Genomic DNA, 49,660 nt, shown 5'->3' on the forward strand with positions numbered 1-49,660 from the left:
CTTGTGACATGGAATAGCTTTCTGAATAGGGCTAGAGATTGGTCAGGTCTTCCGGGAACTGGCCGCCTCTCTGGACGAATTGGCTCCAGGTTTCCTCGCCACGTTTCAGGAGACGACCCGGTGTGCAGGATCATCGTCATCAGCCTCAAGCAGGCCAAGACATACGACGGTGCGACCGTCTTGTCACCGAATTGCTTTTCATAGGTGTGCCCGGGCACGACAAGCATCCATCCCGATGTTCCGCGTTCGGTGATGGCAGGGACAAGGCGTCCGCCTCGGGCGGGCCTGTCGCCGCGCGAAAGCGTGAACAGGCAGATGCTCGAACGCGTTTTCTTGGACGTGGCGGTATCAACGCCCAATCCATTGGCCCGTTGTCTGGATATTCGATTATGGGAGCGGGCCTGTTTTCGCCGCCGTTGATGCCTTCCCGGTAGGCCCTCTCAAGCGCATTGGCGATTGCGCCCGCCGTATCGACGGACAGACCGTATTTTCGATTGTAGCGGTCTTTCGCAACGATTTCCCGGGCAATTTCCCTGAAGCGCGCCTTGCGATACGGATCGGGCCGAGGCAGTCTTACTGGCTTGGTCATAATGCGGTCTCCACCTGTGGAGCCTCAGAAGACTTGCGGCGCTTGACGATCTCCGCGACGGTATTCTTGCTGATGCCGAGATCGCGAGCGATCCATCGGTAGCTGCGACCTTCGGCGCTCAACGCAATGACCTTCGGTGCGAGCCGATCGGATTTAGGACGTTGTCCAGATTGTCGGCCGAGTTTCTTACCGCGTGCCTTTGCTGCGGCCAGGCCTGATTTCACGCGCTCGCTCAGAAGATCGCGCTCGAACTGAGCGATGCCGGCGAGCAGGGTCGCCATCATGCGGCCGTGCGTGTGTCGAGTTCGAAGGTCATGCCGCTCATGGCGACAACCGAGACCTTCCAGCCGGCCAGTTTGTCGAGTGTGTTCAGCAGGTCTTGTGTGGAACGGCCCCAACGCGACAGTTCCGTCACGAGGACGGCATCGATTTGCCTGGCCTGGGCCAGATCGATGATCCGGTTGCGGGCAGTCCGGTTTGCCGATGCTCGGAGGCGGTTTCCTTGAAGACGCCGAGGACTTCATGATCGCCGCGCTCCGCGAACGCGGTCAGTTCATCGACCTGCCGCTCACAGGACTGGTCGGCGGTCGAAACGCGGCAGTAGATGGCGGCGCGCTGTCCCAATAGAACCCCTTTGGATTTTGCCCTTGCAAGCCGTTGATTTTGCTGGTCCGATTTTTGTCCAAAACAGACTAATGTTCAAGAGGGACGATTGTTTATGCCTCGACGCCAAATTCTGACCGAGCGACAGCGCTCCGCACTCTTTGATCTGCCGACGGACGAAGCGTCACTGTTGCGGCACTACATTTTGTCCGATGACGATCTCACCCATATTCGGGAGCGACGCCGAGCGCGCAATCGTTTCGGCTTTGCCCTGCAACTGTGTGCCCTGCGCTATCCCGGTCGGCTGCTGTCCCCTGGAGAGCTTATCCCGCAAGAGCTGTCCCGGTTTCTGGCAGCGCAGCTGGGCTGAGCGTCGGGGACCTGGCCGAATACGCGGCGCGGGAAACACGCCATGAGCATCTGGCCGCGTTGCGTACGATCTACAGCTACAGGAGCTTTGCCGGTCGTGGCGCCCAGGAACTGCGGGACTGGCTTGCCACTCAAGCCGAAGACGCGCGTTCAAACGAGGACCTCGTGCGCCGGTTTGTCGAACGATGCCGCCAAACCCAGATCATTCTTCCGGCAATCACGACGATCGAGCGGTTGTGCGCCGATGCTCTGGTGGAAGCCGAGCGCCGGATCGAGATGAGGATTGCCGAGCGTCTTGATCAACCCATGCGTGACCAGCTCAACGCGCTGCTGACGGAAATGGTCGAGGGCAACATCAGCCGCTTCATCTGGTTGCGCAAAATCGAGACCGGCGACAATTCGGCCATGGCCAATCGTTTGCTCGACAGGCTCGAATTCCTGCAAAACCTCGCTCTCGACCCACAGGTGCTGGCCGGTGTTCCGCCACACCGGGTTGCTCGGCTCCGCCGACAGGGTGAGCGGTATTTCACCGATGGTTTGCGCGATATTGGCACAGACAGGCGTCTGGCTACACTCGCTGTCTGCGCGGTGGAATGGGCCGCCGCGACCGCCGATGCCATTGTCGAAACCCATGATCAGATCGTCGGCAAAACCTGGCAGGAAGCCAAACGGCTCTGCGACGGACGAGCCGCAGATGCCAGGACCGCCGTAACCGATACCTTGCGGGCCTTTTCCGGTCTCGGCATGGTGATGCTCGAAGCGCGAGACGACGGCACCTCCCTGGAAGCGGCGATCGCCACATCACCAGGCTGGACGGAACTGGAGAAACTGGTCGCCACTGCCTCGCAACTCACCGATACACTTGCCGCCGATCCGCTGGCCCATGTCACGCAAGGTTTTCATCGCTTCCGGCGTTATGCGCCGCGTATGCTGCGCAGGCTGGATATCAAGGCGGCCGCCGTGGCCACGCCGCTCATGGAGGCGATTGCCCTGGTCAGGGGAAAATGCGATCCACCGTCACTGCCTACAGCTTTTTTGCGATCGACCTCCAAATGGAACCGGCATCTCAAAACGCAAGACGAAGGCGACAATCGTTTGTGGGAGGTGGCGGTCCTGTTTCACTTGCGCGACGCATTCCGCTCCGGCGATGTCTGGCTTGCGCACTCACGCCGCTATGCCGATCTCAAACAGGCACTGGTGCCGATGGCGGCCGCCCAGGCCACGGCAAGATTGGCGGTTCCATTCGAAGCCGAGGCGTGGCTTGCCGATCGCAAGGCCAGAATGTCGGACGGGCTGAAACGCCTGGCGAAAGCTGCCCGAACCGGGACCCTTCCGCTCGGCAGCATCGAGGACGGTGTCCTGCACATGGAACGCCTGACAGCAGTGGCGCCCAAGGATGCCGACGAGCTGATCCTCGATCTTTACCGGCGTATGCCGGAGGTGCGCATAACCGACATTCTACTGGATGTTGAAGCGGCGACGGGGTTTGCCGATGCCTTCACCCATCTTCGCACCGGCGCACCCTGTCAGGACAAAATCGGTTTGCTGAATGTGATGCTTGCCGAAGGCCCTCAACTTCGGACTGAGAAAGATGGCCGAGGCTTCAAATACCCATGACTACTGGCAATTGTCGCGCCTGTCGCGCTGGCATGTCGACAGCGACGCCATCGACCAGGCTCTCGCCATGGTCGTCGCGGCCCAGGGGCGTTTGCCCATGGCCCAATTCTGGGGAATGGGCACTTCGGCTTCCAGCGACGGTCAGTTCTTCCCGACCGCCCGACAGGGCGAGGCGATGAATCTCGTCAACGCCAAATACGGCAACGATCCCGGCCTGAAAGCCTATACGCACCTGTCAGATCAGTTTGCCCCTTTCGCAACCCAGCTCATTCCGGCAACCGTCAGCGAGGCACCTTACATTCTCGACGGACTGCTCATGAACGAGGCCGGCCAACGCGTATGGAGCAATATGCCGATACCGGCGGCTTCACCGATCATGTCTTCGCCACCGCCTCGATCCTCGGCTACCGCTTCATCCCCCATATCCGGGATTTGCCATCGAAGCGCCTTTATGTGTTCAACCCCGCCGGGACACCGAGCGAGTTGCGCGGCCTGGTCGGCGGCAGGGTCAGGGAAGACTTGATCGTCTCGAACTGGCCCGACATCCTGCGCAGCGCCGCGACCATGGTCGCCGGCATCATGCCGCCGAGTCAGTTGCTGCGAAAATTCGCATCCTATCCGCGCCAGCACGATCTCGCGCTCGCCCTTCGTGAGGTTGGCCGCATTGAGCGTACGCTCTTCATCATAGAATGGATCCTCGATGCCGACATGCAGCGGCGGGCTCGTATCGGCCTCAACAAGGGCGAGGCGCATCACGCGCTCAAGAATGCCTTGCGCATCGGCCGGCAAGGCGAAATCCGCGACCGAACGACTGAGGGCCAGCACTATCGCCTCGCCGCCCTCAACCTGCTTGCCGCCATCATCATCTACTGGAACACGGTGCATCTTGGTCAGGCCGTCGCGCAACGTAGCAATGCCGGCCTCCCCGTACCGCTAGAATTGCTCTCCCATATCTCGCCGCTTGGATGGGCGCACATCCTGCTGACCGGCGAATACAGATGGCCAAAAAATGGCAGCAGGCAATCTATTTTGGGGAGGTGAACAAGATCTGGAAAAGCTCCTCCGCTCGCTTCAACCCTTCATCCGTCAGAACGACAGATTTCGCCTTATTGACCGGATCGGCAATCAGCCCCTTGCGGTGCAACCGATCCAACGCATCCCAGTCATGCCCCCTCCAGGCTCGCCGCTCGTCATGCACCGTCAGCCACAGCAGCCCCAAAACCGCATCATCAATTCTATCGATATCAACGTCATCCATGCCGCCAAAACTACCACAAAGCGCTCAAAATCACTCGCTTGCTATCCAATTCAGACCAGAAATCCCTTAACGTAGGATTCCGCCCTCAGCCGGAGCCGACCCGAATAAGCGACTGGAAATGTAGCGCTGATTCTGTCTTGCGGATGCGCGCCGTCCGCGCTGTCAAGCGCCATGGTGACAGTTGTAGCGCATCGAGGCGCTGCGCCGGTCACCAAGAAACAAAACGGCCGCCCGGAGGCGGCGCGGTGCTGTTGGTGACGGATCTCGCCGGCGATCGCGCCGCGACCGTCACCAACGGTTAGTCGAGGAATGGCAAAATGGCTTGCTGTTTCGTGATTCTCGGCGGGACGTGGGTCGGGCTGGGATACAGCACCAAGCCGTGTTCCGATGTGGAAATTCGGGCTTCGGTATAGATGGTGACGACGTGTTTCAACTCGCGCAGGAATGCGCGCTTGAAGTCCCGCAGGCCCTGATCATTCTGAGCGTAGGAAGCGCCGAACTGCGCGCTGAGCGAGAACCACGGGATCACAGTGCGCTTGGACAGATATGACATGCGGTGCGTCATCCAGACATAGATGTCGAGCGCCAGCGGCGAATGGCGCAGTGCTTTCATCGCGACCAGATTGACCGGAACCGGGTGATCGACGCACTCTTTAAAAAATGGGCGCGACAGGTGCAATTTCGATTGCCAAGCGCCCGCATCTTCGCGGTCCTGCGGTTGCCACCATTCGACGCGATCGGCAAGCAGCACGTTCTGCAGTGCCCAGGAGTCGCGGCCCTCGTAACGGCAGGAAATGATCGAGCTGAATAGCGTCGTCATTGCGTGCTTGAGCCGCGTAATGTCGCCACGGGCGCCGCCCGTGTTCTTGAGGCCCAGCTCCCGCAGGTACGCGGCGAGCGTCGGGCCGAGGGATAGGACGGGCTCGCCCGTGCGAACCGCCTCCGAACATACCCAGGTCAGCAACAGGCGGGGCAGGGTGCCATAGGGAGGCCATCGGGATGCGCTGTCAGCATGGTTAGGGTGAAATCGCCGTTTTTGCGCATGAACCGGTGATCCTGCACGCGTTTGTGCGGCAGGGTGGCAATGGCGAGGGCCCGGGTCATAAAACCGAGGGAGCCGGCGGCCTTGGCGTCGGTCTTCTCGATGGCGAGATACGCCTCGATCAGGTCGCGGACACGCGCTGGCAGGTCTTCGTAGCGGTTGTAGTCGTAGACAGCTACAACCGGTTTCTCGGCGACACGCTTGCGCGGTTTCGGTTTGTCGGCCGCGTCGGCACGGGCGTCGATAGCGATCTGCGCGTCGATCTTGGTCTGCGTGCGCTTTGAAGTGGGCTTGGGTTTCGGCACATGGCCGAAGAAGTCGCCGATGGCGACCGGCTCTCGCTCTCGTGCTTCGGGCGATTGCCTCGTCCGCATGTTGTAATTCGTTTTGTCAGCGATCATCCGGGCGTCCTCCGGCAGAAACCCTTCCGCGATCATTTCGCGGTAATACCGATTGCGTTCCTCGGCGTGCGGGTCAACGTAACTGGATCGGTCTAAATCACCTGTGCTAGAGTGGTTTTTCGTCATCATTGCAGTCCTCAATCACTCGATGGTGGCCAAAGCCGGCAGGTTGTGCGACCTGTCGGCTTTTTCTTATCTGTCGCGTTCTCCCGAAGGAGGGGAACGGACGCGTTCCGCCTCCTGCGGCCTGTTCTTCTTCATCCCGAAATCATTCGTGTGTCCGGCGTCCAGGCGTTCAAGGACCGTCTTACGCACGGCGTCCATGAATTCGCGCCGCTGTCCGGCATCGTCTGCATATTTCTCGCGGCTGAAGGCCTCGGCCTTGTGCATTGTCTCGAAGGCGGTTGCGAGTTCCGGAAAGGCGGCAAGAGCTGCAGGCTCGCGCAGCTTCCGGAAGGCGATAGCGCGGCCCGGCAGCACGGCATCGCGCAGCAGGTCGGTAAGGTCGCGGTTCCCCGCAAGCTGGTCCTGAGTGAATGCCACGCTGCGCCGCGTCTGGTCGTTGCGCAGATGCGGCATCGCCAGTTCGTTCACAGCCAGGTCTCGGCCGACGTAGAGCAGGTTGCGTCCGTTCGGATGGGCCGCAAAGCGGGTCCAGTCGATGTTGTAGCCGCAGGCCTCGGCCAGCTCGCGGGTAAATTCGCGAAGCGTGCGGCTGTTTCCATCCGGAAACGGATGGATGTAGTCGAGTTCGGAATAAAGGCGTCCGATGGCGCGGACGAAGGGTGTTGTCTTGAGGCGCGACAGCTTGGCAACGTCGATCTGCTGCAGGGCGTCGTCGAGACGCGCGATCGAGGCGTTGTCCATCGGCGAGTAGGCGACGTGGGAGATAACATTCAGCCCGTCCAGCTGCCGATGCTTCACCCAATCCATGCCTGCCGGAGCCGGCTCGCGGAACTGGCCGGGCTTCACTTCGGGAAATCCGGCCGCGGGCAAGTCCTGGAAGATCCGGCGATTGATTTCGCGCAGATGCGCGCTGTCGAAGTTTCCCCCGACAGGCGAGAGGTAAAGCTCGGTCAGCCGCTTGGAGGTATGAAAACCCTCAAGGCGTTCGCGAAGCTCCGACCGCTCGGTTTCAGCGGCCACGGCCGGCACCGTGGCTGGCGGCCGCGAATTCGCTCAACTCGATCTGGCCAGAGACAAAGCGCTTGCCGAGGTCTGCCGCTTCGGGAGAGACGGGGAAGCCTTCAAGCGCGGCCGAGGCCTGACCGTAGGCAACCGCCCGCGCTCTTTCCAGTTGCTGAGCATCGGTGAGCGGAGCGACATTTCGGCCGCCGGATTCGACCGTTTCGCGCATGAAATCGCGCAAGAGCAGGGACGAATTCCGATGGTTGTTCTTGGCGATCTTGGCGAAACCATCCTTAAGATCGCGCGGAACGCGGAACGTGATGGTGACTTCTGACACTTCGGACATTACATTCTCCTGAGAATCGGCACTGAGTGGAGGATACCGCTCATCGGCTGTTATTACAATGTATGTTCATTGTAATAACACGCGCCGCGCTTCCTGCTATAATTGGCTCACGCCAACAGGGAGCAGGACATGCAGACAAACACTATCCGCGCCCACTGGCGCTCCCAATACCGAGCCGCACGGCTCGTCCGTGGTTTTGAGAGGGCGCTGCTGGACGGCGAGATGTCGTCGCTCGCCTATCACATCCCTTGCCGCGTGTATGAATGCGCGTGCCGGTTTGGCGACGCGCTTCGTTTCTCTCGTAGAAACGGCCGCTACGGCAGAGATGGCCGGCTCGTGCGTCACATAAACGGTCCTTACAACAGGCTGCCCGCATGAATTTCATCGATGCCACGTCGAAAATCTACCGGCATCCTACCCGCCACGGGTGGCTTATTACGCAGCCGATGCGGGCCGAAGTTCACCACGCCGGGGCCGCAGTGCGGCCGACCCGCGATCAGATCCACGAACATAAGGACGGCCATGTGCGGGTCGGCTCCGGCTGAGGGCGGAATCCTACGTTAAGGGATTTCTGGTCTGAATTGGATAGCAAGCGAGTGATTTTGAGCGCTTTGTGGTAGTTTTGGCGGCATGGATGACGTTGATATCGATAGAATTGATGATGCGGTTTTGGGGCTGCTGTGGCTGACGGTGCATGACGAGCGGCGAGCCTGGAGGGGGCATGACTGGGATGCGTTGGATCGGTTGCACCGCAAGGGGCTGATTGCCGATCCGGTCAATAAGGCGAAATCTGTCGTTCTGACGGATGAAGGGTTGAAGCGAGCGGAGGAGCTTTTCCAGATCTTGTTCACCTCCCCAAAATAGATTGCCTGCTGCCATTTTTTGGCCATCTGTATTCGCCGGTCAGCAGGATGTGCGCCCATCCAAGCGGCGAGATATGGGAGAGCAATTCTAGCGGTACGGGGAGGCCGGCATTGCTACGTTGCGCGACGGCCTGACCAAGATGCACCGTGTTCCAGTAGATGATGATGGCGGCAAGCAGGTTGAGGGCGGCGAGGCGATAGTGCTGGCCCTCAGTCGTTCGGTCGCGGATTTCGCCTTGCCGGCCGATGCGCAAGGCATTCTTGAGCGCGTGATGCGCCTCGCCCTTGTTGAGGCCGATACGAGCCCGCCGCTGCATGTCGGCATCGAGGATCCATTCTATGATGAAGAGCGTACGCTCAATGCGGCCAACCTCACGAAGGGCGAGCGCGAGATCGTGCTGGCGCGGATAGGATGCGAATTTTCGCAGCAACTGACTCGGCGGCATGATGCCGGCGACCATGGTCGCGGCGCTGCGCAGGATGTCGGGCCAGTTCGAGACGATCAAGTCTTCCCTGACCCTGCCGCCGACCAGGCCGCGCAACTCGCTCGGTGTCCCGGCGGGGTTGAACACATAAAGGCGCTTCGATGGCAAATCCCGGATATGGGGGATGAAGCGGTAGCCGAGGATCGAGGCGGTGGCGAAGACATGATCGGTGAAGCCGCCGGTATCGGCATATTGCTCCCGTGCGCGTTGGCCGGCCTCGTTCATGAGCAGTCCGTCGAGAATGTAAGGTGCCTCGCTGACGGTTGCCGGAATGAGCTGGGTTGCGAAAGGGGCAAACTGATCTGACAGGTGCGTATAGGCTTTCAGGCCGGGATCGTTGCCGTATTTGGCGTTGACGAGATTCATCGCCTCGCCCTGTCGGGCGGTCGGGAAGAACTGACCGTCGCTGGAAGCCGAAGTGCCCATTCCCCAGAATTGGGCCATGGGCAAACGCCCCTGGGCCGCGACGACCATGGCGAGAGCCTGGTCGATGGCGTCGCTGTCGACATGCCAGCGCGACAGGCGCGACAATTGCCAGTAGTCATGGGTATTTGAAGCCTCGGCCATCTTTCTCAGTCCGAAGTTGAGGCCTTCGGCAAGCATCACATTCAGCAAACCGATTTTGTCCTGACAGGGTGCGCCGGTGCGAAGATGGGTGAAGGCATCGGCAAACCCCGTCGCCGCTTCAACATCCAGTAGAATGTCGGTTATGCGCACCTCCGGCATACGCCGGTAAAGATCGAGGATCAGCTCGTCGGCATCCTTGGGCGCCACTGCTGTCAGGCGTTCCATGTGCAGGACACCGTCCTCGATGCTGCCGAGCGGAAGGGTCCCGGTTCGGGCAGCTTTCGCCAGGCGTTTCAGCCCGTCCGACATTCTGGCCTTGCGATCGGCAAGCCACGCCTCGGCTTCGAATGGAACCGCCAATCTTGCCGTGGCCTGGGCGGCCGCCATCGGCACCAGTGCCTGTTTGAGATCGGCATAGCGGCGTGAGTGCGCAAGCCAGACATCGCCGGAGCGGAATGCGTCGCGCAAGTGAAACAGGACCGCCACCTCCCACAAACGATTGTCGCCTTCGTCTTGCGTTTTGAGATGCCGGTTCCATTTGGAGGTCGATCGCAAAAAAGCTGTAGGCAGTGACGGTGGATCGCATTTTCCCCTGACCAGGGCAATCGCCTCCATGAGCGGCGTGGCCACGGCGGCCGCCTTGATATCCAGCCTGCGCAGCATACGCGGCGCATAACGCCGGAAGCGATGAAAACCTTGCGTGACATGGGCCAGCGGATCGGCGGCAAGTGTATCGGTGAGTTGCGAGGCAGTGGCGACCAGTTTCTCCAGTTCCGTCCAGCCTGGTGATGTGGCGATCGCCGCTTCCAGGGAGGTGCCGTCGTCTCGCGCTTCGAGCATCACCATGCCGAGACCGGAAAAGGCCCGCAAGGTATCGGTTACGGCGGTCCTGGCATCTGCGGCTCGTCCGTCGCAGAGCCGTTTGGCTTCCTGCCAGGTTTTGCCGACGATTCGATCATGGGTTTCGACAATGGCATCGGCGGTCGCGGCGGCCCATTCCACCGCGCAGACAGCGAGTGTAGCCAGACGCCTGTCTGTGCCAATATCGCGCAAACCATCGGTGAAATACCGCTCACCCTGTCGGCGGAGCCGAGCAACCCGGTGTGGCGGAACACCGGCCAGCACCTGTGGGTCGAGAGCGAGGTTTTGCAGGAATTCGAGCCTGTCGAGCAAACGATTGGCCATGGCCGAATTGTCGCCGGTCTCGATTTTGCGCAACCAGATGAAGCGGCTGATGTTGCCCTCGACCATTTCCGTCAGCAGCGCGTTGAGCTGGTCACGCATGGGTTGATCAAGACGCTCGGCAATCCTCATCTCGATCCGGCGCTCGGCTTCCACCAGAGCATCGGCGCACAACCGCTCGATCGTCGTGATTGCCGGAAGAATGATCTGGGTTTGGCGGCATCGTTCGACAAACCGGCGCACGAGGTCCTCGTTTGAACGCGCGTCTTCGGCTTGAGTGGCAAGCCAGTCCCGCAGTTCCTGGGCGCCACGACCGGCAAAGCTCCTGTAGCTGTAGATCGTACGCAACGCGGCCAGATGCTCATGGCGTGTTTCCTCCCGCGCCGCGTATTCGGCCAGGTCCCCGACGCTCAGCCCAAGCTGCGCTGCCAGAAACCGGGACAGCTCTTGCGGGATAAGCTCTCCAGGGGACAGCAGCCGACCGGGATAGCGCAGGGCACACAGTTGCAGGGCAAAGCCGAAACGATTGCGCGCTCGGCGTCGCTCCCGAATATGGGTGAGATCGTCATCGGACAAAATGTAGTGCCGCAACAGTGACGCTTCGTCCGTCGGCAGATCAAAGAGTGCGGAGCGCTGTCGCTCGGTCAGAATTTGGCGTCGAGGCATAAACAATCGTCCCTCTTGAACATTAGTCTGTTTTGGACAAAAATCGGACCAGCAAAATCAACGGCTTGCAAGGGCAAAATCCAAAGGGGTTCTATTGGGACAGCGCGCCGCCATCTACTGCCGCGTTTCGACCGCCGACCAGTCCTGTGAGCGGCAGGTCGATGAACTGACCGCGTTCGCGGAGCGCGGCGACTATGAAGTCCTCGGCGTCTTCAAGGAAACCGCCTCCGGAGCATCGGCAAACCGGACTGCCCGCAACCGGATCATCGATCTGGCCCAGGCCAGGCAAATCGATGCCGTCCTCGTGACGGAACTGTCGCGTTGGGGCCGTTCCACACAAGACCTGCTGAACACACTCGACAAACTGGCCGGCTGGAAGGTCTCGGTTGTCGCCATGAGCGGCATGACCTTCGAACTCGACACACCGCACGGCCGCATGATGGCGACCCTGCTCGCCGGCATCGCTCAGTTCGAGCGCGATCTTCTGAGCGAGCGCGTGAAATCAGGCCTGGCCGCAGCAAAGGCACGCGGTAAGAAACTCGGCCGACAATCTGGACAACGTCCTAAATCCGATCGGCTCGCACCGAAGGTCATTGCGTTGAGCGCCGAAGGTCGCAGCTACCGATGGATCGCTCGCGATCTCGGCATCAGCAAGAATACCGTCGCGGAGATCGTCAAGCGCCGCAAGTCTTCTGAGGCTCCACAGGTGGAGACCGCATTATGACCAAGCCAGTAAGACTGCCTCGGCCCGATCCGTATCGCAAGGCGCGCTTCAGGGAAATTGCCCGGGAAATCGTTGCGAAAGACCGCTACAATCGAAAATACGGTCTGTCCGTCGATACGGCGGGCGCAATCGCCAATGCGCTTGAGAGGGCCTACCGGGAAGGCATCAACGGCGGCGAAAACAGGCCCGCTCCCATAATCGAATATCCAGACAACGGGCCAATGGATTGGGCGTTGATACCGCCACGTCCAAGAAACGCGTTCTGGAGCATCTGCCTGTTCACGCTTTCGCGCGGCGACAGGCCCGCCCGAGGCGGACGCCTTGTCCCTGCCATCACCGAACGCGGAACATCGGGATGGATGCTTGTCGTGCCCGGGCACACCTATGAAAAGCAATTCGGTGACAAGACGGTCGCACCGCTCGTATGCGTCTTGGCCTGCTTGAGGCTGATGACGATGATCCTGCACACCGGGTCGTCTCGAAACGTGGCGAGGAAACCTGGAGCCAATTCGTCCAGAGAGGCGGTCAGTTCCCGGAAGACCTGACCAATCTCTAGCCCTATTCAGAAAGCTATTCCATGTCACAAGAAAACCATCGGATCGCCGCCGCCATCGATCTGCGAATGCGACAACTGGAAAAGCAGGGCATTCAAGGAGCGGCGGTCGTCCATCATATGCTTGGCTATATGCAGGGTCTTCAGCAGATTTACGACACGGCTTCGGACAAGGTGCTGTCGAACCTGTGTCAGCGCTATCCGGGCTTCTATCGCTATGCGGATATGATGGAGTCCATGTCCGAGAGAAATCAGCAAATGATCGAGGCGGGAACGCACCCCTACCGCGATCTGCCTGAACTTCCCGAGAAGCTGAAGCGGAGCTTGGCTGCATTGATGGCCAGTGCGGCCGATCTCGAACGTGCCTTCCAGTCTGCCGTGGATTGCGGTGACTTCGCCCGTCACGTCGACCAACTCGACAGCCTGAAACGGCAATGGGGCGCGGATTTGCAGCGCCTGGTCGAGTTGTTTCGCTCTTCAGACGTTGCTCCCCAAAGCCAACTCATCGTGCAAAGCGCCCTCAAAGCCATGGCTGAGCGAATTAATCGGCTCGGGTGAGCAATTGGTGAGCAATCTGGTCCCTGAAGCCGCCGCTAAACGTAGGACATTGATAAAACCCTTAACGTAGGATTCCGCCCTCAGCCGGAGCCGACCCCTTATTGGCGCAATTTCCCATGCGGTTTCGTCGTTCACCGCTCTATCCCCGTGTCCCGAGGCGCGTGCCCTGATCGTAGCCGCGTCGCTGCCGGCACAAAGGTAGCTTCGCCAACGCCTACGCTGCGCTTCTGGCGTCGCCTTTGCGCTCTGCAGCTCGATCCGCGGCTGATCCCCGGGCAACGGCTCAGGGCTCTCGGCGAAGCAGCGGAAATCGATGGACGGTTCCGTCCTGGTCGCCTGCAGCCGCGACCTATGACGGCAGAGAGCCACTGTTCCGGCTAAGGCAACTCGCAAAGCAGCGGAGCAAAAGCGGTCTGCAGTGAGAAGCTGGTCGGTCTCGAATCCCTCGCAAAAACGAGGGGTTGACATTCCGATAAGTGGTGACACAACATCGCCAAAATATGCTATTGTGGCGTTGTGTCGTCACCATTCCGAAACGACGGCAAAGGAGGAGGTATGAAGTTCTTCGATGATCTGGTGGTGGGTTTCGCGACGCGTGTGATCCGTGGCGCGTTGGCGGTCGGAACTGTGTTCGTCTATGTCCAGGCGGCGGGCCTATTTCTGCTGCTGGCTGGCGCGGTGGTGCTGGCCGTCTACTACGCCGGCCGCCTCGCCCTGGGAATCTAAGCCATGAGCACCCCGACCTACGCTGAAATCGCCGCCAGCTGGGATATTTGGATCGAGTACGTCGACACCGACGCCACAATGACCGCCGAAGAGTTCGACGCGATGAGCATCGAAGACAAGGTTGCGCTTCAGGTCGTGGCGTTCGGCGCGGAGATCCCCTCGCCTACCGAAAGGGCCGCTGTCGTGGATCGGGAGCGGTAATCGCCATGGCCCGACCTCTCGCCCAGGAGATGAGGGTACAGGGCTCGCTTACCGGCGAGCTGCAAAACCTGATCTATGACCTGCTGCCAACGCTCGAAGAGCTTGAGGCCAAGCCGTCGACCTCGTAGGTCAGACTGCGAAACTCAAAGCTGCCGGACTGATCTACGCAACGGAGTGGTGGCGGCCGGACGGCAATGGCGCCCCCCGCTACCTCTATCTGCTCTACCCACAGCAGCCCGGCCAACCGCGACGCCGCGACTACGTTGGTGCGGACGACGACAAGATCCAGGAAGCGCGGGAGAGCATCGCCAGGGCCAAGCAATTCGACACGCTGACTGCGGAGGCGCAGCAGATACGAGAGAAGATTGAGAACGCAGCCGAATTCCTCGATCAAGGCTGCGCCGTCCTCAAGGGCAAACCGCGCTTCATGCTACGCCGACGGCCGTAGTCAATACTGTTAAGCGCTGCCCTCCGCAGGCCCGGCTACCGCCGGGCCTTTCACATGGTCCCTCGGCAGCCACTGCCATATCGCAATCATGGCGATAAGCGGTGGGTAAGTCTGTGCATAACCCTGTGGATCAAAGACGTTATCCACGCTGAAATTGTCTTGTGTGCAATCTCTTGGATTCATTGCGGAAAACACGCTTGTCCACAGAAACTGACGCTGAAACACTCTTATGCCCAGACGCTGAAACAGTCTTGCGTCCGGAATCGAAAATGAGCGTTAAAGCATTGAAAAAAAAACGGATTTCGCGCAGGCGGTGAACTCTCCCTATATTGATTCAGATTTACCTATATCTATACCTGTAGCTAGAGCACTTCAATCAACCACTCCCCCAGCTAGAAGCTCACAACAACACCTACCCTCCGCGCCTTCGGCGCTCCGCCCCGTCGCCATTGGCGACGGCCTGTCGGCGGCAAGCCGCCTCCAATAGCGTGCCCTACGGGCACTGGTCTACTACTTGATCTTCCATCAACCACCAGAACTCACACTTCCAACGTCGAGCCCGGCAGAACCGCCGCAATGGCTTTTGAAAAAAATGGGGGCGACCGTTGAGTTTTAAGTGGCTCAAATCGGCTCGCATTCGACCGTGGAAGGCGCTCTAGCGCATCAGGTGGAGCGAAGCGGCCGCCGGCGCGGTCACGCTCCTAGGGCCTCCCAGGCGCTTTTGGTGCGATTTGTCTTTTCGGGGCGGCGCTGCGGTTTTGCAGCTCGCTTTTCAGCCCGCGCGAATTGGCGGTGAACTGGCGAAGAAGATGGAAAAATCCCCTCGATTTTGGATGCTCAGCCCACGGAAACTGTTTTCCGGATTGTTGTCTAGTTGTTGTCTGTTTGTTTTCCCTTCTGTTATACTTGATTCGCGGCGAATTCCGTCGCTCCATCGGAGAAATCCATGCAAAGCAATACCTTTGCCGGCCGCCTCGCAGACGCGCCGGCTCTGCGCAGAACGGCATCTGGCGCCGTCTGCAGGTTCACGCTGATTTCCAACGAGTACGCGGGCAAGGACGACAACAACAACAGCCTCGAACGCGCGGTGAGGGTCCAGTTCGTGGCCTTCAACAAGAAGGGCGAAGCCATCGCCGAAAACTGTCGCAGGGGCGATCAGCTGATCGTCCAGTGGTCGTTGCGCAACAACGACTACCAGGACAGCAAGACTGGCGAGACCGTCTATGGCTTCGATTTCCGGGTCGAAGATTTCGAATTCGGTGCGCCGGGTTCGATCAAGCGAGCCGAGCTGCAAGAGCGCCAGGGCGCAAACTGAACCATGACGCAAGGGACAGTGCCACAGATGGACGCCGTGCAGTTCGCAGCTGTAGCGGCGTCGTGTCGATGGTCCAAAAAATCGCTGGCCATCGCGCGCCACATTCTCGTGGATGGTGTTTCGCTGCCGGAAACGGCGGCGAAACACGCCGTTACGCCGAAGCACGCTCGCGTGCTTCTGGCGCGGTTTAAGGAGAAGGCCGAGCGAATGGCCGAACGAATGACCGAGCGGAAGCGGCTCGAAGCATTCATGCAAAAAGAGCAGCCCAAGCTGGCGGTGCACCCCCTCACCTCTTTTCTCAACGACATGCAGACCCTTCGCGAGAAGGGTTACACCTTCGCACAAGTCGTCGCCTACCTCAAAACCAACGGCGTGACGACTTCGGAGACGACAGTTCGCAATTTCCTACGGAGCAACGGATGAAAACGATTGTCCTGGCCAATCAGAAGGGCGGCGTCGGCAAAAGCGCCGTCGCCTGTCAACTGGCTTATTTTTTTAGCCAGCCGATCAACCAACCCATGAACAAGCGCGTCCTGGTGATCGACCTCGACCACCAGCGCAACACCACCAAAGCGTTGAGAACCGGCGGTTTTTGCGTCGTGTCCGCTACGACCAGCAGCAAGCTCCTGACCGACCCGAAAGCCGACATCGAGCACGCTGAATTTGTCTTGGTCCCGGGCGATGGCGACTTGCTCAAGATGGAAAAGAAGGCGGCGGAACACAACGCCTACGCCTCGAATCTTCTGGCGTTCCTGGCTCGCGTTGCAGACAGTTTCGATGTCTGCATCATCGACACGAACCCGAATCCGGACATCCGCCAACTGTCTCCGCTCGTCGTCGCCGATTACGTGCTCGCGCCGATCGAACTCAACCAGGAGGCCATCGATGGGATCGGCGACCTGTTGAACCACGAAAATATCGGCATCCGGCGAATTCAGGCAACGCTCAACAAGAAGCTGAAATTCCTCGGCATCTTGCCAAACAAAGTGGAGCCGACGCCGTTCCAGCGCGACAACTTCCGCGCCCTTTCCACGGCGATGCCCCGAAATACCTCATCGCAATGTCGCCCGGCTTCGCTGCAATCAAGAAATCGACAGCGATCGCCGAGGCGCAAGCGGCCGGCGTGCCGGTGTGGCGGCTCGGCAAAACGTCCGGCCGCGACGCTTGGCGCGAAATGCGCCCCGTCTTCGACAAAATCGCACAACTGATGGAGGTTGCATAATGGCGCTCGACCTTTCTGCGCTCGATGAAGCGCCCCCTACCCCGGCCACCGCCGCCGGCGAGCCTTTGATGATCCGTCTCGCCGACATCGAAGTCGATCCAAACCAGCCGCGAAAGTCGTTCGATCCGGTCAAGATGGCCGAAATGGTCGCTTCCGTGAAGGCGCGCGGCGTTAAGTCGCCGGTTTCGGTGCGCCCTCACCCGGACAAGCCCGGCAAATGGATCTTGAACTACGGCGAGCGTCGCTATCGTGCTTCGATAGACGCTGGCCGCGAGGAAATCCCCGCTTTCGTCGATCAGCAGCACGACGACTACGATCAGGTTATCGAAAACCTGCAGCGCGAAGACCTGCGGCCCATGGAACTCGCACTGTTCATCAACCGCAAAAAGAAGGACGGTGACAGGAACGCGAAGATAGCCCGGGAACTCGGAGTCGATGCGTCGTTCATCACTTACCATCTGGCCCTGATCGACCCACCGGCCGCAATCGAAGCGCTCTATGCGAGCGGCCGCTGTACGTCGCCGAAAATTCTCTATGACCTGTCTACGCTTCACGGCAAATACCCCGACGAAGTGGATGCATGGGTGGAGCAAGCGGAAGAGGTGACGCGGGCGGCCGTGTCCGCGCTTTCCACCTCGCTCAAGAATGGTACGAGCCAAGAACCGCCGCAGCCGCCGAACGGCAGCGGTATCTCCGGCGGCGGAAACCTTGGAATGTTCCAAGGTTCCGGCCCTGATGGCGGCCATGGAGGATCAGCCACCGTGGCTAAGGACGAAGGCAAACCGGCCAAGACAAAGCCGGGTGCAAGTGCTGACGGCAGGGGCAACAACGGGGAAGGCGGTGAGGGCGGCGAACCTCCCGAGGAAGGTCGCACCAGCTGGCCGAGGGGGAAAGTCGCGTCCGACCCGACGCTGATGCGCAAGCCATTGCTGCTGGTGACCATCGACGGTCGAAGCGCTGCCATCCTGCTGAATCGCAAACCGACTTCGACGGGTCTGGTGCATATTCGCTACGAGAACGGCGAGAACGCGGAAGTCTCCGCCGCGGACTGCGTCATCGAAAGCCTCAGCGAGGAAAACGGGTGAGGGCGGTTCTCGCCGCCTTCGCCCTGGTGCTAGCGCTTCCGGCAGCAAGCGCTAGTGCCGCCGGACCGGATGAGGTCTGCGACCTGCATTTTTCCGGCGGCGCGATCCTACCTGCCGTCCCGGTTGCCAAGACAGTTGCAGCGCAGGCGACCGGGCTCGCGAACCGCGACGACGCAGGCCCGGGGCTGCTGTTTAGTTGGCCCAAGGCCGAACCTCGCGTGTTCTGGATGCGGGACACCCATTTCCCGCTGACCGTTGGCTTTTTCGGCGCAGACGGCGTGCTATTCGCCCAGGCGAACATGCAGCCGATGACCGACACCTACCACTTCTCGGTGAGCCCGGCGGCCGACGCGCTCGAACTCGCGCAAGGTCAGTTCGAGCGGCACGGCTTGCGGATCGGCTCGAGAATCGTTTCTCGTGAGTGCCGGCCGGCGGGTCCATAGCCGGCGTAGGGTAGGGCGCGTCAGAAATCGGCCGAAAAAGGGACAGGCGATGCCTGTCCCTTTTTCATTTCCGCCGCCTGATGGGCGAGGCGCGATGCGCCCGCCGCTGTCGCCCAACGGGCGCAGCTTAACTCGTCTGCGTGACCGCAGACTGAATAGCCCACCCCTGCGCCTCGTAAGAGGGCAGGGGCGGCGTAGCTCCTTGGAACCTTCCAAGGAGCGGAGGCGCGTAGTGGGCTATTGCAGGATAGGCCGAAGGCCGGTAGAGTACGCGCGTACAGCGCTCCTCTGGCACCCTGTCGGGTGCGTATGACAGGCCCACAATGACCACTGAGAAGCCGAACAGCCCCTATCTCAATCTCTACCTCGGCGAACTGAAAGAGCCGTGGGAGGCCTATTGCGCCGCGCGCAATCTCAAGCCCGGCGCTGCCATCCGCGCAGCCATCCAGGCACAGTTGAAAGCAGCACGGCCGCCGTATGACTCGCAGCCCTTGGCCGCATCGCAGGCCCCAGCGCAGGCCGAGCCGCGCAGGCGTTACGAAATCACCTTGATCCCTTCCGAAATGGACGCCATCCGCCGCAGGCTGGACGGCAAGCGCACTCCGCGCGATTGGATTGCGGCCGTGATCCGCGCCGCCCTTACTCGTGAACCTCAGTTCGGCGACGCCGAGGTCCAAGTCCTCGCGAACTCCAATTACCAGCTGCAGGCGATCGGTCGGAACCTCAACCAGATCGCTCGCAGGCTCAACGAGCGCAAGGCGCAGGACTTTCCCGCGAGGCGCGTCGCGGACATTGAGCGCACCATCGCCCAGCACACCGAGGCCGTCACCGCCCTCATGCGCGCCTGTCAGGAGCGCTGGCCCCTCGCATGAGCGCGTCGATTGACCATTGGCTTGACGAATTCGGAGCCGAGCTAGACCCGATCTATTCGCGTGGCCGCCATGTCAAAGCGCCCCGTAAGGCGCCCGGCACAGGCTCCAAGGCGAAGCGCGGTAAACCCACGGGGCCGGCGACCAGGGAAAGTCGGCGCGCAACCCTTGAACGGATTGCGCGGAAGTCGCCGGAAGTCATGGTCAAAATCACCGGGGGCGGGCGAAACATGCGTCAAATCAAGGCGCACATGGATTACATCTCGCGCAACGGTCTTGTGGAACTCGAAGACGAGCAAGGGCTCGCCTATCTCGGCAAGAAGGATGTCCGCAGCGTTCGCGATACATGGCGCGATGGCGGTCATTCCATTCCCAGCGACGGCGACGACGGGCCGCGCGAGGCTTTCAACATCATGCTTTCAATGCCTCCGGGTACCCCGCGGGATGAAGTCAAGGCGGCTGTGCGTGCCTTCGCCGCTGATGAGTTCCAGGGCTTCCAGTACTGTTTCGCCGCTCACAACGACGAGAAACATCCGCACGTCCATTTGACGGTGAAGGCAACCGCCTTGGACGGTTCGCGGCTCAACCCGCGCAAGGGCGATTTGCATCGCTGGCGCGTGAAGTTCGCCCAAGAGCTTCGCGACAGAGGCGTTGACGCCAATGCTTCTCCCCGCAAGGCTCGGGGCGTCGTGCGGAAGGCACAACGCCAGGCATTGATCCGAATCGCCGAACGTGGCGGTCAATCGCGCGTCGCGCGTACGCAGGAAGACCAAGCGAATCGCGAGGCGATGGGGAAGGGCGCTCATCCCAATCCTGCGCAAGACAGAATCAGCGTGACGCGCAAGCGCGTCCTGCTGGGGTATGGGCAGATGGCAAAGGCGCTGGCGAGAGGGTCCGCCAACGATCGCGCGCTTGCCGTCAGCCTCGTCGACCTGGTGCGAGCTATGCCCGCACCAACCACCGCGCACGAGGCGCGCGTAGAGGCCGCCAGAGCGGCCATTGCGGAGCGCCAAGGGCAAAGAGAGGCCGCACGCGGCCGCGAGGGCCAGAACCGCGCCTAAGCGCGCCTATTGCGGGCTGCGCCATCTTTTTTCGACGCCAATAGCACCTTCGGGCCGGCTGCCCCGCCCGTGCGTTCGACTGCGCCATACGTTCGTCCGACCTCGCAGTCGCGCAAGGGGCGCTTCGCTCAAGCCCTTGCCCGCCTGCTTTCCCGGGTCGGACGTATCGAGGCGCTACGTCGAAAGCACTCAAGAGCGTGGCATCAACACCAACCCCGAAGGAGGGAACCATGGCAACGCAAACGAAAAAGTCGCAGACCCCGAAGAAGGCCGCCAGGGCGGCATCCGAAAAGCCGTCTCTTGCATCTAAGAGCGTGGTGGGAGCGGAGCAGAACGCAGTCAAGGGCGAGGCTAACCCGGAGATCGTATTCATCCCGGTTTCCAATCTGGTCTGGTCGGCGCGGAACGTGCGCAGGGCACCGAGTGGCGACGTTTCCGACCTGAAAGCGAGCATTGCGGCGCTGGCTGGCCGCTTGGTGCAAAACCTCGTGGTCGTGAAGGAAGGCGAGGGGTTCGGCGTGGTGGCGGGCGGGCGTCGGCTCAAGGCGTTGATGGAACTGGTGGCGGAAGGCGTTTTGAGCGCGAGCCATGCAGTGGCGTGCGTCGTCGTGGACGATAGCGAAGCGGTCGAATTCAGCCTTACCGAAAACCTGCAGCGTGAAGCGATGCACCCGGCGGACGAGTGCGCGGCATTTCTGGCCCTGACCGAACAGGGCAAGTCTCCGGATGCGGTCGCCGCGTTCTTCGGCGTCGAACCGGCATACGTCAAGCGGCGTCTAGTGCTCGCATCCGTGGCTCCGGCGGTGTTCGAGCGGTTCAGGGCAGGCGAAATTGACCTCGATCAAATCATGGCGCTGACCCTCACCGACGATCATGCGTTGCAAGAGAGCATCGTTGGCAAGGGTCGCGTGCCGGGGGCGCACGAAATCCGCCGCCAACTGTCGCAAGCCAGTGTGCGGGCGAGTGACCGGCGGGCGAGGTTCGTCACGGTGAAGGCCTACGAAAAGGCAGGCGGGGCGGTGCATCGCGATCTTTTCGCCAATGCTCGCGACGACATGGACGATGGTCAGGTGGAAGTGGTGCTGCTGGACGCCGGGCTGTTGGAACGGCTCGCCATCGAAAAGGCGGCAAGGCTCGGCGCGGACGAGCAGAGCAAGGCAGGCGGGGCGTGGGTGGACGTGGTGCTGAATTACGAGACTTACCACGATCAGGGCTATTCGCGTGCGCCGTCGGTGCTGCGGCCGGAAACCGAAGCCGAGGCGGCGGAGCGGGCGCGGCTGGAAGCCGAGCATGAGCGTCTTGAACAGGCCTATCAGAAGGAAGACGACGACGAAGCCAGCGAAGCCCTCTATGCGCAGCAGGAGGAAGTTTCCGAAGCACTGGACCGGTTGACGGAAGCCCGCAGCGGCGAGCATCCCGACATTGCCCGCCTTACCGGTATCGTCGTGAGCCTCGGCCATGACGGCAAGGCGCGGTTCCATCATGGCCTGATCCGTCCGGGCGACAAGAAGGCCGCGCAGCAGATCGCGAAAGGCGGTGAAGCAGGGGAGGGCGGTTTGGGTGCTGCCAGCAATGGCGGGTCGGACCAGACCGAGCCGCAATCGCTTGTGCAGGAACTGACCGCGATCCGCAGTGCCGTCATCCGCGACGCGCTCGCGAAGAATGTGGACTATTCGTTGCGCCTGCTGGCGTTCCAGCTTTGGGGATCACTGGCGCGTCACTGGACCGGTTCCCAGCTGCACATCAGCACGACCGCATGCCATCGCGAACTGACCCGACGCGTTCCCGCGATGGAGGGATCTCCGATCCACATCGAGCAGGAGCAGCGCGCCGAAACGTGGGCCGAAAAGCTGGGCGGCGTGCGGAGGAGGACGACTTCGACGCGGCATGGGCTTGGTGCCTCGCTGCCGATCAGGCCGAAATCCTCGATCTGCTGGCCTACTGCACGTCCTGCTGTTTCGATGACGTGCGCCAGTTCGTCGGGAACGACGGAGGCCGCAGCCGGGTCATGCTGTCGGACCTCGGGGCGAGTGTTGCCGCGCACTGGACGCCCACGGCGGACAACTATTTCGGCAAGCTCAAGAAAGGGCCGCTGATTGGTCTGCTGGGTGAGCATGCGCCGGCCGGTGCCGACAAGGCGAAGCGTGCAGCCCTCGCGAGCGTCGCCGAGGACAAGCTCGGAAATGCTGGCTGGATGCCGGAAGTCCTGTTGCCGCTGGCCAGCTGATCCGGCGAGCAGGGAGCCAAGAGGCCGGGGAACCCCGGCCTCTTCATAGCTTGTGTCATTGGGCAACAGCGCCATCAGGGCGGGCAAAAAAAGAAACCCCGGCGAAAGCCGGGGTTTCGGTTGTGCTGCGTTTGGTGACGCAGGCGGCGCGATCGCCGGCGAGATCCGTCACCAAACTTCAATGGCCGCCGCCCAGCCAGTAAACGCCGCCGGCATTTCCGCCGGTGTTCTGGCTGCGGTTCCGCAGCTCGGCGTTGTATCTGGCCAGGGCGGCGTCGTAGTCGGCCGCATCGACCCAGAAGCCACCATTGTTCGGGTCGCCCACGTAGCGGGCGACTGTGCCGTTCGTGTGGTCGGTGTAGCCGTGACTTCCGTAGGCGGCGCAGTGCGACGGCAGGGTGTTGCGGATGTAGGTCGGGCGATCGTCGTCCCGAGGACGCCACACGCGCATCGAGGCGTTCAGCGCGGCCGCGTCGCAGCGACCGGCGCCGTTGGCGATGGAATCGACGAGCGACCGCATGTTGTCGTCCTGCGACGCGCTCGGGCACAGGTTCAGGAAGTTCTTGCGCGCTTTGATCGTGTCCGAAATGCGCCGCGCATCGATGCTGAAATACCGCCGGATCGAGGGAGCGCATTCGCTCGGCTGCTGCCCGGTGGACAGGCAGAGGATTGCTTCGCAAGCCAGTTTGGTGTCGCCGGTGAACATGCCTTCGGCCTTCGCCGGCGAGGCCAGGCCGGCGATCGCGATCGCGAGCGCGAGCAGGGTGCCGATTACCGTCTTCATCAGTCATTCTCCTTGGTGGTTGCCGCAAGGCTCACTTGCGGATGATTTCGATGTCCACGCGCCTGTTGAGCGCGCGACCTCCCGAATAGTTGTTGCCGCCGATGGGATCGGCGGCCGACGCGTAGTTCACGCTGATGACCCGGGCCGGGACGCCCTGATGGATGAGCCAGTCACGCGCGGCGGCGGCACGCCTGGCAGCGATCGTCTCGTCACCCGCGCTCGGGCGGGCGGCATCGGTGCGGCCACGCACTTCGATCCGTGCATAGCCGTCGCCCAGCAGCGACCTCAGCGCGGCCGCTTGCTGTCGAGTCGGCTGGAACGTCGACCTGTTCCAGGGGAAATGCACCGACACGGTTCTCGACGCCGGCGCGACGGCATCGACCTTGTGCGCAGGCTCTACGGCCGCAGGTGCTTCCGGAAAAACCTGCAGCGCCAGCCCTCGCACGTCGGCGGTGCTGTTGATGTCGACGCGCTTTCGGCCGCTCACATTCGGCGGCTTCGGCGCAGAGGCACATGCGGCCAACATCGAGGCGATGACCGCGGCCAGTATTGCGGAATGGATCTTCACGTTGGTCTCCGAGATAGATGGTGGTGACGCCGGCGGCGCGTCGACGCGCTGCAGTTGTCACCAAACGGAAAGGGCAGGGGTGGTGACAGGGGATGCGCCTTGATCGGCGATCCCCGTCACCAAATGCGCTAACGGGTGCGCTCCGCTCGACGCTCGACCTGCGGCCGGGTCTTATCTGCGCCGTGATCCTTCGACGGCGCGCTGTGGTCGCACCTGGACGGGCGGGAGCCGCCCGGCCTTGTCTTCACGGTCGATGCGAGCGTTGAGCGCGTCAAGCGCGATTTGCCTCGCCTCGGGATCTTTCACCTTTTCGGCGACTACGGCCGCGGCGACAGACTTGACGATTTTCGCCCGGTCGCTGTCGGGCGCCTTCGCGACCTCCCAGCTGTTGCGATGCGTATTGACCGGTTCGCGACCGATGGCTTTGCCTTGGGCGTCACGTTTCACGGCATCTACCGTCACCGGTTCATTGCCACGGTAGCTGATCGTGATCGCGTCGCCACGCTGTGCCGCGCTTTCCCTGATCGACCGGGCCAGATCCTTGCCCCAAACAGTTTCGTCGCCCTTGGCCGTGGCCAGCGTGACGAAATAGCTCTGGTTCTCCTTCGGGTCGTTCCGGTAGGGCGCGGCTCCATGTGCCACCAGAAGGCCCGTGAAGGCCTTCAGAGCGTGTTCCGTAGCGCTTTCTGTTGCCGCGGCCCGTTCGTGTCCCCTCCCGGTCTCCTGTGCCCTCTCCGGGGCCTTGGCGGGGGATTTCTCCGCATTTGCGTCAAGCCCAGGCTTGGAACGCTCCGGCACGCGCTCGATCCCGTTGCGCTCCTGTCGCTCGCGTAGCGCCTGCAGATCCTTCAAGTCCTGGTCCTGCGGCTTGTAACCCCGAACTTCCAGCCCGCGCAGGCTCGCTTCGAGCCAGACCTCGCGCCGGAAGTCCGGATGACCGGAAACCGAAATGGTCTTCCAGCCCTTGGCTTCCGCCATCGTCGCCATCGCCCGCGCCACGCGATCATCGTTGGAAGCGGTCTTGAGGGTATCGCCAGCATCACGGAACGCGATCTTGCCCGGCTGATCCTTGAACCGGTATTCCGACCCATGGACGCGGAATTGCGCATGCAGCTGTTCGCTCAGCTCGATCCGCCGATTCTTTTCATGTTCCGTCATCGTCAGCGGTGCGAAACTCGGTTTGCGGCCCGCCAGCTCGTCGAGATCGTTCTCGTTGTCGCGGCGCTTGGCGTCCTGAGCGAGATTGCCGACGCGCAGCCGTTCGGTCTCGATCGCATCGCGATCACGCTCGCGCAGACGTTGGGCCGCCTGCAGCGCTTCGTCGACGTCGACCATATCGCGGGTCCGCACCCGGTCCGGTCTGACCTGGTTTGGCTCTCGCTCTTCGATCAGTTCGCGGAAGCCGGAACGGACGTGATATTCCGCCACGCGTTCGCCGCGTCGTTTCTCGTCCGGCGAATAGTCGGCTGCGAAATCGCCGATCTTGTTATCGAGGACGCGAAACTGCGGGCCCTGCTGAAACAGACGATGCGCCTCATGGGCGTCGTCTGTTGTCACGAGGTCGCGGTAGAGCCCGTCAGACTGGCGGATCTGAACGGTCCACTGTCCGGCGGCCGCGTCTTGTACCGCAGGATGGCGGCTCTGCATTTCCTGGACGAAGGACGCCGCGCGGTCGCCCTGAGACTTCGCCGTCTCGCGAGCCTCCCGTTCGGCGGGGCTCAAGCCATAGGCATTCGCCAGCGACTCGCCCGACAGGGTTCCGCGAAGGTTGCCGCCCGCCAAGCCGAGATCCGATCGTGTGAGGATCTTCTCGGCATTCTCCTCGCCGACTATGCCCTCCAGTTCCGCGGGCTTGATGCCCTTGAAACGCGCCACTTGCAGGCCGGCCAGATGGAAAGACAATGTGAATGAATCGTCGTCGCCCTTCTCCTGGCGCTCGAAACGCAGGGAAGTCGCCGGCATGTCGTTGATCATCGTGACCCCCCAGGCTGGCACAGGGCCAGCCTGGGGGGCGTCGTTTGTCGTCGTCGCCATGGTGTTTACCTCACCGCTCGATCGGGGCGGATTCGCGCGACTTGCTCTTGTCCGGCGCTTCCTGCCTCTGCTCGGCCGGAACAGCAGCCCGCTCCATGGCCGTGTCCATCACATTGCGAAGATGGTCCATGAACGTCGTGCGCTGTTTCGGCGACGAGATATTTTTCTCGGCGTATTCCTGCGCCGTGGCCATGATCCGCTCTGCGGTGTTCTGCCGGCGTTCGGAGGCCGAGGCCGCACGCTGCTCGGACTCCTTGTCCGGATTGAACGGGGTACATGGGGTCGGCTCCGGCTGAGGGCGGAATCCTACGTTAAGGGTTTTATCAATGTCCTACGTTTAGCGGCGGCTTCAGGGACCAGATTGCTCACCAATTGCTCACCCGAGCCGATTAATTCGCTCAGCCATGGCTTTGAGGGCGCTTTGCACGATGAGTTGGCTTTGGGGAGCAACGTCTGAAGAGCGAAACAACTCGACCAGGCGCTGCAAATCCGCGCCCCATTGCCGTTTCAGGCTGTCGAGTTGGTCGACGTGACGGGCGAAGTCACCGCAATCCACGGCAGACTGGAAGGCACGTTCGAGATCGGCCGCACTGGCCATCAATGCAGCCAAGCTCCGCTTCAGCTTCTCGGGAAGTTCAGGCAGATCGCGGTAGGGGTGCGTTCCCGCCTCGATCATTTGCTGATTTCTCTCGGACATGGACTCCATCATATCCGCATAGCGATAGAAGCCCGGATAGCGCTGACACAGGTTCGACAGCACCTTGTCCGAAGCCGTGTCGTAAATCTGCTGAAGACCCTGCATATAGCCAAGCATATGATGGACGACCGCCGCTCCTTGAATGCCCTGCTTTTCCAGTTGTCGCATTCGCAGATCGATGGCGGCGGCGATCCGATGGTTTTCTTGTGACATGGAATAGCTTTCTGAATAGGGCTAGAGATTGGTCAGGTCTTCCGGGAACTGACCGCCTCTCTGGACGAATTGGCTCCAGGTTTCCTCGCCACGTTTCGAGACGACCCGGTGTGCAGGATCATCGTCATCAGCCTCAAGCAGGCCAAGACGTACGAGCGGTGCGACCGTCTTGTCACCGAATTGCTTTTCATAGGTGTGCCCGGGCACGACAAGCATCCATCCCGATGTTCCGCGTTCGGTGATGGCAGGGACAAGGCGTCCGCCTCGGGCGGGCCTGTCGCCGCGCGAAAGCGTGAACAGGCAGATGCTCCAGAACGCGTTTCTTGGACGTGGCGGTATCAACGCCCAATCCATTGGCCCGTTGTCTGGATATTCGATTATGGGAGCGGGCCTGTTTTCGCCGCCGTTGATGCCTTCCCGGTAGGCCCTCTCAAGCGCATTGGCGATTGCGCCCGCCGTATCGACGGACAGACCGTATTTTCGATTGTAGCGGTCTTTCGCAACGATTTCCCGGGCAATTTCCCTGAAGCGCGCCTTGCGATACGGATCGGGCCGAGGCAGTCTTACTGGCTTGGTCATAATGCGGTCTCCACCTGTGGAGCCTCAGAAGACTTGCGGCGCTTGACGATCTCCGCGACGGTATTCTTGCTGATGCCGAGATCGCGAGCGATCCATCGGTAGCTGCGACCTTCGGCGCTCAACGCAATGACCTTCGGTGCGAGCCGATCGGATTTAGGACGTTGTCCAGATTGTCGGCCGAGTTTCTTACCGCGTGCCTTTGCTGCGGCCAGGCCTGATTTCACGCGCTCGCTCAGAAGATCGCGCTCGAACTGAGCGATGCCGGCGAGCAGGGTCGCCATCATGCGGCCGTGCGGTGTGTCGAGTTCGAAGGTCATGCCGCTCATGGCGACAACCGAGACCTTCCAGCCGGCCAGTTTGTCGAGTGTGTTCAGCAGGTCTTGTGTGGAACGGCCCCAACGCGACAGTTCCGTCACGAGGACGGCATCGATTTGCCTGGCCTGGGCCAGATCGATGATCCGGTTGCGGGCAGTCCGGTTTGCCGATGCTCCGGAGGCGGTTTCCTTGAAGACGCCGAGGACTTCATAGTCGCCGCGCTCCGCGAACGCGGTCAGTTCATCGACCTGCCGCTCACAGGACTGGTCGGCGGTCGAAACGCGGCAGTAGATGGCGGCGCGCTGTCCCAATAGAACCCCTTTGGATTTTGCCCTTGCAAGCCGTTGATTTTGCTGGTCCGATTTTTGTCCAAAACAGACTAATGTTCAAGAGGGACGATTGTTTATGCCTCGACGCCAAATTCTGACCGAGCGACAGCGCTCCGCACTCTTTGATCTGCCGACGGACGAAGCGTCACTGTTGCGGCACTACATTTTGTCCGATGACGATCTCACCCATATTCGGGAGCGACGCCGAGCGCGCAATCGTTTCGGCTTTGCCCTGCAACTGTGTGCCCTGCGCTATCCCGGTCGGCTGCTGTCCCCTGGAGAGCTTATCCCGCAAGAGCTGTCCCGGTTTCTGGCAGCGCAGCTTGGGCTGAGCGTCGGGGACCTGGCCGAATACGCGGCGCGGGAGGAAACACGCCATGAGCATCTGGCCGCGTTGCGTACGATCTACAGCTACAGGAGCTTTGCCGGTCGTGGCGCCCAGGAACTGCGGGACTGGCTTGCCACTCAAGCCGAAGACGCGCGTTCAAACGAGGACCTCGTGCGCCGGTTTGTCGAACGATGCCGCCAAACCCAGATCATTCTTCCGGCAATCACGACGATCGAGCGGTTGTGCGCCGATGCTCTGGTGGAAGCCGAGCGCCGGATCGAGATGAGGATTGCCGAGCGTCTTGATCAACCCATGCGTGACCAGCTCAACGCGCTGCTGACGGAAATGGTCGAGGGCAACATCAGCCGCTTCATCTGGTTGCGCAAAATCGAGACCGGCGACAATTCGGCCATGGCCAATCGTTTGCTCGACAGGCTCGAATTCCTGCAAAACCTCGCTCTCGACCCACAGGTGCTGGCCGGTGTTCCGCCACACCGGGTTGCTCGGCTCCGCCGACAGGGTGAGCGGTATTTCACCGATGGTTTGCGCGATATTGGCACAGACAGGCGTCTGGCTACACTCGCTGTCTGCGCGGTGGAATGGGCCGCCGCGACCGCCGATGCCATTGTCGAAACCCATGATCGAATCGTCGGCAAAACCTGGCAGGAAGCCAAACGGCTCTGCGACGGACGAGCCGCAGATGCCAGGACCGCCGTAACCGATACCTTGCGGGCCTTTTCCGGTCTCGGCATGGTGATGCTCGAAGCGCGAGACGACGGCACCTCCCTGGAAGCGGCGATCGCCACATCACCAGGCTGGACGGAACTGGAGAAACTGGTCGCCACTGCCTCGCAACTCACCGATACACTTGCCGCCGATCCGCTGGCCCATGTCACGCAAGGTTTTCATCGCTTCCGGCGTTATGCGCCGCGTATGCTGCGCAGGCTGGATATCAAGGCGGCCGCCGTGGCCACGCCGCTCATGGAGGCGATTGCCCTGGTCAGGGGAAAATGCGATCCACCGTCACTGCCTACAGCTTTTTTGCGATCGACCTCCAAATGGAACCGGCATCTCAAAACGCAAGACGAAGGCGACAATCGTTTGTGGGAGGTGGCGGTCCTGTTTCACTTGCGCGACGCATTCCGCTCCGGCGATGTCTGGCTTGCGCACTCACGCCGCTATGCCGATCTCAAACAGGCACTGGTGCCGATGGCGGCCGCCCAGGCCACGGCAAGATTGGCGGTTCCATTCGAAGCCGAGGCGTGGCTTGCCGATCGCAAGGCCAGAATGTCGGACGGGCTGAAACGCCTGGCGAAAGCTGCCCGAACCGGGACCCTTCCGCTCGGCAGCATCGAGGACGGTGTCCTGCACATGGAACGCCTGACAGCAGTGGCGCCCAAGGATGCCGACGAGCTGATCCTCGATCTTTACCGGCGTATGCCGGAGGTGCGCATAACCGACATTCTACTGGATGTTGAAGCGGCGACGGGGTTTGCCGATGCCTTCACCCATCTTCGCACCGGCGCACCCTGTCAGGACAAAATCGGTTTGCTGAATGTGATGCTTGCCGAAGGCCTCAACTTCGGACTGAGAAAGATGGCCGAGGCTTCAAATACCCATGACTACTGGCAATTGTCGCGCCTGTCGCGCTGGCATGTCGACAGCGACGCCATCGACCAGGCTCTCGCCATGGTCGTCGCGGCCCAGGGGCGTTTGCCCATGGCCCAATTCTGGGGAATGGGCACTTCGGCTTCCAGCGACGGTCAGTTCTTCCCGACCGCCCGACAGGGCGAGGCGATGAATCTCGTCAACGCCAAATACGGCAACGATCCCGGCCTGAAAGCCTATACGCACCTGTCAGATCAGTTTGCCCCTTTCGCAACCCAGCTCATTCCGGCAACCGTCAGCGAGGCACCTTACATTCTCGACGGACTGCTCATGAACGAGGCCGGCCAACGCGCACGGGAGCAATATGCCGATACCGGCGGCTTCACCGATCATGTCTTCGCCACCGCCTCGATCCTCGGCTACCGCTTCATCCCCCATATCCGGGATTTGCCATCGAAGCGCCTTTATGTGTTCAACCCCGCCGGGACACCGAGCGAGTTGCGCGGCCTGGTCGGCGGCAGGGTCAGGGAAGACTTGATCGTCTCGAACTGGCCCGACATCCTGCGCAGCGCCGCGACCATGGTCGCCGGCATCATGCCGCCGAGTCAGTTGCTGCGAAAATTCGCATCCTATCCGCGCCAGCACGATCTCGCGCTCGCCCTTCGTGAGGTTGGCCGCATTGAGCGTACGCTCTTCATCATAGAATGGATCCTCGATGCCGACATGCAGCGGCGGGCTCGTATCGGCCTCAACAAGGGCGAGGCGCATCACGCGCTCAAGAATGCCTTGCGCATCGGCCGGCAAGGCGAAATCCGCGACCGAACGACTGAGGGCCAGCACTATCGCCTCGCCGCCCTCAACCTGCTTGCCGCCATCATCATCTACTGGAACACGGTGCATCTTGGTCAGGCCGTCGCGCAACGTAGCAATGCCGGCCTCCCCGTACCGCTAGAATTGCTCTCCCATATCTCGCCGCTTGGATGGGCGCACATCCTGCTGACCGGCGAATACAGATGGCCAAAAAATGGCAGCAGGCAATCTATTTTGGGGAGGTGAACAAGATCTGGAAAAGCTCCTCCGCTCGCTTCAACCCTTCATCCGTCAGAACGACAGATTTCGCCTTATTGACCGGATCGGCAATCAGCCCCTTGCGGTGCAACCGATCCAACGCATCCCAGTCATGCCCCCTCCAGGCTCGCCGCTCGTCATGCACCGTCAGCCACAGCAGCCCCAAAACCGCATCATCAATTCTATCGATATCAACGTCATCCATGCCGCCAAAACTACCACAAAGCGCTCAAAATCACTCGCTTGCTATCCAATTCAGACCAGAAATCCCTTAACGTAGGATTCCGCCCTCAGCCGGAGCCGACCCGAATAAGCGACTGGAAATGTAGCGCTGATTCTGTCTTGCGGATGCGCGCCGTCCGCGCTGTCAAGCGCCATGGTGACAGTTGTAGCGCATCGAGGCGCTGCGCCGGTCACCAAGAAACAAAACGGCCGCCCGGAGGCGGCCGCGGTGCTGTTGGTGACGGATCTCGCCGGCGATCGCGCCGCGACCGTCACCAACGGTTAGTCGAGGAATGGCAAAATGGCTTGCTGTTTCGTGATTCTCGGCGGGACGTGGGTCGGGCTGGGATACAGCACCAAGCCGTGTTCCGATGTGGAAATTCGGGCTTCGGTATAGATGGTGACGACGTGTTTCAACTCGCGCAGGAATGCGCGCTTGAAGTCCCGCAGGCCCTGATCATTCTGAGCGTAGGAAGCGCCGAACTGCGCGCTGAGCGAGAACCACGGGATCACAGTGCGCTTGGACAGATATGACATGCGGTGCGTCATCCAGACATAGATGTCGAGCGCCAGCGGCGAATGGCGCAGTGCTTTCATCGCGACCAGATTGACCGGAACCGGGTGATCGACGCACTCTTTAAAAAATGGGCGCGACAGGTGCAATTTCGATTGCCAAGCGCCCGCATCTTCGCGGTCCTGCGGTTGCCACCATTCGACGCGATCGGCAAGCAGCACGTTCTGCAGTGCCCAGGAGTCGCGGCCCTCGTAACGGCAGGAAATGATCGAGCTGAATAGCGTCGTCATTGCGTGCTTGAGCCGCGTAATGTCGCCACGGGCGCCGCCCGTGTTCTTGAGGCCCAGCTCCCGCAGGTACGCGGCGAGCGTCGGGCCGAGGGATAGGACGGGCTCGCCCGTGCGAACCGCCTCCGAACATACCCAGGTCAGCAACAGGCGGGGCAGGGTGCCATAGGGGAGGCCATCGGGATGCGCTGTCAGCATGGTTAGGGTGAAATCGCCGTTTTTGCGCATGAACCGGTGATCCTGCACGCGTTTGTGCGGCAGGGTGGCAATGGCGAGGGCCCGGGTCATAAAACCGAGGGAGCCGGCGGCCTTGGCGTCGGTCTTCTCGATGGCGAGATACGCCTCGATCAGGTCGCGGACACGCGCTGGCAGGTCTTCGTAGCGGTTGTAGTCGTAGACAGCTACAACCGGTTTCTCGGCGACACGCTTGCGCGGTTTCGGTTTGTCGGCCGCGTCGGCACGGGCGTCGATAGCGATCTGCGCGTCGATCTTGGTCTGCGTGCGCTTTGAAGTGGGCTTGGGTTTCGGCACATGGCCGAAGAAGTCGCCGATGGCGACCGGCTCTCGCTCTCGTGCTTCGGGCGATTGCCTCGTCCGCATGTTGTAATTCGTTTTGTCAGCGATCATCCGGGCGTCCTCCGGCAGAAACCCTTCCGCGATCATTTCGCGGTAATACCGATTGCGTTCCTCGGCGTGCGGGTCAACGTAACTGGATCGGTCTAGATACCTGTGCTAGAGTGGTTTTTCGTCATCATTGCAGTCCTCAATCACTCGATGGTGGCCAAAGCCGGCAGGTTGTGCGACCTGTCGGCTTTTTCTTATCTGTCGCGTTCTCCCGAAGGAGGGGAACGGACGCGTTCCGCCTCCTGCGGCCTGTTCTTCTTCATCCCGAAATCATTCGTGTGTCCGGCGTCCAGGCGTTCAAGGACCGTCTTACGCACGGCGTCCATGAATTCGCGCCGCTGTCCGGCATCGTCTGCATATTTCTCGCGGCTGAAGGCCTCGGCCTTGTGCATTGTCTCGAAGGCGGTTGCGAGTTCCGGAAAGGCGGCAAGAGCTGCAGGCTCGCGCAGCTTCCGGAAGGCGATAGCGCGGCCCGGCAGCACGGCATCGCGCAGCAGGTCGGTAAGGTCGCGGTTCCCCGCAAGCTGGTCCTGAGTGAATGCCACGCTGCGCCGCGTCTGGTCGTTGCGCAGATGCGGCATCGCCAGTTCGTTCACAGCCAGGTCTCGGCCGACGTAGAGCAGGTTGCGTCCGTTCGGATGGGCCGCAAAGCGGGTCCAGTCGATGTTGTAGCCGCAGGCCTCGGCCAGCTCGCGGGTAAATTCGCGAAGCGTGCGGCTGTTTCCATCCGGAAACGGATGGATGTAGTCGAGTTCGGAATAAAGGCGTCCGATGGCGCGGACGAAGGGTGTTGTCTTGAGGCGCGACAGCTTGGCAACGTCGATCTGCTGCAGGGCGTCGTCGAGACGCGCGATCGAGGCGTTGTCCATCGGCGAGTAGGCGACGTGGGAGATAACATTCAGCCCGTCCAGCTGCCGATGCTTCACCCAATCCATGCCTGCCGGAGCCGGCTCGCGGAACTGGCCGGGCTTCACTTCGGGAAATCCGGCCGCGGGCAAGTCCTGGAAGATCCGGCGATTGATTTCGCGCAGATGCGCGCTGTCGAAGTTTCCCCCGACAGGCGAGAGGTAAAGCTCGGTCAGCCGCTTGGAGGTATGAAAACCCTCAAGGCGTTCGCGAAGCTCCGACCGCTCGGTTTCAGCGGCCACGGCCGGCACCGTGGCTGGCGGCCGCGAATTCGCTCAACTCGATCTGGCCAGAGACAAAGCGCTTGCCGAGGTCTGCCGCTTCGGGAGAGACGGGGAAGCCTTCAAGCGCGGCCGAGGCCTGACCGTAGGCAACCGCCCGCGCTCTTTCCAGTTGCTGAGCATCGGTGAGCGGAGCGACATTTCGGCCGCCGGATTCGACCGTTTCGCGCATGAAATCGCGCAAGAGCAGGGACGAATTCCGATGGTTGTTCTTGGCGATCTTGGCGAAACCATCCTTAAGATCGCGCGGAACGCGGAACGTGATGGTGACTTCTGACACTTCGGACATTACATTCTCCTGAGAATCGGCACTGAGTGGAGGATACCGCTCATCGGCTGTTATTACAATGTATGTTCATTGTAATAACACGCGCCGCGCTTCCTGCTATAATTGGCTCACGCCAACAGGGAGCAGGACATGCAGACAAACACTATCCGCGCCCACTGGCGCTCCCAATACCGAGCCGCACGGCTCGTCCGTGGTTTTGAGAGGGCGCTGCTGGACGGCGAGATGTCGTCGCTCGCCTATCACATCCCTTGCCGCGTGTATGAATGCGCGTGCCGGTTTGGCGACGCGCTTCGTTTCTCTCGTAGAAACGGCCGCTACGGCAGAGATGGCCGGCTCGTGCGTCACATAAACGGTCCTTACAACAGGCTGCCCGCATGAATTTCATCGATGCCACGTCGAAAATCTACCGGCATCCTACCCGCCACGGGTGGCTTATTACGCAGCCGATGCGGGCCGAAGTTCACCACGCCGGGGCCGCAGTGCGGCCGACCCGCGATCAGATCCACGAACATAAGGACGGCCATGTGCGGGTCGGCTCCGGCTGAGGGCGGAATCCTACGTTAAGGGATTTCTGGTCTGAATTGGATAGCAAGCGAGTGATTTTGAGCGCTTTGTGGTAGTTTTGGCGGCATGGATGACGTTGATATCGATAGAATTGATGATGCGGTTTTGGGGCTGCTGTGGCTGACGGTGCATGACGAGCGGCGAGCCTGGAGGGGGCATGACTGGGATGCGTTGGATCGGTTGCACCGCAAGGGGCTGATTGCCGATCCGGTCAATAAGGCGAAATCTGTCGTTCTGACGGATGAAGGGTTGAAGCGAGCGGAGGAGCTTTTCCAGATCTTGTTCACCTCCCCAAAATAGATTGCCTGCTGCCATTTTTTGGCCATCTGTATTCGCCGGTCAGCAGGATGTGCGCCCATCCAAGCGGCGAGATATGGGAGAGCAATTCTAGCGGTACGGGGAGGCCGGCATTGCTACGTTGCGCGACGGCCTGACCAAGATGCACCGTGTTCCAGTAGATGATGATGGCGGCAAGCAGGTTGAGGGCGGCGAGGCGATAGTGCTGGCCCTCAGTCGTTCGGTCGCGGATTTCGCCTTGCCGGCCGATGCGCAAGGCATTCTTGAGCGCGTGATGCGCCTCGCCCTTGTTGAGGCCGATACGAGCCCGCCGCTGCATGTCGGCATCGAGGATCCATTCTATGATGAAGAGCGTACGCTCAATGCGGCCAACCTCACGAAGGGCGAGCGCGAGATCGTGCTGGCGCGGATAGGATGCGAATTTTCGCAGCAACTGACTCGGCGGCATGATGCCGGCGACCATGGTCGCGGCGCTGCGCAGGATGTCGGGCCAGTTCGAGACGATCAAGTCTTCCCTGACCCTGCCGCCGACCAGGCCGCGCAACTCGCTCGGTGTCCCGGCGGGGTTGAACACATAAAGGCGCTTCGATGGCAAATCCCGGATATGGGGGATGAAGCGGTAGCCGAGGATCGAGGCGGTGGCGAAGACATGATCGGTGAAGCCGCCGGTATCGGCATATTGCTCCCTATGCGCGTTGGCCGGCCTCGTTCATGAGCAGTCCGTCGAGAATGTAAGGTGCCTCGCTGACGGTTGCCGGAATGAGCTGGGTTGCGAAAGGGGCAAACTGATCTGACAGGTGCGTATAGGCTTTCAGGCCGGGATCGTTGCCGTATTTGGCGTTGACGAGATTCATCGCCTCGCCCTGTCGGGCGGTCGGGAAGAACTGACCGTCGCTGGAAGCCGAAGTGCCCATTCCCCAGAATTGGGCCATGGGCAAACGCCCCTGGGCCGCGACGACCATGGCGAGAGCCTGGTCGATGGCGTCGCTGTCGACATGCCAGCGCGACAGGCGCGACAATTGCCAGTAGTCATGGGTATTTGAAGCCTCGGCCATCTTTCTCAGTCCGAAGTTGAGGCCTTCGGCAAGCATCACATTCAGCAAACCGATTTTGTCCTGACAGGGTGCGCCGGTGCGAAGATGGGTGAAGGCATCGGCAAACCCCGTCGCCGCTTCAACATCCAGTAGAATGTCGGTTATGCGCACCTCCGGCATACGCCGGTAAAGATCGAGGATCAGCTCGTCGGCATCCTTGGGCGCCACTGCTGTCAGGCGTTCCATGTGCAGGACACCGTCCTCGATGCTGCCGAGCGGAAGGGTCCCGGTTCGGGCAGCTTTCGCCAGGCGTTTCAGCCCGTCCGACATTCTGGCCTTGCGATCGGCAAGCCACGCCTCGGCTTCGAATGGAACCGCCAATCTTGCCGTGGCCTGGGCGGCCGCCATCGGCACCAGTGCCTGTTTGAGATCGGCATAGCGGCGTGAGTGCGCAAGCCAGACATCGCCGGAGCGGAATGCGTCGCGCAAGTGAAACAGGACCGCCACCTCCCACAAACGATTGTCGCCTTCGTCTTGCGTTTTGAGATGCCGGTTCCATTTGGAGGTCGATCGCAAAAAAGCTGTAGGCAGTGACGGTGGATCGCATTTTCCCCTGACCAGGGCAATCGCCTCCATGAGCGGCGTGGCCACGGCGGCCGCCTTGATATCCAGCCTGCGCAGCATACGCGGCGCATAACGCCGGAAGCGATGAAAACCTTGCGTGACATGGGCCAGCGGATCGGCGGCAAGTGTATCGGTGAGTTGCGAGGCAGTGGCGACCAGTTTCTCCAGTTCCGTCCAGCCTGGTGATGTGGCGATCGCCGCTTCCAGGGAGGTGCCGTCGTCTCGCGCTTCGAGCATCACCATGCCGAGACCGGAAAAGGCCCGCAAGGTATCGGTTACGGCGGTCCTGGCATCTGCGGCTCGTCCGTCGCAGAGCCGTTTGGCTTCCTGCCAGGTTTTGCCGACGATTCGATCATGGGTTTCGACAATGGCATCGGCGGTCGCGGCGGCCCATTCCACCGCGCAGACAGCGAGTGTAGCCAGACGCCTGTCTGTGCCAATATCGCGCAAACCATCGGTGAAATACCGCTCACCCTGTCGGCGGAGCCGAGCAACCCGGTGTGGCGGAACACCGGCCAGCACCTGTGGGTCGAGAGCGAGGTTTTGCAGGAATTCGAGCCTGTCGAGCAAACGATTGGCCATGGCCGAATTGTCGCCGGTCTCGATTTTGCGCAACCAGATGAAGCGGCTGATGTTGCCCTCGACCATTTCCGTCAGCAGCGCGTTGAGCTGGTCACGCATGGGTTGATCAAGACGCTCGGCAATCCTCATCTCGATCCGGCGCTCGGCTTCCACCAGAGCATCGGCGCACAACCGCTCGATCGTCGTGATTGCCGGAAGAATGATCTGGGTTTGGCGGCATCGTTCGACAAACCGGCGCACGAGGTCCTCGTTTGAACGCGCGTCTTCGGCTTGAGTGGCAAGCCAGTCCCGCAGTTCCTGGGCGCCACGACCGGCAAAGCTCCTGTAGCTGTAGATCATGCGCAACGCGGCCAGATGCTCATGGCGTGTTTCCTCCCGCGCCGCGTATTCGGCCAGGTCCCCGACGCTCAGCCCAAGCTGCGCTGCCAGAAACCGGGACAGCTCTTGCGGGATAAGCTCTCCAGGGGACAGCAGCCGACCGGGATAGCGCAGGGCACACAGTTGCAGGGCAAAGCCGAAACGATTGCGCGCTCGGCGTCGCTCCCGAATATGGGTGAGATCGTCATCGGACAAAATGTAGTGCCGCAACAGTGACGCTTCGTCCGTCGGCAGATCAAAGAGTGCGGAGCGCTGTCGCTCGGTCAGAATTTGGCGTCGAGGCATAAACAATCGTCCCTCTTGAACATTAGTCTGTTTTGGACAAAAATCGGACCAGCAAAATCAACGGCTTGCAAGGGCAAAATCCAAAGGGGTTCTATTGGGACAGCGCGCCGCCATCTACTGCCGCGTTTCGACCGCCGACCAGTCCTGTGAGCGGCAGGTCGATGAACTGACCGCGTTCGCGGAGCGCGGCGACTATGAAGTCCTCGGCGTCTTCAAGGAAACCGCCTCCGGAGCATCGGCAAACCGGACTGCCCGCAACCGGATCATCGATCTGGCCCAGGCCAGGCAAATCGATGCCGTCCTCGTGACGGAACTGTCGCGTTGGGGCCGTTCCACACAAGACCTGCTGAACACACTCGACAAACTGGCCGGCTGGAAGGTCTCGGTTGTCGCCATGAGCGGCATGACCTTCGAACTCGACACACCGCACGGCCGCATGATGGCGACCCTGCTCGCCGGCATCGCTCAGTTCGAGCGCGATCTTCTGAGCGAGCGCGTGAAATCAGGCCTGGCCGCAGCAAAGGCACGCGGTAAGAAACTCGGCCGACAATCTGGACAACGTCCTAAATCCGATCGGCTCGCACCGAAGGTCATTGCGTTGAGCGCCGAAGGTCGCAGCTACCGATGGATCGCTCGCGATCTCGGCATCAGCAAGAATACCGTCGCGGAGATCGTCAAGCGCCGCAAGTCTTCTGAGGCTCCACAGGTGGAGACCGCATTATGACCAAGCCAGTAAGACTGCCTCGGCCCGATCCGTATCGCAAGGCGCGCTTCAGGGAAATTGCCCGGGAAATCGTTGCGAAAGACCGCTACAATCGAAAATACGGTCTGTCCGTCGATACGGCGGGCGCAATCGCCAATGCGCTTGAGAGGGCCTACCGGGAAGGCATCAACGGCGGCGAAAACAGGCCCGCTCCCATAATCGAATATCCAGACAACGGGCCAATGGATTGGGCGTTGATACCGCCACGTCCAAGAAACGCGTTCTGGAGCATCTGCCTGTTCACGCTTTCGCGCGGCGACAGGCCCGCCCGAGGCGGACGCCTTGTCCCTGCCATCACCGAACGCGGAACATCGGGATGGATGCTTGTCGTGCCCGGGCACACCTATGAAAAGCAATTCGGTGACAAGACGGTCGCACCGCTCGTACGTCTTGGCCTGCTTGAGGCTGATGACGATGATCCTGCACACCGGGTCGTCTCGAAACGTGGCGAGGAAACCTGGAGCCAATTCGTCCAGAGAGGCGGTCAGTTCCCGGAAGACCTGACCAATCTCTAGCCCTATTCAGAAAGCTATTCCATGTCACAAGAAAACCATCGGATCGCCGCCGCCATCGATCTGCGAATGCGACAACTGGAAAAGCAGGGCATTCAAGGAGCGGCGGTCGTCCATCATATGCTTGGCTATATGCAGGGTCTTCAGCAGATTTACGACACGGCTTCGGACAAGGTGCTGTCGAACCTGTGTCAGCGCTATCCGGGCTTCTATCGCTATGCGGATATGATGGAGTCCATGTCCGAGAGAAATCAGCAAATGATCGAGGCGGGAACGCACCCCTACCGCGATCTGCCTGAACTTCCCGAGAAGCTGAAGCGGAGCTTGGCTGCATTGATGGCCAGTGCGGCCGATCTCGAACGTGCCTTCCAGTCTGCCGTGGATTGCGGTGACTTCGCCCGTCACGTCGACCAACTCGACAGCCTGAAACGGCAATGGGGCGCGGATTTGCAGCGCCTGGTCGAGTTGTTTCGCTCTTCAGACGTTGCTCCCCAAAGCCAACTCATCGTGCAAAGCGCCCTCAAAGCCATGGCTGAGCGAATTAATCGGCTCGGGTGAGCAATTGGTGAGCAATCTGGTCCCTGAAGCCGCCGCTAAACGTAGGACATTGATAAAACCCTTAACGTAGGATTCCGCCCTCAGCCGGAGCCGACCCCTTATTGGCGCAATTTCCCATGCGGTTTCGTCGTTCACCGCTCTATCCCCGTGTCCCGAGGCGCGTGCCCTGATCGTAGCCGCGTCGCTGCCGGCACAAAGGTAGCTTCGCCAACGCCTACGCTGCGCTTCTGGCGTCGCCTTTGCGCTCTGCAGCTCGATCCGCGGCTGATCCCCGGGCAACGGCTCAGGGCTCTCGGCGAAGCAGCGGAAATCGATGGACGGTTCCGTCCTGGTCGCCTGCAGCCGCGACCTATGACGGCAGAGAGCCACTGTTCCGGCTAAGGCAACTCGCAAAGCAGCGGAGCAAAAGCGGTCTGCAGTGAGAAGCTGGTCGGTCTCGAATCCCTCGCAAAAACGAGGGGTTGACATTCCGATAAGTGGTGACACAACATCGCCAAAATATGCTATTGTGGCGTTGTGTCGTCACCATTCCGAAACGACGGCAAAGGAGGAGGTATGAAGTTCTTCGATGATCTGGTGGTGGGTTTCGCGACGCGTGTGATCCGTGGCGCGTTGGCGGTCGGAACTGTGTTCGTCTATGTCCAGGCGGCGGGCCTATTTCTGCTGCTGGCTGGCGCGGTGGTGCTGGCCGTCTACTACGCCGGCCGCCTCGCCCTGGGAATCTAAGCCATGAGCACCCCGACCTACGCTGAAATCGCCGCCAGCTGGGATATTTGGATCGAGTACGTCGACACCGACGCCACAATGACCGCCGAAGAGTTCGACGCGATGAGCATCGAAGACAAGGTTGCGCTTCAGGTCGTGGCGTTCGGCGCGGAGATCCCCTCGCCTACCGAAAGGGCCGCTGTCGTGGATCGGGAGCGGTAATCGCCATGGCCCGACCTCTCGCCCAGGAGATGAGGGGTACAGGGCTCGCTTACCGGCGAGCTGCAAAACCTGATCTATGACCTGCTGCCAACGCTCGAAGAGCTTGAGGCCAACGTCGACCTCGTAGGTCAGACTGCGAAACTCAAAGCTGCCGGACTGATCTACGCAACGGAGTGGTGGCGGCCGGACGGCAATGGCGCCCCCCGCTACCTCTATCTGCTCTACCCACAGCAGCCCGGCCAACCGCGACGCCGCGACTACGTTGGTGCGGACGACGACAAGATCCAGGAAGCGCGGGAGAGCATCGCCAGGGCCAAGCAATTCGACACGCTGACTGCGGAGGCGCAGCAGATACGAGAGAAGATTGAGAACGCAGCCGAATTCCTCGATCAAGGCTGCGCCGTCCTCAAGGGCAAACCGCGCTTCATGCTACGCCGACGGCCGTAGTCAATACTGTTAAGCGCTGCCCTCCGCAGGCCCGGCTACCGCCGGGCCTTTCACATGGTCCCTCGGCAGCCACTGCCATATCGCAATCATGGCGATAAGCGGTGGGTAAGTCTGTGCATAACCCTGTGGATCAAAGACGTTATCCACGCTGAAATTGTCTTGTGTGCAATCTCTTGGATTCATTGCGGAAAACACGCTTGTCCACAGAAACTGACGCTGAAACACTCTTATGCCCAGACGCTGAAACAGTCTTGCGTCCGGAATCGAAAATGAGCGTTAAAGCATTGAAAAAAAAACGGATTTCGCGCAGGCGGTGAACTCTCCCTATATTGATTCAGATTTACCTATATCTATACCTGTAGCTAGAGCACTTCAATCAACCACTCCCCCAGCTAGAAGCTCACAACAACACCTACCCTCCGCGCCTTCGGCGCTCCGCCCCGTCGCCATTGGCGACGGCCTGTCGGCGGCAAGCCGCCTCCAATAGCGTGCCCTACGGGCACTGGTCTACTACTTGATCTTCCATCAACCACCAGAACTCACACTTCCAACGTCGAGCCCGGCAGAACCGCCGCAATGGCTTTTGAAAAAAATGGGGGCGACCGTTGAGTTTTAAGTGGCTCAAATCGGCTCGCATTCGACCGTGGAAGGCGCTCTAGCGCATCAGGTGGAGCGAAGCGGCCGCCGGCGCGGTCACGCTCCTAGGGCCTCCCAGGCGCTTTTGGTGCGATTTGTCTTTTCGGGGCGGCGCTGCGGTTTTGCAGCTCGCTTTTCAGCCCGCGCGAATTGGCGGTGAACTGGCGAAGAAGATGGAAAAATCCCCTCGATTTTGGATGCTCAGCCCACGGAAACTGTTTTCCGGATTGTTGTCTAGTTGTTGTCTGTTTGTTTTCCCTTCTGTTATACTTGATTCGCGGCGAATTCCGTCGCTCCATCGGAGAAATCCATGCAAAGCAATACCTTTGCCGGCCGCCTCGCAGACGCGCCGGCTCTGCGCAGAACGGCATCTGGCGCCGTCTGCAGGTTCACGCTGATTTCCAACGAGTACGCGGGCAAGGACGACAACAACAACAGCCTCGAACGCGCGGTGAGGGTCCAGTTCGTGGCCTTCAACAAGAAGGGCGAAGCCATCGCCGAAAACTGTCGCAGGGGCGATCAGCTGATCGTCCAGTGGTCGTTGCGCAACAACGACTACCAGGACAGCAAGACTGGCGAGACCGTCTATGGCTTCGATTTCCGGGTCGAAGATTTCGAATTCGGTGCGCCGGGTTCGATCAAGCGAGCCGAGCTGCAAGAGCGCCAGGGCGCAAACTGAACCATGACGCAAGGGACAGTGCCACAGATGGACGCCGTGCAGTTCGCAGCTGTAGCGGCGTCGTGTCGATGGTCCAAAAAATCGCTGGCCATCGCGCGCCACATTCTCGTGGATGGTGTTTCGCTGCCGGAAACGGCGGCGAAACACGCCGTTACGCCGAAGCACGCTCGCGTGCTTCTGGCGCGGTTTAAGGAGAAGGCCGAGCGAATGGCCGAACGAATGACCGAGCGGAAGCGGCTCGAAGCATTCATGCAAAAAGAGCAGCCCAAGCTGGCGGTGCACCCCCTCACCTCTTTTCTCAACGACATGCAGACCCTTCGCGAGAAGGGTTACACCTTCGCACAAGTCGTCGCCTACCTCAAAACCAACGGCGTGACGACTTCGGAGACGACAGTTCGCAATTTCCTACGGAGCAACGGATGAAAACGATTGTCCTGGCCAATCAGAAGGGCGGCGTCGGCAAAAGCGCCGTCGCCTGTCAACTGGCTTATTTTTTTAGCCAGCCGATCAACCAACCCATGAACAAGCGCGTCCTGGTGATCGACCTCGACCACCAGCGCAACACCACCAAAGCGTTGAGAACCGGCGGTTTTTGCGTCGTGTCCGCTACGACCAGCAGCAAGCTCCTGACCGACCCGAAAGCCGACATCGAGCACGCTGAATTTGTCTTGGTCCCGGGCGATGGCGACTTGCTCAAGATGGAAAAGAAGGCGGCGGAACACAACGCCTACGCCTCGAATCTTCTGGCGTTCCTGGCTCGCGTTGCAGACAGTTTCGATGTCTGCATCATCGACACGAACCCGAATCCGGACATCCGCCAACTGTCTCCGCTCGTCGTCGCCGATTACGTGCTCGCGCCGATCGAACTCAACCAGGAGGCCATCGATGGGATCGGCGACCTGTTGAACCACGAAAATATCGGCATCCGGCGAATTCAGGCAACGCTCAACAAGAAGCTGAAATTCCTCGGCATCTTGCCAAACAAAGTGGAGCCGACGCCGTTCCAGCGCGACAACTTCCGCGCCCTTTCCACGGCGTACCCGAAATACCTCATCGCAATGTCGCCCGGCTTCGCTGCAATCAAGAAATCGACAGCGATCGCCGAGGCGCAAGCGGCCGGCGTGCCGGTGTGGCGGCTCGGCAAAACGTCCGGCCGCGACGCTTGGCGCGAAATGCGCCCCGTCTTCGACAAAATCGCACAACTGATGGAGGTTGCATAATGGCGCTCGACCTTTCTGCGCTCGATGAAGCGCCCCCTACCCCGGCCACCGCCGCCGGCGAGCCTTTGATGATCCGTCTCGCCGACATCGAAGTCGATCCAAACCAGCCGCGAAAGTCGTTCGATCCGGTCAAGATGGCCGAAATGGTCGCTTCCGTGAAGGCGCGCGGCGTTAAGTCGCCGGTTTCGGTGCGCCCTCACCCGGACAAGCCCGGCAAATGGATCTTGAACTACGGCGAGCGTCGCTATCGTGCTTCGATAGACGCTGGCCGCGAGGAAATCCCCGCTTTCGTCGATCAGCAGCACGACGACTACGATCAGGTTATCGAAAACCTGCAGCGCGAAGACCTGCGGCCCATGGAACTCGCACTGTTCATCAACCGCAAAAAGAAGGACGGTGACAGGAACGCGAAGATAGCCCGGGAACTCGGAGTCGATGCGTCGTTCATCACTTACCATCTGGCCCTGATCGACCCACCGGCCGCAATCGAAGCGCTCTATGCGAGCGGCCGCTGTACGTCGCCGAAAATTCTCTATGACCTGTCTACGCTTCACGGCAAATACCCCGACGAAGTGGATGCATGGGTGGAGCAAGCGGAAGAGGTGACGCGGGCGGCCGTGTCCGCGCTTTCCACCTCGCTCAAGAATGGTACGAGCCAAGAACCGCCGCAGCCGCCGAACGGCAGCGGTATCTCCGGCGGCGGAAACCTTGGAATGTTCCAAGGTTCCGGCCCTGATGGCGGCCATGGAGGATCAGCCACCGTGGCTAAGGACGAAGGCAAACCGGCCAAGACAAAGCCGGGTGCAAGTGCTGACGGCAGGGGCAACAACGGGGAAGGCGGTGAGGGCGGCGAACCTCCCGAGGAAGGTCGCACCAGCTGGCCGAGGGGGAAAGTCGCGTCCGACCCGACGCTGATGCGCAAGCCATTGCTGCTGGTGACCATCGACGGTCGAAGCGCTGCCATCCTGCTGAATCGCAAACCGACTTCGACGGGTCTGGTGCATATTCGCTACGAGAACGGCGAGAACGCGGAAGTCTCCGCCGCGGACTGCGTCATCGAAAGCCTCAGCGAGGAAAACGGGTGAGGGCGGTTCTCGCCGCCTTCGCCCTGGTACTAGCGCTTCCGGCAGCAAGCGCTAGTGCCGCCGGACCGGATGAGGTCTGCGACCTGCATTTTTCCGGCGGCGCGATCCTACCTGCCGTCCCGGTTGCCAAGACAGTTGCAGCGCAGGCGACCGGGCTCGCGAACCGCGACGACGCAGGCCCGGGGCTGCTGTTTAGTTGGCCCAAGGCCGAACCTCGCGTGTTCTGGATGCGGGACACCCATTTCCCGCTGACCGTTGGCTTTTTCGGCGCAGACGGCGTGCTATTCGCCCAGGCGAACATGCAGCCGATGACCGACACCTACCACTTCTCGGTGAGCCCGGCGGCCGACGCGCTCGAACTCGCGCAAGGTCAGTTCGAGCGGCACGGCTTGCGGATCGGCTCGAGAATCGTTTCTCGTGAGTGCCGGCCGGCGGGTCCATAGCCGGCGTAGGGTAGGGCGCGTCAGAAATCGGCCGAAAAAGGGACAGGCGATGCCTGTCCCTTTTTCATTTCCGCCGCCTGATGGGCGAGGCGCGATGCGCCCGCCGCTGTCGCCCAACGGGCGCAGCTTAACTCGTCTGCGTGACCGCAGACTGAATAGCCCACCCCTGCGCCTCGTAAGAGGGCAGGGGCGGCGTAGCTCCTTGGAACCTTCCAAGGAGCGGAGGCGCGTAGTGGGCTATTGCAGGATAGGCCGAAGGCCGGTAGAGTACGCGCGTACAGCGCTCCTCTGGCACCCTGTCGGGTGCGTATGACAGGCCCACAATGACCACTGAGAAGCCGAACAGCCCCTATCTCAATCTCTACCTCGGCGAACTGAAAGAGCCGTGGGAGGCCTATTGCGCCGCGCGCAATCTCAAGCCCGGCGCTGCCATCCGCGCAGCCATCCAGGCACAGTTGAAAGCAGCACGGCCGCCGTATGACTCGCAGCCCTTGGCCGCATCGCAGGCCCCAGCGCAGGCCGAGCCGCGCAGGCGTTACGAAATCACCTTGATCCCTTCCGAAATGGACGCCATCCGCCGCAGGCTGGACGGCAAGCGCACTCCGCGCGATTGGATTGCGGCCGTGATCCGCGCCGCCCTTACTCGTGAACCTCAGTTCGGCGACGCCGAGGTCCAAGTCCTCGCGAACTCCAATTACCAGCTGCAGGCGATCGGTCGGAACCTCAACCAGATCGCTCGCAGGCTCAACGAGCGCAAGGCGCAGGACTTTCCCGCGAGGCGCGTCGCGGACATTGAGCGCACCATCGCCCAGCACACCGAGGCCGTCACCGCCCTCATGCGCGCCTGTCAGGAGCGCTGGCCCCTCGCATGAGCGCGTCGATTGACCATTGGCTTGACGAATTCGGAGCCGAGCTAGACCCGATCTATTCGCGTGGCCGCCATGTCAAAGCGCCCCGTAAGGCGCCCGGCACAGGCTCCAAGGCGAAGCGCGGTAAACCCACGGGGCCGGCGACCAGGGAAAGTCGGCGCGCAACCCTTGAACGGATTGCGCGGAAGTCGCCGGAAGTCATGGTCAAAATCACCGGGGGCGGGCGAAACATGCGTCAAATCAAGGCGCACATGGATTACATCTCGCGCAACGGTCTTGTGGAACTCGAAGACGAGCAAGGGCTCGCCTATCTCGGCAAGAAGGATGTCCGCAGCGTTCGCGATACATGGCGCGATGGCGGTCATTCCATTCCCAGCGACGGCGACGACGGGCCGCGCGAGGCTTTCAACATCATGCTTTCAATGCCTCCGGGTACCCCGCGGGATGAAGTCAAGGCGGCTGTGCGTGCCTTCGCCGCTGATGAGTTCCAGGGCTTCCAGTATGCTGTTTCGCCGCTCACAACGACGAGAAACATCCGCACGTCCATTTGACGGTGAAGGCAACCGCCTTGGACGGTTCGCGGCTCAACCCGCGCAAGGGCGATTTGCATCGCTGGCGCGTGAAGTTCGCCCAAGAGCTTCGCGACAGAGGCGTTGACGCCAATGCTTCTCCCCGCAAGGCTCGGGGCGTCGTGCGGAAGGCACAACGCCAGGCATTGATCCGAATCGCCGAACGTGGCGGTCAATCGCGCGTCGCGCGTACGCAGGAAGACCAAGCGAATCGCGAGGCGATGGGGAAGGGCGCTCATCCCAATCCTGCGCAAGACAGAATCAGCGTGACGCGCAAGCGCGTCCTGCTGGGGTATGGGCAGATGGCAAAGGCGCTGGCGAGAGGGTCCGCCAACGATCGCGCGCTTGCCGTCAGCCTCGTCGACCTGGTGCGAGCTATGCCCGCACCAACCACCGCGCACGAGGCGCGCGTAGAGGCCGCCAGAGCGGCCATTGCGGAGCGCCAAGGGCAAAGAGAGGCCGCACGCGGCCGCGAGGGCCAGAACCGCGCCTAAGCGCGCCTATTGCGGGCTGCGCCATCTTTTTCGACGCCAATAGCACCTTCGGGCCGGCTGCCCCGCCCGTGCGTTCGACTGCGCCATACGTTCGTCCGACCTCGCAGTCGCGCAAGGGGCGCTTCGCTCAAGCCCTTGCCCGCCTGCTTTCCCGGGTCGGACGTATCGAGGCGCTACGTCGAAAGCACTCAAGAGCGTGGCATCAACACCAACCCCGAAGGAGGGAACCATGGCAACGCAAACGAAAAAGTCGCAGACCCCGAAGAAGGCCGCCAGGGCGGCATCCGAAAAGCCGTCTCTTGCATCTAAGAGCGTGGTGGGAGCGGAGCAGAACGCAGTCAAGGGCGAGGCTAACCCGGAGATCGTATTCATCCCGGTTTCCAATCTGGTCTGGTCGGCGCGGAACGTGCGCAGGGCACCGAGTGGCGACGTTTCCGACCTGAAAGCGAGCATTGCGGCGCTGGCTGGCCGCTTGGTGCAAAACCTCGTGGTCGTGAAGGAAGGCGAGGGGTTCGGCGTGGTGGCGGGCGGGCGTCGGCTCAAGGCGTTGATGGAACTGGTGGCGGAAGGCGTTTTGAGCGCGAGCCATGCAGTGGCGTGCGTCGTCGTGGACGATAGCGAAGCGGTCGAATTCAGCCTTACCGAAAACCTGCAGCGTGAAGCGATGCACCCGGCGGACGAGTGCGCGGCATTTCTGGCCCTGACCGAACAGGGCAAGTCTCCGGATGCGGTCGCCGCGTTCTTCGGCGTCGAACCGGCATACGTCAAGCGGCGTCTAGTGCTCGCATCCGTGGCTCCGGCGGTGTTCGAGCGGTTCAGGGCAGGCGAAATTGACCTCGATCAAATCATGGCGCTGACCCTCACCGACGATCATGCGTTGCAAGAGAGCATCGTTGGCAAGGGTCGCGTGCCGGGGGCGCACGAAATCCGCCGCCAACTGTCGCAAGCCAGTGTGCGGGCGAGTGACCGGCGGGCGAGGTTCGTCACGGTGAAGGCCTACGAAAAGGCAGGCGGGGCGGTGCATCGCGATCTTTTCGCCAATGCTCGCGACGACATGGACGATGGTCAGGTGGAAGTGGTGCTGCTGGACGCCGGGCTGTTGGAACGGCTCGCCATCGAAAAGGCGGCAAGGCTCGGCGCGGACGAGCAGAGCAAGGCAGGCGGGGCGTGGGTGGACGTGGTGCTGAATTACGAGACTTACCACGATCAGGGCTATTCGCGTGCGCCGTCGGTGCTGCGGCCGGAAACCGAAGCCGAGGCGGCGGAGCGGGCGCGGCTGGAAGCCGAGCATGAGCGTCTTGAACAGGCCTATCAGAAGGAAGACGACGACGAAGCCAGCGAAGCCCTCTATGCGCAGCAGGAGGAAGTTTCCGAAGCACTGGACCGGTTGACGGAAGCCCGCAGCGGCGAGCATCCCGACATTGCCCGCCTTACCGGTATCGTCGTGAGCCTCGGCCATGACGGCAAGGCGCGGTTCCATCATGGCCTGATCCGTCCGGGCGACAAGAAGGCCGCGCAGCAGATCGCGAAAGGCGGTGAAGCAGGGGAGGGCGGTTTGGGTGCTGCCAGCAATGGCGGGTCGGACCAGACCGAGCCGCAATCGCTTGTGCAGGAACTGACCGCGATCCGCAGTGCCGTCATCCGCGACGCGCTCGCGAAGAATGTGGACTATTCGTTGCGCCTGCTGGCGTTCCAGCTTTGGGGATCACTGGCGCGTCACTGGACCGGTTCCCAGCTGCACATCAGCACGACCGCATGCCATCGCGAACTGACCCGACGCGTTCCCGCGATGGAGGTACTCGATCCACATCGAGCAGGAGCAGCGCGCCGAAACGTGGGCCGAAAAGCTGGGCGGCGGATGGAGGAGGACGACTTCGACGCGGCATGGGCTTGGTGCCTCGCTGCCGATCAGGCCGAAATCCTCGATCTGCTGGCCTACTGCACGTCCTGCTGTTTCGATGACGTGCGCCAGTTCGTCGGGAACGACGGAGGCCGCAGCCGGGTCATGCTGTCGGACCTCGGGGCGAGTGTTGCCGCGCACTGGACGCCCACGGCGGACAACTATTTCGGCAAGCTCAAGAAAGGGCCGCTGATTGGTCTGCTGGGTGAGCATGCGCCGGCCGGTGCCGACAAGGCGAAGCGTGCAGCCCTCGCGAGCGTCGCCGAGGACAAGCTCGGAAATGCTGGCTGGATGCCGGAAGTCCTGTTGCCGCTGGCCAGCTGATCCGGCGAGCAGGGGCCAAGAGGCCGGGGAACCCCGGCCTCTTCATAGCTTGTGTCATTGGGCAACAGCGCCATCAGGGCGGGCAAAAAGAAACCCCGGCGAAAGCCGGGTTTCGGTTGTGCTGCGTTTGGTGACGCAGGCGGCGCGATCGCCGGCGAGATCCGTCACCAAACTTCAATGGCCGCCGCCCAGCCAGTAAACGCCGCCGGCATTTCCGCCGGTGTTCTGGCTGCGGTTCCGCAGCTCGGCGTTGTATCTGGCCAGGGCGGCGTCGTA

The 49,660-nt window shown here is 61.3% G+C and carries 54 protein-coding genes and 3 pseudogenes; 36 read left to right on the forward strand and 21 right to left on the reverse strand.

The annotated features are described in order from the left end of the window. Positions 1-585: 585 nt before the first annotated feature. The 3 genes and pseudogenes from LRS09_RS27135 to LRS09_RS27145 all read right to left on the reverse strand — a co-directional run bounded on the left by LRS09_RS27135 (position 586) and on the right by LRS09_RS27145 (position 1,213). The gene (locus tag LRS09_RS27135; RefSeq protein WP_374684943.1) at positions 586-813 is read right to left on the reverse strand and encodes a helix-turn-helix domain-containing protein; all 228 of its coding nucleotides are present in this window, start codon (positions 811-813) and stop codon (positions 586-588) included. 18 nt (positions 814-831) lie between these two features. Next, positions 832-1,046: pseudogene (locus LRS09_RS27140) on the reverse strand (recombinase family protein); the annotation flags it as partial. Continuing rightward, complete coding sequence (locus LRS09_RS27145) at positions 1,001-1,213, reverse strand: recombinase family protein (RefSeq protein ID WP_257810384.1); 213 nt, start codon at positions 1,211-1,213, stop codon at positions 1,001-1,003. The gene LRS09_RS27145 and the pseudogene LRS09_RS27140, both read right to left, overlap by 46 nt. 94 nt (positions 1,214-1,307) lie before the next feature. Here LRS09_RS27145 and LRS09_RS27150 point away from each other — a divergent pair. Next, positions 1,308-4,219 (forward strand): annotated as a pseudogene (locus LRS09_RS27150) (Tn3 family transposase). Here the strand turns inward: LRS09_RS27150 and LRS09_RS27155 are convergent. From LRS09_RS27155 to LRS09_RS27175, 5 genes are all read right to left on the reverse strand, one after another. Then, a complete protein-coding gene (locus tag LRS09_RS27155) occupies positions 4,203-4,436 on the reverse strand; it encodes a DUF6429 family protein (protein ID WP_203197002.1) in 234 nt (77 codons plus the stop codon). The pseudogene LRS09_RS27150 and the gene LRS09_RS27155 overlap by 17 nt on opposite strands. Positions 4,437-4,734: 298 nt before the next feature. After that, a complete protein-coding gene (locus LRS09_RS27160; protein WP_257810385.1) occupies positions 4,735-5,400 on the reverse strand; it encodes a replication protein RepA in 666 nt (221 codons plus the stop codon). After that, a complete protein-coding gene (locus LRS09_RS27165; RefSeq protein ID WP_257810387.1) occupies positions 5,394-6,008 on the reverse strand; it encodes a hypothetical protein in 615 nt (204 codons plus the stop codon). Before LRS09_RS27165 ends, LRS09_RS27160 begins: the two co-directional genes overlap by 7 nt. A 63-nt stretch (positions 6,009-6,071) precedes the next feature. After that, positions 6,072-7,025 (reverse strand): Fic family protein, encoded by a 954-nt coding sequence (locus LRS09_RS27170; protein ID WP_257810366.1) that lies wholly within the window; start codon positions 7,023-7,025, stop codon positions 6,072-6,074. Next, positions 7,015-7,353 carry an antitoxin VbhA family protein gene (locus LRS09_RS27175; protein ID WP_257810365.1) on the reverse strand — a complete coding sequence of 113 codons (339 nt, stop codon included), beginning with the start codon at positions 7,351-7,353 and terminating at the stop codon, positions 7,015-7,017. Before LRS09_RS27175 ends, LRS09_RS27170 begins: the two co-directional genes overlap by 11 nt. Before the next feature lie 374 nt (positions 7,354-7,727). Between LRS09_RS27175 and LRS09_RS27180 the strand changes: the two genes are divergently transcribed. Together LRS09_RS27180 and LRS09_RS27185 are read left to right on the forward strand one after the other, a co-directional pair. Next, positions 7,728-7,898, forward strand: coding sequence for a hypothetical protein (locus LRS09_RS27180; RefSeq protein WP_257810364.1), 171 nt, complete (start codon positions 7,728-7,730; stop codon positions 7,896-7,898). A gap of 85 nt (positions 7,899-7,983) precedes the next feature. Further along, entirely contained in the window at positions 7,984-8,217 is a 234-nt protein-coding gene (locus tag LRS09_RS27185) for a DUF6429 family protein (protein WP_203197002.1), read from the forward strand. Here LRS09_RS27185 and LRS09_RS27190 read toward each other — a convergent pair. Further along, positions 8,201-11,116: a Tn3 family transposase gene (locus LRS09_RS27190; protein WP_257810360.1), complete on the reverse strand. Its 2,916-nt coding sequence runs from the start codon at positions 11,114-11,116 to the stop codon at positions 8,201-8,203. The genes LRS09_RS27185 and LRS09_RS27190 overlap by 17 nt on opposite strands. 94 nt (positions 11,117-11,210) lie before the next feature. Here LRS09_RS27190 and LRS09_RS27195 point away from each other — a divergent pair, with 94 nt between their 5' ends. The 14 genes from LRS09_RS27195 (at position 11,211) to LRS09_RS27260 (ending at position 22,548) form a co-directional block, all read left to right on the forward strand. Further along, positions 11,211-11,840 carry a recombinase family protein gene (locus LRS09_RS27195; RefSeq protein ID WP_203197004.1) on the forward strand — a complete coding sequence of 210 codons (630 nt, stop codon included), beginning with the start codon at positions 11,211-11,213 and terminating at the stop codon, positions 11,838-11,840. A 577-nt stretch (positions 11,841-12,417) separates the two neighbouring features. Continuing rightward, on the forward strand, positions 12,418-12,951 hold the full coding sequence (locus LRS09_RS27200) for a hypothetical protein (RefSeq protein ID WP_203195501.1): 534 nt from the start codon (positions 12,418-12,420) through the stop codon (positions 12,949-12,951). Positions 12,952-13,506: 555 nt separating this feature from the next. After that, entirely contained in the window at positions 13,507-13,677 is a 171-nt protein-coding gene (locus LRS09_RS27205; RefSeq protein ID WP_257810339.1) for a hypothetical protein, read from the forward strand. A gap of 3 nt (positions 13,678-13,680) precedes the next feature. Further along, the gene (locus tag LRS09_RS27210; protein ID WP_257810388.1) at positions 13,681-13,878 is read left to right on the forward strand and encodes a hypothetical protein; all 198 of its coding nucleotides are present in this window, start codon (positions 13,681-13,683) and stop codon (positions 13,876-13,878) included. Between the two features lie 5 nt (positions 13,879-13,883). Then, positions 13,884-14,006, forward strand: a complete 123-nt coding sequence (locus LRS09_RS27215) for a hypothetical protein (protein ID WP_257810390.1) — start codon at positions 13,884-13,886, stop codon at positions 14,004-14,006. Between the two features lie 1,266 nt (positions 14,007-15,272). Then, on the forward strand, positions 15,273-15,641 hold the full coding sequence (locus LRS09_RS27220; RefSeq protein ID WP_257810342.1) for a single-stranded DNA-binding protein: 369 nt from the start codon (positions 15,273-15,275) through the stop codon (positions 15,639-15,641). 27 nt (positions 15,642-15,668) lie between these two features. After that, positions 15,669-16,064, forward strand: coding sequence for a hypothetical protein (locus tag LRS09_RS27225; RefSeq protein ID WP_257810344.1), 396 nt, complete (start codon positions 15,669-15,671; stop codon positions 16,062-16,064). Continuing rightward, on the forward strand, positions 16,061-16,849 hold the full coding sequence (locus tag LRS09_RS27230) for a ParA family protein (protein WP_257810391.1): 789 nt from the start codon (positions 16,061-16,063) through the stop codon (positions 16,847-16,849). Before LRS09_RS27225 ends, LRS09_RS27230 begins: the two co-directional genes overlap by 4 nt. Positions 16,850-16,862: 13 nt before the next feature. Beyond that, positions 16,863-17,948 carry a ParB/RepB/Spo0J family partition protein gene (locus LRS09_RS27235; RefSeq protein WP_257810348.1) on the forward strand — a complete coding sequence of 362 codons (1,086 nt, stop codon included), beginning with the start codon at positions 16,863-16,865 and terminating at the stop codon, positions 17,946-17,948. Next, positions 17,945-18,391 carry a DUF192 domain-containing protein gene (locus LRS09_RS27240; RefSeq protein WP_257810349.1) on the forward strand — a complete coding sequence of 149 codons (447 nt, stop codon included), beginning with the start codon at positions 17,945-17,947 and terminating at the stop codon, positions 18,389-18,391. Before LRS09_RS27235 ends, LRS09_RS27240 begins: the two co-directional genes overlap by 4 nt. A gap of 323 nt (positions 18,392-18,714) precedes the next feature. Then, complete coding sequence (locus tag LRS09_RS27245) at positions 18,715-19,263, forward strand: MobC family plasmid mobilization relaxosome protein (RefSeq protein ID WP_257810350.1); 549 nt, start codon at positions 18,715-18,717, stop codon at positions 19,261-19,263. After that, complete coding sequence (locus tag LRS09_RS27250) at positions 19,260-20,321, forward strand: relaxase/mobilization nuclease domain-containing protein (RefSeq protein ID WP_257810351.1); 1,062 nt, start codon at positions 19,260-19,262, stop codon at positions 20,319-20,321. The genes LRS09_RS27245 and LRS09_RS27250 overlap by 4 nt, the downstream gene beginning before the upstream one ends. A 230-nt stretch (positions 20,322-20,551) precedes the next feature. Next, positions 20,552-22,417, forward strand: coding sequence for a ParB/RepB/Spo0J family partition protein (locus tag LRS09_RS27255; protein ID WP_257810392.1), 1,866 nt, complete (start codon positions 20,552-20,554; stop codon positions 22,415-22,417). After that, positions 22,330-22,548 (forward strand): hypothetical protein, encoded by a 219-nt coding sequence (locus tag LRS09_RS27260; protein ID WP_257810354.1) that lies wholly within the window; start codon positions 22,330-22,332, stop codon positions 22,546-22,548. The genes LRS09_RS27255 and LRS09_RS27260 overlap by 88 nt, the downstream gene beginning before the upstream one ends. 178 nt (positions 22,549-22,726) lie before the next feature. Here the strand turns inward: LRS09_RS27260 and LRS09_RS27265 are convergent, their stop codons facing one another. The 3 genes from LRS09_RS27265 to LRS09_RS27275 form a co-directional block, all read right to left on the reverse strand. After that, on the reverse strand, positions 22,727-23,332 hold the full coding sequence (locus tag LRS09_RS27265; protein ID WP_257810356.1) for a TrbM/KikA/MpfK family conjugal transfer protein: 606 nt from the start codon (positions 23,330-23,332) through the stop codon (positions 22,727-22,729). 31 nt (positions 23,333-23,363) lie between these two features. Next, positions 23,364-23,900 carry an OmpA family protein gene (locus LRS09_RS27270; protein WP_257810357.1) on the reverse strand — a complete coding sequence of 179 codons (537 nt, stop codon included), beginning with the start codon at positions 23,898-23,900 and terminating at the stop codon, positions 23,364-23,366. Between the two features lie 171 nt (positions 23,901-24,071). Beyond that, positions 24,072-25,235 (reverse strand): LPD7 domain-containing protein, encoded by a 1,164-nt coding sequence (locus tag LRS09_RS27275; RefSeq protein ID WP_257810393.1) that lies wholly within the window; start codon positions 25,233-25,235, stop codon positions 24,072-24,074. Between LRS09_RS27275 and LRS09_RS27280 the strand changes: the two genes are divergently transcribed. Beyond that, a complete protein-coding gene (locus LRS09_RS27280) occupies positions 25,200-25,811 on the forward strand; it encodes a hypothetical protein (RefSeq protein ID WP_257810394.1) in 612 nt (203 codons plus the stop codon). The two genes, LRS09_RS27275 and LRS09_RS27280, sit on opposite strands and share 36 nt — an antisense overlap. A 133-nt stretch (positions 25,812-25,944) precedes the next feature. Here LRS09_RS27280 and LRS09_RS27285 read toward each other — a convergent pair whose 3' ends face one another. The 4 genes from LRS09_RS27285 to LRS09_RS27300 form a co-directional block, all read right to left on the reverse strand. After that, positions 25,945-26,127, reverse strand: a complete 183-nt coding sequence (locus LRS09_RS27285; RefSeq protein WP_257810359.1) for a hypothetical protein — start codon at positions 26,125-26,127, stop codon at positions 25,945-25,947. Between the two features lie 183 nt (positions 26,128-26,310). Continuing rightward, a complete protein-coding gene (locus LRS09_RS27290; protein WP_203195501.1) occupies positions 26,311-26,844 on the reverse strand; it encodes a hypothetical protein in 534 nt (177 codons plus the stop codon). A 21-nt stretch (positions 26,845-26,865) separates the two neighbouring features. Continuing rightward, positions 26,866-27,423: a hypothetical protein gene (locus LRS09_RS27295; RefSeq protein ID WP_203197005.1), complete on the reverse strand. Its 558-nt coding sequence runs from the start codon at positions 27,421-27,423 to the stop codon at positions 26,866-26,868. After that, positions 27,420-28,049 carry a recombinase family protein gene (locus tag LRS09_RS27300; protein ID WP_203197004.1) on the reverse strand — a complete coding sequence of 210 codons (630 nt, stop codon included), beginning with the start codon at positions 28,047-28,049 and terminating at the stop codon, positions 27,420-27,422. The genes LRS09_RS27295 and LRS09_RS27300 overlap by 4 nt, the downstream gene beginning before the upstream one ends. Positions 28,050-28,143: 94 nt before the next feature. On the opposite strand from LRS09_RS27300, the gene LRS09_RS27305 reads away from it, so the two are divergent. Then, positions 28,144-31,059, forward strand: a complete 2,916-nt coding sequence (locus tag LRS09_RS27305; RefSeq protein ID WP_257810360.1) for a Tn3 family transposase — start codon at positions 28,144-28,146, stop codon at positions 31,057-31,059. Here LRS09_RS27305 and LRS09_RS27310 read toward each other — a convergent pair. Next, entirely contained in the window at positions 31,043-31,276 is a 234-nt protein-coding gene (locus LRS09_RS27310; protein WP_203197002.1) for a DUF6429 family protein, read from the reverse strand. The genes LRS09_RS27305 and LRS09_RS27310 overlap by 17 nt on opposite strands. A 171-nt stretch (positions 31,277-31,447) precedes the next feature. On the opposite strand from LRS09_RS27310, the gene LRS09_RS27315 reads away from it, so the two are divergent. Continuing rightward, on the forward strand, positions 31,448-31,579 hold the full coding sequence (locus LRS09_RS27315; protein ID WP_257810370.1) for a hypothetical protein: 132 nt from the start codon (positions 31,448-31,450) through the stop codon (positions 31,577-31,579). Here the strand turns inward: LRS09_RS27315 and LRS09_RS27320 are convergent. From LRS09_RS27320 to LRS09_RS27330, 3 genes are all read right to left on the reverse strand, one after another. Continuing rightward, a complete protein-coding gene (locus tag LRS09_RS27320) occupies positions 31,576-32,721 on the reverse strand; it encodes a replication protein RepA (RefSeq protein WP_257810379.1) in 1,146 nt (381 codons plus the stop codon). The two genes, LRS09_RS27315 and LRS09_RS27320, sit on opposite strands and share 4 nt — an antisense overlap. Positions 32,722-32,912: 191 nt before the next feature. Further along, positions 32,913-33,866, reverse strand: coding sequence for a Fic family protein (locus LRS09_RS27325; RefSeq protein WP_257810366.1), 954 nt, complete (start codon positions 33,864-33,866; stop codon positions 32,913-32,915). Next, positions 33,856-34,194 carry an antitoxin VbhA family protein gene (locus LRS09_RS27330; RefSeq protein WP_257810365.1) on the reverse strand — a complete coding sequence of 113 codons (339 nt, stop codon included), beginning with the start codon at positions 34,192-34,194 and terminating at the stop codon, positions 33,856-33,858. The genes LRS09_RS27325 and LRS09_RS27330 overlap by 11 nt, the downstream gene beginning before the upstream one ends. 374 nt (positions 34,195-34,568) lie before the next feature. Between LRS09_RS27330 and LRS09_RS27335 the strand changes: the two genes are divergently transcribed. Both LRS09_RS27335 and LRS09_RS27340 read left to right on the forward strand, forming a co-directional pair. Beyond that, positions 34,569-34,739: a hypothetical protein gene (locus LRS09_RS27335; RefSeq protein ID WP_257810364.1), complete on the forward strand. Its 171-nt coding sequence runs from the start codon at positions 34,569-34,571 to the stop codon at positions 34,737-34,739. An 85-nt stretch (positions 34,740-34,824) separates the two neighbouring features. After that, complete coding sequence (locus LRS09_RS27340) at positions 34,825-35,058, forward strand: DUF6429 family protein (RefSeq protein ID WP_203197002.1); 234 nt, start codon at positions 34,825-34,827, stop codon at positions 35,056-35,058. On the opposite strand, the pseudogene LRS09_RS27345 reads toward LRS09_RS27340, so the two are convergent. Then, positions 35,042-37,958: pseudogene (locus LRS09_RS27345) on the reverse strand (Tn3 family transposase). The gene LRS09_RS27340 and the pseudogene LRS09_RS27345 overlap by 17 nt on opposite strands. A 94-nt stretch (positions 37,959-38,052) precedes the next feature. Between LRS09_RS27345 and LRS09_RS27350 the strand changes: the two are divergent. From LRS09_RS27350 to LRS09_RS27415, 14 genes are all read left to right on the forward strand, one after another. Then, a complete protein-coding gene (locus tag LRS09_RS27350) occupies positions 38,053-38,682 on the forward strand; it encodes a recombinase family protein (RefSeq protein ID WP_203197004.1) in 630 nt (209 codons plus the stop codon). Further along, positions 38,679-39,236, forward strand: coding sequence for a hypothetical protein (locus LRS09_RS27355; protein ID WP_203197005.1), 558 nt, complete (start codon positions 38,679-38,681; stop codon positions 39,234-39,236). The genes LRS09_RS27350 and LRS09_RS27355 overlap by 4 nt, the downstream gene beginning before the upstream one ends. A 21-nt stretch (positions 39,237-39,257) precedes the next feature. Then, complete coding sequence (locus tag LRS09_RS27360; protein ID WP_203195501.1) at positions 39,258-39,791, forward strand: hypothetical protein; 534 nt, start codon at positions 39,258-39,260, stop codon at positions 39,789-39,791. Positions 39,792-40,346: 555 nt separating this feature from the next. Next, positions 40,347-40,517 (forward strand): hypothetical protein, encoded by a 171-nt coding sequence (locus LRS09_RS27365; RefSeq protein WP_257810339.1) that lies wholly within the window; start codon positions 40,347-40,349, stop codon positions 40,515-40,517. 3 nt (positions 40,518-40,520) lie between these two features. After that, entirely contained in the window at positions 40,521-40,718 is a 198-nt protein-coding gene (locus LRS09_RS27370) for a hypothetical protein (protein WP_257810388.1), read from the forward strand. A gap of 1,393 nt (positions 40,719-42,111) precedes the next feature. Beyond that, positions 42,112-42,480 (forward strand): single-stranded DNA-binding protein, encoded by a 369-nt coding sequence (locus LRS09_RS27375; protein ID WP_257810342.1) that lies wholly within the window; start codon positions 42,112-42,114, stop codon positions 42,478-42,480. Positions 42,481-42,507: 27 nt separating this feature from the next. Beyond that, a complete protein-coding gene (locus LRS09_RS27380) occupies positions 42,508-42,903 on the forward strand; it encodes a hypothetical protein (RefSeq protein ID WP_257810344.1) in 396 nt (131 codons plus the stop codon). Continuing rightward, positions 42,900-43,700 carry a ParA family protein gene (locus LRS09_RS27385; protein WP_257810346.1) on the forward strand — a complete coding sequence of 267 codons (801 nt, stop codon included), beginning with the start codon at positions 42,900-42,902 and terminating at the stop codon, positions 43,698-43,700. The genes LRS09_RS27380 and LRS09_RS27385 overlap by 4 nt, the downstream gene beginning before the upstream one ends. Beyond that, the gene (locus LRS09_RS27390) at positions 43,700-44,785 is read left to right on the forward strand and encodes a ParB/RepB/Spo0J family partition protein (protein ID WP_257810348.1); all 1,086 of its coding nucleotides are present in this window, start codon (positions 43,700-43,702) and stop codon (positions 44,783-44,785) included. Before LRS09_RS27385 ends, LRS09_RS27390 begins: the two co-directional genes overlap by 1 nt. Beyond that, positions 44,782-45,228 (forward strand): DUF192 domain-containing protein, encoded by a 447-nt coding sequence (locus LRS09_RS27395; RefSeq protein WP_257810349.1) that lies wholly within the window; start codon positions 44,782-44,784, stop codon positions 45,226-45,228. Before LRS09_RS27390 ends, LRS09_RS27395 begins: the two co-directional genes overlap by 4 nt. A 323-nt stretch (positions 45,229-45,551) precedes the next feature. Further along, entirely contained in the window at positions 45,552-46,100 is a 549-nt protein-coding gene (locus LRS09_RS27400) for a MobC family plasmid mobilization relaxosome protein (RefSeq protein WP_257810350.1), read from the forward strand. Continuing rightward, positions 46,097-46,648, forward strand: a complete 552-nt coding sequence (locus LRS09_RS27405) for a hypothetical protein (protein WP_257810395.1) — start codon at positions 46,097-46,099, stop codon at positions 46,646-46,648. Before LRS09_RS27400 ends, LRS09_RS27405 begins: the two co-directional genes overlap by 4 nt. A 284-nt stretch (positions 46,649-46,932) precedes the next feature. Next, the gene (locus LRS09_RS27410; protein ID WP_257810396.1) at positions 46,933-47,160 is read left to right on the forward strand and encodes a hypothetical protein; all 228 of its coding nucleotides are present in this window, start codon (positions 46,933-46,935) and stop codon (positions 47,158-47,160) included. Between the two features lie 229 nt (positions 47,161-47,389). Beyond that, the gene (locus tag LRS09_RS27415; protein WP_257810399.1) at positions 47,390-49,384 is read left to right on the forward strand and encodes a ParB/RepB/Spo0J family partition protein; all 1,995 of its coding nucleotides are present in this window, start codon (positions 47,390-47,392) and stop codon (positions 49,382-49,384) included. Positions 49,385-49,660: the final 276 nt, after the last annotated feature.

It is taken from the genome of Mesorhizobium sp. J428, assembly GCF_024699925.1.
GTDB lineage: Bacteria > Pseudomonadota > Alphaproteobacteria > Rhizobiales > Rhizobiaceae > Mesorhizobium_A.

Excerpts from the sequence above, each read along its gene's own strand:
- LRS09_RS27415 (WP_257810399.1), top strand. The coding sequence starts at position 47,390 with ATGGCAACGCAAACGAAAAAGTCGCAGACCCCGAAGAAGGCCGCCAGG.
- LRS09_RS27220 (WP_257810342.1), top strand. The coding sequence starts at position 15,273 with ATGCAAAGCAATACCTTTGCCGGCCGCCTCGCAGACGCGCCGGCTCTG.
- LRS09_RS27275 (WP_257810393.1), bottom strand. The coding sequence starts at position 25,235 with ATGGTCGACGTCGACGAAGCGCTGCAGGCGGCCCAACGTCTGCGCGAG.
- LRS09_RS27285 (WP_257810359.1), bottom strand. The coding sequence starts at position 26,127 with ATGGCCACGGCGCAGGAATACGCCGAGAAAAATATCTCGTCGCCGAAA.
- LRS09_RS27225 (WP_257810344.1), top strand. The coding sequence starts at position 15,669 with ATGGACGCCGTGCAGTTCGCAGCTGTAGCGGCGTCGTGTCGATGGTCC.
- LRS09_RS27340 (WP_203197002.1), top strand. The coding sequence starts at position 34,825 with ATGGATGACGTTGATATCGATAGAATTGATGATGCGGTTTTGGGGCTG.
- LRS09_RS27360 (WP_203195501.1), top strand. The coding sequence starts at position 39,258 with ATGTCACAAGAAAACCATCGGATCGCCGCCGCCATCGATCTGCGAATG.
- LRS09_RS27320 (WP_257810379.1), bottom strand. The coding sequence starts at position 32,721 with ATGATCGCTGACAAAACGAATTACAACATGCGGACGAGGCAATCGCCC.
- LRS09_RS27380 (WP_257810344.1), top strand. The coding sequence starts at position 42,508 with ATGGACGCCGTGCAGTTCGCAGCTGTAGCGGCGTCGTGTCGATGGTCC.
- LRS09_RS27370 (WP_257810388.1), top strand. The coding sequence starts at position 40,521 with ATGAGCACCCCGACCTACGCTGAAATCGCCGCCAGCTGGGATATTTGG.
- LRS09_RS27305 (WP_257810360.1), top strand. The coding sequence starts at position 28,144 with ATGCCTCGACGCCAAATTCTGACCGAGCGACAGCGCTCCGCACTCTTT.
- LRS09_RS27405 (WP_257810395.1), top strand. The coding sequence starts at position 46,097 with ATGAGCGCGTCGATTGACCATTGGCTTGACGAATTCGGAGCCGAGCTA.
- LRS09_RS27315 (WP_257810370.1), top strand. The coding sequence starts at position 31,448 with ATGGTGACAGTTGTAGCGCATCGAGGCGCTGCGCCGGTCACCAAGAAA.
- LRS09_RS27255 (WP_257810392.1), top strand. The coding sequence starts at position 20,552 with ATGGCAACGCAAACGAAAAAGTCGCAGACCCCGAAGAAGGCCGCCAGG.
- LRS09_RS27200 (WP_203195501.1), top strand. The coding sequence starts at position 12,418 with ATGTCACAAGAAAACCATCGGATCGCCGCCGCCATCGATCTGCGAATG.
- LRS09_RS27180 (WP_257810364.1), top strand. The coding sequence starts at position 7,728 with ATGAATTTCATCGATGCCACGTCGAAAATCTACCGGCATCCTACCCGC.
- LRS09_RS27235 (WP_257810348.1), top strand. The coding sequence starts at position 16,863 with ATGGCGCTCGACCTTTCTGCGCTCGATGAAGCGCCCCCTACCCCGGCC.
- LRS09_RS27205 (WP_257810339.1), top strand. The coding sequence starts at position 13,507 with ATGAAGTTCTTCGATGATCTGGTGGTGGGTTTCGCGACGCGTGTGATC.
- LRS09_RS27245 (WP_257810350.1), top strand. The coding sequence starts at position 18,715 with ATGACCACTGAGAAGCCGAACAGCCCCTATCTCAATCTCTACCTCGGC.
- LRS09_RS27165 (WP_257810387.1), bottom strand. The coding sequence starts at position 6,008 with ATGATGACGAAAAACCACTCTAGCACAGGTGATTTAGACCGATCCAGT.
- LRS09_RS27390 (WP_257810348.1), top strand. The coding sequence starts at position 43,700 with ATGGCGCTCGACCTTTCTGCGCTCGATGAAGCGCCCCCTACCCCGGCC.
- LRS09_RS27190 (WP_257810360.1), bottom strand. The coding sequence starts at position 11,116 with ATGCCTCGACGCCAAATTCTGACCGAGCGACAGCGCTCCGCACTCTTT.
- LRS09_RS27155 (WP_203197002.1), bottom strand. The coding sequence starts at position 4,436 with ATGGATGACGTTGATATCGATAGAATTGATGATGCGGTTTTGGGGCTG.
- LRS09_RS27335 (WP_257810364.1), top strand. The coding sequence starts at position 34,569 with ATGAATTTCATCGATGCCACGTCGAAAATCTACCGGCATCCTACCCGC.
- LRS09_RS27215 (WP_257810390.1), top strand. The coding sequence starts at position 13,884 with ATGGCCCGACCTCTCGCCCAGGAGATGAGGGTACAGGGCTCGCTTACC.
- LRS09_RS27310 (WP_203197002.1), bottom strand. The coding sequence starts at position 31,276 with ATGGATGACGTTGATATCGATAGAATTGATGATGCGGTTTTGGGGCTG.
- LRS09_RS27185 (WP_203197002.1), top strand. The coding sequence starts at position 7,984 with ATGGATGACGTTGATATCGATAGAATTGATGATGCGGTTTTGGGGCTG.
- LRS09_RS27265 (WP_257810356.1), bottom strand. The coding sequence starts at position 23,332 with ATGAAGACGGTAATCGGCACCCTGCTCGCGCTCGCGATCGCGATCGCC.
- LRS09_RS27355 (WP_203197005.1), top strand. The coding sequence starts at position 38,679 with ATGACCAAGCCAGTAAGACTGCCTCGGCCCGATCCGTATCGCAAGGCG.
- LRS09_RS27260 (WP_257810354.1), top strand. The coding sequence starts at position 22,330 with ATGCTGTCGGACCTCGGGGCGAGTGTTGCCGCGCACTGGACGCCCACG.
- LRS09_RS27295 (WP_203197005.1), bottom strand. The coding sequence starts at position 27,423 with ATGACCAAGCCAGTAAGACTGCCTCGGCCCGATCCGTATCGCAAGGCG.
- LRS09_RS27230 (WP_257810391.1), top strand. The coding sequence starts at position 16,061 with ATGAAAACGATTGTCCTGGCCAATCAGAAGGGCGGCGTCGGCAAAAGC.
- LRS09_RS27400 (WP_257810350.1), top strand. The coding sequence starts at position 45,552 with ATGACCACTGAGAAGCCGAACAGCCCCTATCTCAATCTCTACCTCGGC.
- LRS09_RS27250 (WP_257810351.1), top strand. The coding sequence starts at position 19,260 with ATGAGCGCGTCGATTGACCATTGGCTTGACGAATTCGGAGCCGAGCTA.
- LRS09_RS27385 (WP_257810346.1), top strand. The coding sequence starts at position 42,900 with ATGAAAACGATTGTCCTGGCCAATCAGAAGGGCGGCGTCGGCAAAAGC.
- LRS09_RS27290 (WP_203195501.1), bottom strand. The coding sequence starts at position 26,844 with ATGTCACAAGAAAACCATCGGATCGCCGCCGCCATCGATCTGCGAATG.
- LRS09_RS27375 (WP_257810342.1), top strand. The coding sequence starts at position 42,112 with ATGCAAAGCAATACCTTTGCCGGCCGCCTCGCAGACGCGCCGGCTCTG.
- LRS09_RS27365 (WP_257810339.1), top strand. The coding sequence starts at position 40,347 with ATGAAGTTCTTCGATGATCTGGTGGTGGGTTTCGCGACGCGTGTGATC.
- LRS09_RS27175 (WP_257810365.1), bottom strand. The coding sequence starts at position 7,353 with ATGTCCGAAGTGTCAGAAGTCACCATCACGTTCCGCGTTCCGCGCGAT.
- LRS09_RS27330 (WP_257810365.1), bottom strand. The coding sequence starts at position 34,194 with ATGTCCGAAGTGTCAGAAGTCACCATCACGTTCCGCGTTCCGCGCGAT.
- LRS09_RS27210 (WP_257810388.1), top strand. The coding sequence starts at position 13,681 with ATGAGCACCCCGACCTACGCTGAAATCGCCGCCAGCTGGGATATTTGG.